The following is a 57026-nucleotide window of genomic DNA, read 5'->3' as shown; positions in this document are numbered from 1 at the left end:
AAAGGCTGGGTCGCAGAGAGCTATTCCGAAGAAGCGGTGCCGCCCATATGAAAGGCGAAAACATTGTCATCAAGGTCGATCTGGGCCTTGGCGCGGCGACAGACACTGTTTGGACCTGCGATTTCACCAAGCGATATATCGAAATCAACGCGGATTATCGGTCATGAAGACCCTTCTTGTTTCCGCCGTTGCGCTGATCGACGTCGAAGGGCGCATTCTGTTGGCCCAACGCCCTGAAGGCAAATCCATGGCGGGCCTCTGGGAATTTCCGGGCGGCAAGATTGAGCCCGGCGAAACACCCGAAATCGCACTGATTCGCGAATTACACGAAGAACTTGGGATCGAGACATGGGAATCATGCCTCGCCCCGTTGACCTTCGCCAGCCATTCTTACGATGAATTCCATCTTTTAATGCCACTTTTCGCCTGCCGGAAGTGGGCTGGACAAGTGCAACCACGCGAAGGGCAAACGCTTAAGTGGGTGAAGTCAAAGGATCTTCGCGACTATCCAATGCCACCCGCAGACGTTCCCTTGATACCACTTATACGCGACTGGCTGTAATGAATATATTTACAGGTTGTGACGCCTTCGTTATCGTTCAACACATCTAGTAAAATTTTCCCGGTATCCATCAGCGTTTATCTAAATCAAAGCCTGGGGGCTATAAAATGGTTCGGACAATCCTACTTGGCAGCTGCGTTTCCGTACAGGGCACCTTTGTGCGTGCCCTGACAGACGGGCGCATCGTTGTACGCGTTGGCACGCAAGACTTCAAAGGCGCACCTATTGTGCCGCGTGCCGCATAATATCCGCAGAAACGCATTAATCCAATAAAAAGGGGGAGAGACGATATTACCGTCTCTCCCCCTTTTTGTATTGTTTCTATCGCAAACTAGATCTTATTCGAGGTTACGTTCGATTTCTTCACGCTCAAAGATTTCGATCACGTCATCTGCGCGAATGTCGTCATAAGCTTCGAACGCCATGCCACATTCTTGGCCAGAAATCACTTCTTTCACTTCGTCTTTGAAGCGTTTCAGTGTTTTCAGCGTGCCTTCGTGGATCACAACGTTGTCACGCAGCAAACGCACACCAGCGGAACGACGGGCAACACCCTCAGTCACCAGACAACCAGCCACACGACCAACACCAGTCACTTTGAAGACGTCTTTGATCTGTGCATAACCGATGAATTTCTCGCGAATTTCAGCAGACAACAGACCAGAAGCAGCCGCTTTCACATCATCCACAAGATCGTAGATCACGGAATAATAGCGAATTTCGACGCCTTTTTGGTTCGCAGTGTTACGAGCCGATGCGTTTGCACGCACGTTAAAGCCCATAACCGGCGCGCCGGATGCCTCAGCAAGACTGATGTCAGATTCTGTAATCGCGCCAACACCGTGATGCAGAACACGTACGCGGACTTCATCGTTGCCGATTTTTTCCATCGCCTGAACGATTGCCTCAGCAGAACCTTGTACGTCAGCTTTAACCAAGATTGGCAGCTCTGACATGGTTTCGCTTTCTTTGGCTTGCGCCATCAGCTGTTCCAATGTCGTCGCAGCACCAGCAGCCGCGCGTTTTTCTTTCGCAGCATGGGCACGATATTCAGCGATTTCACGCGCCTGACCTTCGGTGTCCACAACGTTCAAAACATCACCAGCTTCTGGTGTGCCGTTCAGGCCAAGGACCTCAACAGGAACAGAAGGACCAGCAACATCAACGCGCTTGCCTTGATCATCAATCAATGCACGAACCTTGCCCCATTGTTCACCCACAACAAAGATATCACCTTTGCGCAGCGTACCATTCTGAACCAGAACAGTGGCAACAGGACCGCGACCAACATCAAGCTGGGCCTCGATCACAGCGCCAGAAGCGGAACGATCAGGGTTGGCTTTCAGTTCAAGGATCTCAGCCTGAAGCGCGATGGCCTCAAGCAATTGATCAAGACCTTGGCCAGTATGCGCCGACACTTCGATGTCTTGTACTTCACCAGACATCTGTTCCACGATCACTTCGTGTTGCAGCAGTTCAGTGCGCACTTTCATTGGGTCAGCCGCAGGACGGTCACATTTGTTGATCGCAACAATCATTGGCACATTCGCCGCTTTGGCGTGGTTAATGGCCTCAATCGTTTGTGGCATTACGGAATCATCCGCAGCAACCACAAGGATAACAATATCAGTCACTTGCGCACCACGAGACCGCATAGACGTAAACGCCGCGTGGCCAGGGGTATCAAGGAAAGACAGAACCGCACCTGTGTCGGTGGTCACCTGATACGCACCAATATGCTGCGTAATGCCGCCAGCTTCGCCAGCAACAACTTTTGCCTTACGGATCGCATCCAAAAGCGAAGTCTTACCATGGTCAACGTGGCCCATGATGGTGATCACAGGCGGACGACCTTTAAGATCTTCGTCTTTGTCAGTGATGCTGTCGATCACATCTTCCACATCCGCGTCAGAAACACGTACGATTTTGTGGCCGAATTCTTCGATGATCAGTTCCGCAGTATCAGCGTCGATCGCTTGGTTCTGCGTAACCATCATACCCATTTTCATGAGTGATTTCACAACATCAGCAACACGTTCCGCCATGCGGTTCGCCAGCTCAGAAACAACGATTGCCTCTGGGACTTTAACGTCGCGGATAACTTTTTCGCGCTCAACCGTACCGCCCATCGCCTGACGACGTGCGCGTTCTTGTTTACGCTTCATCGCAGCCATGGAACGTTGACGTCCACCTTCACCACCAGACAGTGCCTGGTTCAGTGTCAGCTTACCGGAACGACGACCATCATTCTGGCCACCTTTGTTCTTAGGTTGACGTGTTTCACGCTCTGTTTTGCGTGGTGCAGACGATGGCTTTGGACCGCGTGCAGCCGCAGCTTCAGCATCCGCAGGCGTTGAAGCCGGCGCTGCTCTTGCAGCAGCAGGGGCCGCAGCCGGAGCACGCGCAGCAGCAGCTTCACGTTTCTTGGCTTCTGCAGCTTCTTCGACCTTGCGCGCTTCTTCTTCGGCTTTCGCCTTAGCACGTTCAGCACGGTCAATTTCTTCCTGCTCTTTCGCAGCAATCTCAGCACGGCGCTCTGCACGTTGTGCTTCGCGGGCTTCGTCGTCAGCTTTGCGCTTTTCAGCTTCCGCAGCCTCATTCGCCTTCGCAGCGCGAACCGCCTTCAGACGGCGTTCCATTTCCACATCGGAAATGCCCGCGGGGCGTCGTGCTGGGTTGCCGCCTGCGCCGCCGCCAGCAGCGCTTGGCTTAGCCGCACCGGGCTTCGGCACGACAACGCGTTTGCGTTTCGTTTCCACAACAACGCTTTTCGTGCGGCCATGGCTAAAGCTTTGCTTTACATTGCCAGGCTGTCCGCTCCGAACGCCGAGTGTCTTTTTGCCGTCATTATCGCTCATGTGGTCTCAAACCTTTCCGGTGACCCCATGTCACCGCCGTTTCCGCGCACGCCATACAGGCGTTTGGCTTCCTCTACTACACGTAGCGTGAGTCCGCCAGCCGCAAGCGCGCAATGTATCACATTTTCCCGCCCGAAAGCCAAACCCAATTCCTGGCCGGTTAAAAAACCGATGAAACTGTCGTCGCCTTCCGGTCGACGTAGCTTGGATTTTCCGCGCGCAGACCCGTCAGAGGCCTGAATTAAGACATCCGCCATTTCATTGGCGAGCATCCCCTTAACTTTCTCATATCCCTGCACCGCATAGCCGCCCTTGCGCGCCAGTGAAAGCAGATTGATCAGATTACGCTGCACAGCAGCTTCCAACTGATCGACCAGATCATCAGCGACCTGAACTTTCTGCTTCGCACCACGGGAAAACAGTCCTTTTGTAACCGCCTTATCCAGCGCGTCACGGTCTGCCGACACCCATATGCCGCGTCCGGGCAGCTTTTCAAGCACATCCGGCACGATTTGTGCCTCAGGCCCAACAGCAAAACGGATCAACCCGGCCTTAGGCTGGGTTTCTCCAGTCGCAATGCATCGACGTTCAGATGCATCACGATCCTTTATGCGGCCACCTCGTGCCATATCAGCGCTCCGAGACCTGAGATCAGGCCTCGGCCTCCTCGGATGCGAGATCCGCATCTTCATCAGATTCAGCTTCCAGATCTGCCGGATCAACCCAACCAAGTTGAATACGTGCGGTCATCACAAGGTTCTGTGCGTCTTCCAAAGAAATATCAAATTTCTCAAGAACACCGTCGTCCTTAATGCGTTGCCCATCTACAACAGTCCAGCCACCAGCAAGTTCCCAATCGGCGCAGGTTGCGAAATCTTCGATTGTTTTCACACCATCAGCAGCCAAAGCTTCGATCATTTGTGGTGTCAAACCTTCGTAAGCGAACAAGCTGTCTTCAGCACCCAATTCACGGGCCTTGTCGATTGATTTCTGGTTTTCTGCTTCGAGATATTCACGTGCGCGCGTTTGCAGTTCGCCCGCAGTGCCCTCATCAACGCCATCAATCACCAGAAGTTCGTTCACTTCAACATAAGCAACCTCTTCGAGATTGGTGAAGCCTTCAGACACCAGCAATTGCGCGAAGAATTCATCCACATCCAAAGCTGCCATAAACAGTTTGGTGCGCACAGAGAATTCGGCCTGACGACGTTCAGATTCGTCTGCTTCTGTCATGATGTCGATGTCCAAGCCAGTCAGCTGGCTGGCCAAACGTACGTTTTGGCCACGACGGCCAATCGCCAAGGACAATTGTTCATCAGGCACAACAACGGTGATGCGCTCTGCGTCTTCGTCCAAAACAACTTTGGTCACTTCAGCAGGCTGCAACGCGTTTACAAGGAAGGTTGGCTGATCATCATTCCAAGGAATAATGTCGATTTTTTCGCCCTGAAGTTCGTTCACAACAGCCTGCACACGTGAACCACGCATACCAACACAGGCACCCACCGGATCAATGGAACCATCATTGGAAATCACAGCGATTTTCGCGCGAGACCCTGGGTCACGTGCCACCGCTTTGATTTCGATGATGCCGTCATAGATTTCAGGCACTTCCATTTTGAACAGTTCCGCCATGAATTGCGGATCAGTACGGGACAGGAAGATCTGTGGGCCGCGCTGTTCGCGACGCACGTCCTTAATATAGCAACGTACACGGTCATTCGGGCGATAGCTTTCGCGGCCGATTTTATCGTTGCGACGCAAGATGGCTTCGCCGCCACCCAGATCAACAATCACATTGCCGTATTCTTCACGTTTCACGAGACCATTGATAATGGTGCCAGCGCGATCTTTGAATTCTTCGAACTGACGATCACGTTCAGCTTCGCGAATCTTCTGCAAAATCACCTGTTTCGCAGATTGCGCCGCAATACGGCCCATTTCCACAGGTGGAACTTCGTCAGACAATTCATCACCAACCGCAGGATCAGTTGTGTATTGCTTGGCTTGGTCAACGGTCAGCTCTGCTTGGTAATTTTCCAGCAAATCATCTTCAACAACCGTGCGCACACGGGTGAAGGTCGCTTTACCGTTTTTGCGGTCAATAGAAACACGAATGTCCATTTCCGCGCCGTAACGGGATTTCGCCGCCCGTGCGAGGCTTTCTTCCATCGCTTCAATAACCAGACCGGGGTCGATCATTTTTTCGCGGGCAACGGCCTCAGCAGTTTGGAGCAGCTCCAGCTGGTTTGCACTGGTAATCGCCATGTTCAGTCCTCCTCAGAACCGTTGTCGGTTTGGATTTCGTCAAATTGGTCTTCGTCAACAATGCCAGCGGCCTTACGTTGGCGCAGCATTTCTTTAATCAACTCGTCGGTCAAAATCAGCTTGGCATCAGACAGCCATTCAAATTTCAGACCAATGGTAACGGGTTCAGTGGTTTTGGTCGCATCAAGCGTGATAAGAACCTCGCCATCTTCCACACCCGCAAGCGTGCCCTTGAACCGACGGCGCCCGTCGATCAATTCGCTGGTTTCCATCTTGGCTTCGTAACCATTCCAGTTATCAAAGTCTTTCAGACGGGTCAGTGGGCGATCAATACCTGGGCTTGATACTTCCAATGAATAATTATCAATGATCGGATCTTCGACATCCATAATCGCAGATACGGCGGTCGAAACCCGCGCACATTCATCCACATCGATACCGCCATCAGGCCGTTCGACCATCAACTGAAGCGTGGCGACATTGCCACTCATCAGGCGCACACGGATGATTTCAAACCCCATATCAGTGATAGTGGGTTCAAGCAGTTCTAAAAGGCGACGATCAATCGCAGCTTTAGCTATAAGATCAGACACGGTTTTCCCCTGATGTCAGAACACAAAAAAACGGGCGCGCGGCCCGTTGCAATTTCCGGTGGGCGCTGGTTTTGGAAGCCAGCGCGCCGCTGTTAAAGACCATATACGCATAATAATCTGAGTCTGCAAGGCCCAACCTTACAGATACACCCAACGCGCATCATTCGTCCAAGCATTCGTGGCATCAACCAGTGCCCGCATCACCCCTGGTTCTGACAATGCATGGCCTGCCGCGGGGATCATTGTAAGGTTTGCATTATTCCAGCCCTTTGCCAGCTCCCAAGCTGAGGTCGGCGGGCAAATCATATCGTAACGCCCCTGAACAATCGTCGCGGGGATATGATGAATTTTATGCATATCACGCAAAATCTGCCCTTCATCCAGAAAAGCACCATTCACAAAATAGTGGCTTTCAAGGCGCGAAAACGCCAAAGCGTAATTCTGCGGCACCTGATAAGGCGTGCCATTGTTGCCCATAGAGGCCAGCGCGTTTTCCCAAACCGCCCAGGTCATTGCAAATTCACTTTGCGCCTCGCGATCATCACCAAACAAACGCCGATGATATGCGCCCATCAAATCATGACGCTCACCCTCTGGCACAAGATGAACAAAGCGTTCCCACAGCTCAGGCCAATATTTGCCAGCCCCACCGCCGTAAAACCAGTCCAACTCGGCTTTGCGCGCCAGAAATACCCCGCGCAAAAACAGCTTATCCGTCCGGTCAGGATGGGTCTGTGCATAGACCAGCGAAAGCGTCGCGCCCCAGCTGCCACCAAAGACAGACCAGGTGTCTATTTCAAGGGTTTTGCGGATCTTTTCCATATCCGCAACCAGATGCCATGTCGTGTTGTGTTCAACCGAAGCAAAGGGACGCGATCGCCCACATCCGCGCTGATCAAACAGGATCACCCTGTATTTCTCTGGATTGAAAAACCGTCGCATAATCGGGCTGCATCCGCCGCCAGGCCCGCCATGGACAACAATCACAGGAATGCCATCACGTCGCCCGCATTGTTCAACATAGATCTGATGCCCATCACCCACATCAAGCGTGCGCCGATCGAACGGCTCGCTGCTTGGGTATAGTTGCGACTCTGCGCTGATATGGCCAGCTGTTTTGTTCATAGAAATCCTATAGCATTTTCCCAGCAAACAGGCGATATGCTGTCGCAACAATACGCCAACAAAACCACACGGGGTTCAGAATGCAAGCCGCTCCTGAGAATAATACAAATACTTTCGACGCGGATGAAGTCGCAAAATTCGAAGCTATGGCTGCGGAATGGTGGGATCCAAACGGAAAATTCAAGCCGTTACATATGCTTAACCCCTGTCGCTTGGATTACATTACACGCCAGATCGCCGCAGAATTTGATCGTGACCTCCACGACAATCTGCCTTTCAAAGGCCTGCGCATCCTTGATATCGGCTGTGGCGGTGGGCTTTTGTCGGAACCCATGGCGCGCCTTGGCGCTGATGTGATTGGTGCAGATGCCGCAGCTGGAAACATTCCCGTGGCCCAGGCACACGCCCGTCAAATGGGTCTGGAAATAGATTATCGCAATTGCCTGGCCGAAGATCTAACCCTTGAGGGCGAGACCTTCGATGTTGTGCTAAACATGGAAGTGATTGAACATGTCGCCGATCCCCAGGCCTTCATGCATGCCTGCAAAACCCTGTTGAAACCGGGTGGCTTGCTTTTATGTTCGACGATCAACCGCAATCCAAAAAGCTTTGCTGTGGCGATCGTTGGCGCAGAACACATCATGCGCTGGCTGCCCAAAGGCACTCATGATTGGAAAAAATTCATCACCCCAGATGAATTGGTGGAATTGATCAAAACCGCAGGAATAGAGCCTGTTGATCGCAAGGGTTTTGTCTTCAATCCCCTGCTTTGGACATGGTCTATTTCTGATAGAGATCTGTCGGTGAACTACGTCACGGCCAGCGTGAACCGCAGTTAATCGCGCCTTAATCCCAACTTAGTCCTCGTCCAACTCATCACGTAAACTGCGCAAAACAGGCAATGCTGCCCGGATTTTTTCAGGTCCGATATCATGCACCGCGTCCCCAATCACAGGGGTGATCGCATGCAAAGCCGCGTCACGCGCAGATTTGCCCGCAGGGCTTATGGACACAAATTTGCGCCGCGCATCATCCCAATCTGGGCGAATATGCACATATCCAGCCCATTCCAGCTTGGACAAAGTATTCGTCATCGCGCCCTTGGTGACATGAAACGCACGGGCCAATTGTGCTGGCGATTTCTCGTCTTTCACATGCGCAAGATGGTTCAGCACCGAGAAATGCGAAAGTTCCATCCCTTTGGGCAGCGCCTTCGACAATCGATTGCGCGCCAGCTGCCCTGTCATGAAAACTTCCGAAAACAGGGCAATTGCAAGGGGATCTGATCCGTCGGTCACTCAGAAACCCCTTCTGGTCGTTCGAAATTTCTGTCGTGGGACAAAGTTGGAATGCGCCCCCGTGCGTCAGAAATCTTAGACATGTCCAAATCAACCATTGTCACCCCAGGATCTTCCCCGCCATCGACCAGAATCTCGCCCCACGGGGCAACCGCCAGCGAGTGGCCATAGGTGTATCGCGCCTTGCCCGTGCTGACCGGGTGCTTGCCACATTGGGCAGGCGCCAGCACAAAACAACCGGTTTCAATCGCGCGCGCACGCAATAAAACATGCCAATGCGCAGCGCCTGATACCGGTGAAAACGCGGCAGGTCCGGTAATGATATCCGCCCCGGCATGGCCCAGCGCGCGATGCAATTGGGGAAAACGCACATCATAGCAAATCGTCATGCCAACTTTGCCAAAGTCCGTATCCGCAACCACAGCCTGCGCGCCTGGCCGATATCCCGCTGATTCGCGGAAACTTTCTTGTGCATCAATATTCACATCAAACATATGAATCTTGTCATATCGCGCAACGATATCACCCGTAGGGTTGATCATAAAAGACCGATTGGCAAAACGCCCATCTGCGTCATCTGTCTTCAGCCCCAACGACCCGATCAACACCCAAAGGCCGAGCTTGGCAGCTTCATCGCGTATGCCAGCCAGTGTAATATCTTGATCTTCATGTTGCAGGACTGATTGCTGATGATTGCGACTGTTCGATACGCAATTCGTCACCTCTGGCGTCAGCACAAAAGATGCGCCATCTGCTTTGGCCTTGCGCATATATCCAAGCACATCCCGCAAATTATCTGCGGGAATGTCAGATGATGACAGCTGTATCAGCCCTGCACGCATGATTTAGCCGCCCAACATGATATCAAGAACGCCTTCGCGCTCAAGGCGATGCAAATCATCATTGCCACCAACATGTTCTTTTCCAATGAAAATCTGCGGAACCGATGTCGCGCCCTGAGCACGTTTTGACATGGCAGCACGCACAGCACGGTCCCCCCCAACGTCAGTTTCCTTATATTTCACACCCTTTTTCGCCAAAAGACGTTTCGCAGCGTGACAGAACCCACAGGTTTGGGTGGTATAAATTTCAACGGTTTTCATCGCGTGATCCCTTCAGTTTGTATTAACTTATAGGGATTTAGGCATCCTTCGCAACGCGTGCCAACACAACTACGTCAACTCGTGACGCACCGGAAATTTTACAGGCCTCTGCACAGGCCTGTAAAGTCGCCCCCGAAGTCATCACATCATCCACCAACAACACCGGGCGCCCAGCGCATCTGATCTTGCGCCTGGGGTGAACAAAAACATTTCCTGACATGATTTTCGCGCGCTCCACCGTGGTTTTTCCATCCATTGAAGGGGTGCGATGCCTCCGAATCAACAGATCCTGACAAAGGGCCACTTCCGCTGTTTTACTTAAGGCCGACGCCATGAGAGCCGACTGATTATACCGGCGCTTCAACAGGCGTGACCAATGCAGTGGAACAGGGGCCACAAGCGTTTTCCCCGTGATCAAATCCTTGGCCGCGTCTGCCATCCATTGTCCAGCTGGTTTGCCCAGATCCGCCTTATCGCCATGTTTCAGCGATAGAACCATGTTCCGGATATTCCCACCATAAAGAGCCACCGCACGCCCCCGTTGCCAAGATCGCTGAACGTTAAGACACTCATCACATTTCAAACGTCCTTCGCCTAATTCGTTATCCGGCTCTTCTCCGGGCAAGGGCACACCGCAACAATCACAGATCAACCCGCTGATAAACGGAGTTTCGGCCCAGCATTGCGCGCATAGCCCACTGTTCATAGTTTCAACGGTGGCATTGCATGTTATGCATTGGGGCGGGTAAAGGACATCGAGCGCTTTTTGCATCATCACCTCAGGCACAACCTTCCACGGCACGCCCTTCCGGAGAAACGGATGAACGAACCAGATAGACTAACCAATCGCCAACACCTGCTGCGCAATCGCGCGCGTGCCACGGCAATGGAAACGCCAGCGACCTTCCTTCTGGAAGACACCGCGCTTGAGATTCAAGAAAGACTCAACGAGGTTAACAGGTCGTTTAAATCCGTGGCAATTGTCACAGGATTTCCTGATTTTTGGGCGAATTTCATGCCGAACGCCCATATTGTGCCGGATGACGACATTCTGGCCCTTGCGCCACAGCAATATGATCTGGTCATTCACGCGTTGTCCCTACATTGGGCCAACGACCTTGTCGGTCAACTTATACAATGCCGTCGCGCGTTAAAAGCTGACGGTTTGTTCCTAGGCACATTGTTTGGCGGTCAAACTCTGTCTGAATTGCGCAGTTCCATTGCCGAAGCCGAAATTGACCTGACTGGCGGCCTGTCCCCCCGCGTCGCCCCAATGGCCGAGATCCGCGAACTGGGTGCGCTATTGCAACGTGCGGGATTTGCCCTGCCCGTTGCGGACAATATGCCGCGTAACGTCACCTATGGCGACGCATTCGCTTTGATGCGTGATCTGCGCGCCATGGGCGAAGGCAATGCCATTGCTAAACGGATTACGGCACCCACGAAAAAGGCTCTATTTCAGGGGATGTCGGACATTTATGCGAAAAACTTCCCTGCCCCGGACGACCGGATCAAAGCAACGTTTGACGTCATAACCCTAACCGGCTGGGCCCCACATGACACACAGCAACAGCCGTTAAAACCAGGGACTGCAAGACAAAGCCTTGCAAACGCGTTAAACACAGCAGAAATCAAACTACCAGAATAGCGTCAAGCGCCAGGACATATTATGCTGCCAAACAACCATCCAACGTTACCAACCGCCAAAACTGGCATTCTTGTGGCCAATTTGGGCACGCCGGACGGGTATGATTACTGGTCCATGCGACGGTATCTGGACGAATTCCTATCTGATCCACGTGTTGTTGACACGCCGCGCTGGAAATGGCTGCCAATTCTAAAACTGATCATTCTATCATTTCGGCCATTTACCTCGGGCAAAGCGTATAAATCCATTTGGAACGAAGATCAGGGCGAAAGCCCCTTGATGACCATCACCCGCGCCCAAACCGACGCCTTGCGTGAACAGCTGGCCGCGCAATATGGTGACAAGGTCCAAGTCGAGTTCACGATGCGTTATGGCAACCCTTCAATCGTGTCTAAAGTGCGCGAAATGGTGGAAAATGGCTGTGAACGTATCCTGTTTTTCCCGCTGTACCCACAATACGCCGGGGCAACGACCGCCACAGCAAATGACGCGTTCTTCGCGGCTTTGAAGAAGGAAACCATGCAACCCGCATCGCGCACGGTTCCGGCATATTTTGCACATCCCGCTTATGTGGACGCGCTCGCGACATCTGTGGAACATGCATACGCCCAGATGGAGACGCGCCCAGATCACTTGATCGCGTCCTATCACGGCATGCCACATCGGTATTTAACCCAAGGTGATCCCTATCATTGCCACTGTGTGAAATCGACCAGACTGCTGAAAGAACGGCTTGGCTGGGAGGACGGTGAGATCATCTCGACCTTCCAATCCCGCTTTGGTGTCGAAGAGTGGCTGAAGCCCTACACAGTTGAAGAAGTCGCGCGTCTGGCAAAGGCTGGCAAAAAGAACATCGCGGTCATCGCACCTGCGTTTTCCGCGGATTGCATCGAAACCTTGGAAGAGGTGAATGAGGAAATCGGGGATGCGTTCAAGGAAGCCGGCGGCGAAAGCTTCACCTATATTCCCTGCCTGAACGACCAAGACATCCATATCCAGGCCCTGACACAAATCATCAATGAAAACCTGCACGGCTGGGTTTAAGCTGGGCATGAAAAAGGGGGCAGATGCCCCCTTAATACGTCTCTATTTCAGGTGGCTTTAGATCAAAAGAACCTGTGTGCCGTTTTTCGTCAGCGCGAATAATTCAGCAATATGTTCGTTGTACAGGCCGATACAGCCATTTGACGAACGACGCCCGATTTTACGCGTGTCTTGCGTGCCGTGGATCCGGTAATAGGTCCAGCTTAGGTACAAAGCATGGGTGCCCAAGGGGTTTTCCGGGCCAGGACCGATGTAATCAGGCCATTCAGGGTTGCGAATCTTCATAGACGGCGTTGGTGACCAGCTTGGGCCATCAACTTTACGCACGATAGACGTCCGACCACGACGGGTCAGTTCTTCATTCATTGGAACAGACGTTGGGAACAGTTTGTAAACCGTTTGGTCTTGGTTCCAGAAGTGCAAAACGCGCGACGTGGTATCCACAAGAATCGCACCTTTGTTGGTATTTGCGAAGTAAGGTTCCCAGCTGAGCGCCCGAAAGCTTGAGATATTGTGGCTCACAACTTCGCCACCGGTTTCTGCCGTCTGCGCGATAACAGGCGTCGCAAGCGTAGCTGCGGCCAAGGTGGAAGCCCCGGTCAGAAAGCTCCGGCGATTGATTTGATCTGGTTTAAACATTTTTCTGAACCTGCTTTGGTCTTCGGTGACAACGAATTTGGGCCGACATTATTGCGGGAATGCCGCAGTCGCAAATCAAACAAGCGTTATCCCGCCGATTTTACACGATGGTGCTTTGAAATACACGCTGCTTGGGCTTAGACGAACACCAGACAAACCATAGGTGCTTCACAATGAAAAATATTCTGGCGTTGTTCGCCTCTCTGATCCTTATTCTGGGTGCCTGCACGCAACCGACCCCGTCCATTGGCCCTGATGGAAAACCTTTGCCACAAGTCTATCGCATCGGAAACGCGTCCCAAGTACAGTTCCGCATGTTGGATTCCGTGAATTCACTGCGTTCCGCCGCCGGCCTTAGCCCCGTCCAGTTGAACAGTGCGCTAAATGCAGCGGCCGCGACCCATTCCAAAGACATGTCCGTCCAGAACCGTCCTTGGCACTTTGGGTCTGACGGTTCATCCCCACTTATTCGCGTAACCCGTTCCGGTTATGTTGGCTCGCTACTGGGCGAGAACATCTCAGAAACCTATGAAACAGAGCTTCAAACCCTCGCTGCGTGGATGGAACGTTCAGACACGCGCGATGTGATCTTGGCGTCTGGCGCGACGAATCTCGGGTTTTCGTGGTCACAGGAAGCCAACGGAAAGATCTGGTGGACATTGCTGATCGGCAACAACACTGCGCCAACCCTGCAAGTCACTGCATCCGCAGCGGCCATCCAAAATTAATAAACTCATATATGTAGAAAAGGCGGGCCCAGTTGCCCGCCTTTTTTATTGGCATCTTTTTATGGATATATGGTGATCGGCGTTCCGACACTCACCATTGAATATATCTCTTCGATTTCTCGGTTAGAGACAGCAATACAGCCCCAAGTCCAATCTGTGCTGCCATCTGCCGTACTGCCGCGGCGGGGGGCACCGTGAATGAAAATATCGCCACCCGCGCTGGCACCCAATGCAGCCGCAGCGGATCTGTCCGCGCGATTTGGATATGAGATTCCGACACTTAGGTGAAAACGGCTGTTCGGGTTTTTACGATCGATCTGGTAATGCCCTTCCGGGGTACGCCCATCGCCCTCAACCCGTTTATGGCCAACGGGGGCAAAGCCCAAACGCACACGATAACTGCGCAACACGTCGTTGTTATGAAGCAGGCGAAGCTTTCTACGCCCCTTATAAAGCACGATCCGCGTTACTTGGGGGCCATTGTACCCGCGAAATTTCGTATCTCTGCTACTGCACGCCGTGAGAAATGAGCTAGCCAATAACCCGGCTAAAAATGTTGAACGCTTCATAATTTCGGAACCTGTTTTCTTTTTGAATAGGTCACATCGCTCTAACGACACAACCCATCCTCTGCATTCATTCGCCCAGCGGGATCACTTATCTGTGAAATCCCGCTGTGATTTCCACATGTGATGACCAACGGAACTGATCCACAACCTTCACATCGCGCATCTCGAAACCCGCTTTTAGCAAGACTTCGGCATCGCGCGCAAAGCTGACCGGATTGCACGATACCATTGCGATGGTTTTCACTTTTGACTTCGCAATTTCAATCACCTGAGCCTCGGCACCCGCCCGAGGTGGGTCAATGATGATCGCGTCAAACCGATTCAATTCATCTGGCAATAGGGGCCGACGGAACAAATCACGGGCTTCCGCAGTCAATGTTTTCAATCCATGTGCCATGCGCCAGGCCGCTGTCAGGCTGGTGACCATATCCTTGTCGCCCTCAACCGCATGCACTTCTGCATTCTTCGCGGCAGGTAAGGAAAATGTCCCACAACCCGAAAACAGATCCAAGACCTTCTTCGCACCAGAAACAGTCTCTAATGCAGAGGAAACTAGACAGTCTTCGCCCTCTTTCGTCGCCTGCAAGAAGGCCCCAGCCGGAGGGGTTACACTGTACCCTGCAAATTCCAATACGGGGGTGTGCTGGGCGGCAACAGGTTCATCATCCCACGTCAGGCGCGCCACCCCCGGATGAACAGACATCTGCGCAAGCTCAGACAGCAATGCGCCATCAGCAGGCTTGCCACCCTCTGCGTGAATATCGATACCGGACATGGTTTCCGTCACTGCAAACCGCATCGCACCCTTACGCGTCGCACCCGCCACCGTCAGCATTTCCAAAAACGGGATGATCTCCAGCAAAGCCGGACGCAACACAGTGCATTTTGGAATGGCAATGACCGTGTCAGAACCCTTCATGTGGAAGCCAACCAGCGCGCCTTTTTTGGTCCGGCGACCAGAAAACACAGCACGGCGGCGCGAAGACACAGGCGAGGTCACAACATCATCAATATCAGTGTCTATTCCGCGGGCTTTGAACGCATTTGCAACGACCGATTTTTTGAAATTCGCCACGAAATCATCTGATGCATGCTGCAAACCACAGCCACCACAGCTGCGCGCATGCGAACACGGCGGCTTTACCCGGTCTGAGGATGGCGTCACGATGGAAGGGTTCACAATGCGGTCTTTCTCAACCGTGCCTGTGATCACTTCGCCAGGCAATACGCCCGCCACGAACAAAGGGCCTTCAACGATGCCATCGCCCTGGTGTCCAAGTCGTTCTACTGTAAATTCACGCAACCTCTGTTCCTTCTATGCCGATAAAGCCACCAGACTGTCGCCCCCAATACCGCGCATAGAGACCATTTTGCAAAAGCAAATCCGCATGTGTGCCAATTTCTGCAATTTTGCCCTGATCCATGACCACTATTCGGTCCATCCGGGCAATGGTCGATAGTCGATGCGCGATCGCAAGAACGGTCTTTCCGTCCATCACTGCCTCTAGGGCAAGTTGGATCGCGGCTTCGACCTCGGAATCAAGTGCGCTGGTGGCTTCATCCAGAACCAAGATCGGCGCGTCTTTCAAAATGGCCCGCGCAAGCGCAATGCGTTGCCGCTGTCCACCGGAGAGTTTCACGCCGCGTTCGCCCAAAAACGCATCAAACCCACTGCGCCCCATGTGATCACGCAAATGCGCGATAAAGTCCAACGCCTCGGCTTTTTGAGCTGCGGTGCGCACCGCATTTTCATCCGCATCAGGTCGGCCATACCGGATGTTGTCAAAGGCCGTGCGGTTAAACATAGCCGTGTCCTGTGTCACCATCGCGACCTCGGTGCGTAAACTATCTTGCGTCACAGTCGCAATATCTTGGCCGTCGATCAAAATACGACCCTCTTCTGGGTCATATAGGCGTAAAAGCAGTGAAACCAACGTTGATTTTCCCGCACCCGACGCGCCCACAATGCCGATTTTCTCACCGGAAGACACGGTCAAATTCAAATTCCGAACCCCGCCAACTTCCTTACCATAAGCGAACCCCAAATCCTGAAAACTGACCTCACCATATGGTACGGTTAGCTTTTGCGCGTCGGGGTGATCCACCAATTCATGGGCCGGGCTTAGGGTGTGCATCCCATCTTCTATTTCACCCAAATCGCCATAGATCCCCATAAGGGTCCAGCTGACCCAACCTGTCATCTGCGACAGCCGAATTGACATGCCGCCAATCGCAGTCAGATCACCGCCAGTGACCCCGCCTTCTTGCCAACGCATCAACCCGTAAGACAACATTGCGACCGGCAGTAACCCCGCCAAAATGATCAATAAGACCCGAAACAACACCGCAAGTGCCGCCCATTCTATGGCCTTGTTGCGAAACCCAGCGACGGCCTCATGCGCTGCGCGATCCTCATGGGCGTCATGGGCGAACAGTTTCACCGTCTTGATATTGGTAATTGTATCAACGATTTGCCCCGTAACCCCTGCACGTGCCCCAGCTCGCGCGGCAGATCGCAGGCGCACCCGGGGCAGGAAATACCGCAGCAACACCAAATACCCCAGCAGCCAAACCAACATGATCCCGAGCAGCCCCAAATCAACGCTGCCCGACAGAACCAACATCCCCAACACAGCCGTGACCGCAAATGTCATCGCATTGACGGTTTCTTGGGTCACCGAGACGATTGAATTGGCAGTCTGCATCTGTTTCTGTGCGATACGCCCGGCGAAATCATTGTCAAAGAAATCAACAGATTGCCCCAATGTATGCCGATTCAGCCGCATCATCACTTGGGCAAACAGATTCGGCATCATTGCAATGGATTGAAACCCCGTCGCCAAGGCAAATGACAGCGGCCGCAACACCACAAGAATGCCGAATGCAGCCAATAATATTCCGGTGTTTTCCCCCCAGAAATCGCCTCCAGGTTGGAACAATGTGACCGCATCAATGATGCGGCCCAACATAAACATGATAAGCGCTTCAAATATCCCACCCACAGCAAACCCAACTGCGGCCAGGCCAATCACGGGCCAACATCCCTTTAACGCCCACCCAAGGAACGCCCCCAATCGTGCGGGGGGCGGGCCGTCGGCTGGGATTTCTGGGTCAACGCGGTTCGCAAACCAATCGATTATCTTATTCGTTTGCATTTTGTTCCTCATGCCCCAAAAATCCACCGGATTGTCGCGCCCAGAAGCTTGCGTATAAACCCTCTTGTGCAAGCAGTTCGTCATGGGTCCCATCTTCAATAATTAGACCCTGATCCAGCACAATAATACGATCCATGCGCGAAATCGTTGAAAGGCGATGGGCGATGGCAAGCACGGTTTTGCCCTCCATCATTCCGTATAACGTGTCCTGGATCGCCGCCTCAACTTCACTATCAAGGGCACTGGTTGCCTCATCTAAAAGCAGGATCGGAGCATCCTTTAGGATCACACGCGCAAGCGCGATACGCTGTCGTTGCCCACCAGAAAGCTTTACGCCGCGCTCGCCAACCTCGGCGTCATATCCGCGCCGCCCCTCAGGGTCTTCCAGCTCCAAGATGAAATCATGCGCTTCGGCCTGTTTCGCGGCTGCAATCATTTCCGCCTCGGACGCATCTGAGCGACCATAAAGCAGGTTTTCCCGCACGGATCGATGCAGCAAAGAACTGTCTTGCTGAACCATCCCAATTTTGCGCCGCAAACTGTCTTGTGTCACCTGCGAGATATCTTGCTCGTCAACGGTGATTTTCCCGCCATCAACATCATAAAACCTTAAAAGAAGCTTCACGAGGGTAGTTTTCCCGGCGCCCGACCGCCCAACCAGACCAATCTTTTGCCCGGGTTCTACGCGCAAATCGATACCCGATAGGCCACCAGTATCCCGCCCATACCGATGGACCAGGGATTGCATCTCAATCGCACCTTCTTTGAATTCCAAAGGCTTGGCACCTGGCGCATCCGTCAAAGTGATCGGTTGTGCGATGGTTTCCATGCCCTCCGAAATCACGCCAAGATTGCGGAAGAAACTGGACAGTGCCCACATGATCCAGCCCGTCATCGCGTTCAATCGCAGACATAATGCAGTCGCTGCGGCAACAACGCCGACGCTGGCACTGCCCAGCATCCAAAGCCAAACAGCCCAGCCAACAACCCCAACAATCAGGAACCCATTCACTGTCACCAACATCACATCCATTTTGGTGAAGATCCGCATCTCTGCCTGAAAAGTTTTGCGCGTATTTTCAATCGCTTCCCCCGCCCATTTGACCTCAGTTTCGTCATGGGCGAACAATTTCACAGAATGGATATTGGTATAGCTGTCAACCACACGCCCCGTCACAACAGACCGCGCATCAGATGCCGCCTTTGACGCGGGTCCCACGCGGCGCATCGTCCAACGTACCAACAACACATACAGCACGAACCAAGCCAGCAGAGGCAGAACCAAACGAATATCTGCCCCCAACAGCAAAACCGCAGCCCCTATCAAATAGGCGACAGCAAATGTCATGGCATCAAATACCTGAAATACCGCTTCACCCGCTGCGGGAGGGGTCTGCATGATACGGTTGGCAATACGCCCGGCAAAGTCGTTTTCAAACCAACCAACCGATTGACGCAACACATGTTTATGCGCACGCCATCGGATCAGCGTCCCAAAGTTCGGCAAGATGGTATTGTTCAAAAGGGCGACATCAACCATTTGAATAAGCGGCCTTAACACCAAGATGAAAGCCGCAATCGCGATGAATTCCCACATGTAATCGCTGCGCACAACATCTGGCGGCAAGGTGGTCAACAGATCCACGATACGCCCCATGTACCAGATCAAACCTACTTCAATCGCAGCAACAAAAATCGACACGATCGCAGTGATCCAAAAGACCTTCACAAAGGGGCGCGAATTGGCACGCATAAAGGGCCACAGCTTCGTCGGTGGCACATCCGTTTCAGGGTAATCCGTGTAAGGATCAACAAGACGTTCGAAAAAACCTAACACAGTAAATAGCTTTCAAAATCCAGAGAGAGGGAACATTTGACGAATATGCACAGGGAACACCACGCCCGTCACTTTCACAAGCGGATTTCATACCTCATTGTGCCTGGGTCGAAATTATATCTTAGAAAGCAGATCTTCCTTGGTTTCTTGGAAATTCGAAGCGATCCACACTGCTTCAAGCGCTTTCAGCTGATCCCCAAGGTTTTTGCCTGAAAAACGCGGCGTAAGATCTTTGGCAGTGATCGGGAAAGTGGCGTTGCTTGCCTCCCAAAGGCCATCCAGCGCAGTAGCCGAAAGCGGCATTCCAGACAAAACACCCCGCAATAGAGTCACATTTTGAGCACACTCATACCCATTGCGGTAGGCCAGTTCAGTGATTGGCGTCAGAGAGGTCATTTCTTGGCGTAACAATTCCAAATCACGGGCATGCGCTTTGGACAGCCGCAATTTTTTGGCGACATCTTCCCCACCAATAATTGCCAGACGACGTATGGGATTGGGGGGCAGTGTTTCTTCCAGATGCACCAAAACCGCAAGCATGGACACATCGGCGCCCGGCAAGATGCGCAACATCACACCCATCTGCTGCATCGCACAAAGCGCGGGTGCTGGGTCCGGCGCATTTAACAGTTTCAACATCTCAGAGCCAACCCGTTCGCGCGAGAGGCTATCTAAGCCGTCCAAATTGGCAGCAATAGCAGCCAACGCCTCTGGATCAAGCCCTGCGGCGGCGTCTCCGTACCAAGCATAAAATCGGAAGAACCTAAGGCTGCGCAGGTAATCCTCTTGGATACGCATGTCCGCATCGCCAATGAAACGCAATCGTCTGATACGCAGATCAGGTAGGCCGGAGACCGGGTCGAAAATCACGCCCTGCGCGTCCGCATAAAGCGCGTTGATCGTAAAATCACGGCGGCCAGCGTCTTCTTCCATGGTTTCTGCGAAAGCGATCGTTGCACGCCTTCCATCCGTCGCCACATCACGGCGCAGGGTTGTGATCTCGTATGGGATTCCTTCACAGATCACCGTCACCGTGCCATGTTCGATCCCCGTTGGAATAACCTTCAAACCTGCATTTTCCGCAAGGTTAGACACTATTTCTGGCTGGGCATCCGTTGCGATATCAAGATCAGCAACAGGTTCCGATATCAGCGCGTTGCGCACGCATCCCCCAACAAACCATGCCCCATATCCCGCGCCGTTCAGCATCGACATGATCGTTCTGCTGGCGGTGGAGGTTAGCCAATTTTCGTCTGTAAGTGTGGTTTTCACAGTGACACCTGCGCCAAATGCCGCAGCATCCGCGCTGTGGCCCCCCAGATATAATACGGGCCAATGGGCACCGTGTAATAGTATCGCTTCAAATTTTGCCAAACACGCGACTGGATCTGATAATTATCAATCGCGGTCACATGCGCCAAAGGCACCACGAAAATCTCGGATACCTCGCCAGGTTCGGCTTTCATTTCATAGTCGCCATGCACCAAACCAACAACAGGCGTGACCAAAAACCCTGTAACAGTCTCATGTTTGGGCAGCTGCCCCAGAATTTCCACCTGTTCAGGGGGCAGCCCGATTTCTTCATGTGCCTCTCGCAAAGCCGCCGCGACCGCATCCGCATCTGTGGCATCAACCTTGCCCCCAGGGAATGCGATCTGCCCTGGATGATGTTTCATCCCTGACGCGCGTTTCGTTAAAATGACACAAGCTTCACCATCGACATGACACACGGCAACCAAGACCGCCGCTGCACGCAATTTCCGACCTGCTGGCAAAGCCATGTCAGGGTTCAAATCAAAATCGGACGACGCTGTTTGCCCCCGCGTTACCGCATCCCGCAAATATTCTGTCGTCCGATTGTTGCTCATTCAGTGGCCTTTGCGTCTTTCCCAACAGTCTGCGGATCCAACACATATTGCGCGCCACAGAATTGGCAATCTGCTATGATCTCGTTGTTTTCTGTTGTCATATGAGTCAGTTCTCTGGCCGAATAAATTGACAAGCTGCTGCGCACTTTTTCTTCTGAACAGGGGCAACCAAACTTCACAGATTGCGGATCATAAACACGCGGCGCTTCCTCATGGAACAAACGCACCAACAGCTCAGCCGGATCAACCGTTGGGCCAATCAGTTCCAGTTCCTCCACGGTAGACAGCAAAATATTGGCGCGGTTCCAGTTTTCCTCGGCGTCGTCATCCAACAGATCACTTGCAGATAGAACGCCACCTTCGCCGCTTCCGCCCTCATCCGACACAGAAGGGGATGCCTTAGGCATGTGTTGCAACATCACACCGCCCGCACGCCACGCTTCCGCGTCACCAGGCAAGGTTGAACGACCCGAGGTCAATTCAAATCTGGTCGGCAATTGTTCAGATTGCGCAAAATAGGTTTCTGCACATTTGGTCAAAGACCCGCCCGCAAGGGGGGTGATTCCCTGATAAGGCTTCATGCCGTCGCCTTGGTCGATCAGAATGGCAAAATAACCTTTGCCAATCAGATCAAATGGCGTGTCGTTTTCGTCCAAACGATCTTTATCAAAACTCGCCCATGCGCGAAGACGCGCAGGTTCACCACCTTTTTCAGCCCCGTAATAATCCGTCGCCAAGATGCGCGCAGGCCCATCGCCGCGCACTTGCAAGGACAGTTTCCACCTCAGATCAATCGTCTGACCGATCAGCGCCGTCAGCATCGCCATCTCAGCAACCAAAGCTTCGATTTTCTCGGGGTAATCATGCTGCGCTAGAACTTGGTTCAGCAGCCCATCGAGGCGACAAATCCGGCCGCGAATATCGGCTCGGTCAAGCTGGAAGGGAAGAACGGTATCATCCCAGGCGAGTTGAGTGGTAAAAGACATCAGACATTCCTTGCGCTGTTGTCACAGAAATACTCTGTCTGCCAAATTTCAGCAACCAATTCGCAAAATCGCATCTCAGGTACTTTCACACGCCAAATTCAGCAGGCCAACCCTGCACCCCATTCACGGATATCTCTAAGAAACACATTGTATTTTAGAAGACTTGTCTATGGATGGCGCTTGTTTGAAAACGATAAATCTGCTTATCTGTTTCTACCGACCAGAAGGTTGGGACCTAATTTCAGAACACGTGTGTGGTGCTTGGGAGCGCACGGGGTGGAGGAGGGTCCCGGGGGGTCGGGATCCTCCATTTTATTGTTGTAATCAAAACAACGTGAGGACCAATCCGATAATCGCACATCCACCCGTTGCATATCCGCAATCAATCACGGTCAAGATCCGCGGGCGATTGCTGTAGGCATAGTTGGTTGCAATCCAAGGTGCCGCGATGAATAAACCAAGCCCCAAACCTGCAACAATCCCTTTTTCCCAACCGGAAATCCCCGCCAATGAGAACATATGGCGCATCATTCCTGCGACGAAAAGCAATGCAACAAATGAGATGATATAGGGTGTTTTTCCCGCGTTCTGCATGTCAGATTCGGACACGCCTGCGGCCTTCATCCACGGTTTCGCCAGCGCCATGTACCAGATCGCGCCGAAAGCAAACCCGACAACTGCCGCGACCAATATGTTCAAGAACTCCATCACAGATCTCCCTTATTTGGGTTAGTGTGCCGGAATTCCCGCCAATTCGCAAACCCGCGCCCATTCGGCCGGCGTAATGGGTTGAACAGAAAGGCGGCTGCTTTTGACCAAAACCATTTCGCTTAACTGCGCATCTGTTTTGCAGATTTCCAATGTAACCGGGGTCTTCACGGGATGTAGGGCCTTGATTACAACGCAATCCCATCGCGTGTCATCCGTGCTGCTGTCTTGGCGGGCCTCTTCGATCACTTCAACCACGCCAACCACGGATTTTTCTTTCAGTGAGTGATAGAAAAAACCACGATCTCCGATTTTCATGGCTCGCATATTGTTGCGCGCTTGGTAATTGCGCACGCCATCCCATTCTTCGCCCTCATCACCCTTGGCGACCTGGTCATCCCAGCTCCAGGCGTTGGGTTCAGATTTGAACAGCCAATACGCCATCAGCCAATGACCTTATTCCACACGGTCAATGACACGTCTTCAAACAGGCCCGCCTTGGCATATGGATCATTCGCGGCCCAATCTTCGGCCTGTGCCATATCTTCCACATCCAGAATCACCAGTGATCCACACATTTCGCCTGCGGCATCCAAAAACGGGCCGGCTTGCGCAACAATTCCGCTGGATTTGATGTGGTTCACATGGGCTTCACGATTTTCCAAGCGAATATTTAGGGCACCGGGTTTGTCCCGACCAACAAGGGCAATAAGCATGTTATTCCTTTCTAAGAGGGCGCGAAAGCAGACCTTCAGCCGCCTCTGCAAGAGTAATTTCCCCAAGGGTGAGCGCCGCAACAGTTTGCGTCAACGGCAGATCCACCCCGGCATTTTTGGCAAGATGCGCCACAGCACGCGCCGTGGCAACACCTTCTGTTGTGATCTTCGGGTCCGGGGTTTTCCCCGCGCCAACATCAAAACCATATTTATAATTGCGCGACTGATCCGAAGAACAGGTCAGTGTCAAATCACCAAACCCCGACAGGCCCGTCAAAGTTTCGGGATTTGCCCCCAAATGCACCGCAAGTCGCTGCATTTCAGAAAAACCGCGCGTCATGATCGCGGCGCGTGCACTTTCCCCAAGGCCTGCGCCGATCACCGCGCCACAAGCGATGGCAACAACGTTTTTCAACGCACCACCAAGCTCGGCCCCGACCATGTCATCCGTCAGGTAAAGCCGCACAACGGATGTGGACAATTCCTGCTGCAATACAGGGGCGGTTTTGTCAGCGCATGCAAGCGTCATCGCGGTGGGCAATCCCCCGGCAATATCGCGTGCAAACCCTGGACCCGTTAAGATCGCAGGCACGGAGTCAGGTGCGAATTTCTGCAACAATGCAGAGGTGCCTGAAAGGCTTTCCAACTCAATGCCCTTACAGCATCCAATCAACGTTTTTCCCTGCAATAGGATCTTATTTTCGCGCAGGAATTGACCCAGCTTTTGCATCGGCAAACACATTAAGATCTTGTCTGCTTGGGTGGCCTCGCGCAGGGATGATGTCGCCCGAAGTGCCGGTGATAAACGGACCCCGGCAAGGCGAGATGTGTTTTCATGCAGGCTGTTGATCGCTAAAACTGTATCTTCAGAACGCGCCCAAATCGTGACGTCTCGCCCGTCGGCTGCGTGGCTTTGCGCCAATGCTGTCCCAAAGGCACCCGCGCCAATCACTGATACCGTCATGCTTTTGCGCCCTTCTTGCCAGATCCCAACATAGATGCTTGCAACCGATCAAGCGGCCAACGCGGCCGCGCGGAAAGCGTCAAATCATCCTGTGCGCCTTCACGAAACCGCAACAGGCCCGCCCAGGCGATCATCGCCGCATTGTCCGTGCAATATTGCATCGCAGGCGCAGTAAACGTGACGCCTTTTTCCGCAGAAACAGTCTCTAACGCGGAACGAATTGCCTGATTTGCCGCAACCCCGCCCGCGACGGCAAGCGTTGCCTTGGTTGGGTTTTCATCCAAATAGATATCAATCGCACGACGCGTTTTTTCCGCAAGAACGTCACTGACCGCGGCTTGAAACCCGGCCGCCAGATCATTCACGTCTTGGCGGTGCAATGTGTTTTCATCTGTAATTACCGTATCACGCGCCCGTAAAACAGCTGTCTTCAAGCCCGAAAATGACATGTCACATCCCGGCCGATCCAAAAGCGGGCGCGGCAAGGCAAACCGTTTCGCATTCCCCGATCGTGCCGCCACTTCCACCGCTGGGCCGCCCGGTTGTGGCAACCCCGTGAGGCGCGCAACCTTGTCAAAAGCCTCGCCCGGGGCGTCATCAATCGTGCCGCCAAGCCTATGAAACTCATCAATGCCGCGCACAATCAAAAACTGACAATGACCGCCAGACACCAGAAGCATCAACATCGGAAAGGAAAGCGGTTCACTTAACCCAGGTGACAGCGCATGCCCCGCAAGGTGGTTCACCCCAACCAAGGGAACGCCACTGCCAGCACTTAGGCCTTTCGCACACATCACGCCGGATAAAACCCCGCCGATCAGACCAGGCCCCGCCGTCACCGCGATACCATCAAGATCCGCCAGTGCGACATTGGACGCGGCCAAAGCCCGTTCAACACAATGGTCAATGCGTTCCGCATGGGCGCGGGCTGCGATCTCTGGCACGACACCGCCGAAATTCGCATGCAAATCCGTTTGGCCTTCGATCACATTGGCAAGCACATCAGATATTTCACCAAGCGTGTGGCGGACAACCGCAGCGCCGGTATCATCGCAGCTGCTTTCAAGTCCCAGGAAGGTCAGAGTATTTTTCATAGCCATCATTTGTTGCGCGTTTATCTCTCTGCAGGTAACACCTGAAGCATGGTCAGACAATCCCGCCCCTTCGTCCTTTTGACGCGCCCTCAGGCACAATCTGAACGCTTTGTGGGCGATTTACGCGACTGTGGCGCCACATGTGTGATCGCGCCGGTGATGCAAATCGAGCGGATTAACGCGGTTTATCCACCCCATGACGGCGATTTTGTGCTGACCTCAGAGAACGCCTTACGCACATTGCCTGATATTTTTAACAAACCTGGCCGACGCGCGTTTTGCGTTGGCAGGCAAACCGCGCGTGCGGCACAACGCATGGGGTTTGACGCGATATCCGCCGATGGCAATGCCGAAGACTTGCGTGAACTTCTAACAAAGGTAAAAAATAACAACAACTTGCTACACCTCAGCGGCGAACATCAAGTCAGTGCTGTTTTGGAAGACATCCCCAATCTGCGCCGTATCGTGACCTATCGGCAGACAGAAATGCCGCCTGATACAGGGGCACAAACCCTGCTTGGTGGGGAAGCTCGGGTTATAGTTCCCCTATTCTCGCCCCGCTCTGCGCGCTTATTTTTCAAAATATACCCCAATATTGCGGCACCGTTGCATATAGTGGCGATCAGCAAAGCGACGGCTAACGCCGTTCAACATGGGGCAGCGACAAAAATAGACATTGCGGCGCAGCCCAATGGTGACAATATGAAGAAGTTAGTTGCTGAGTTAATTTGAGTAGCACGTATAATGTTTGAGCGGAAAAAGAGGTGAAATCAGTGGCAAAATCTCCAAAAAAACCAAGTAAATTGGAAAATGAGATTTCTGACGTGTCAGAGACAATTGAAATTGTGGATGAAACCTCTGTTCAATCAGATACAGACGATGCTTTGTCACGTGACCATGATGCCGTGGTAAGCGAAGAACCCATGGCGGATAATGAAAACAGCCCCGATCAAGGTGAAACCCCTGGCGATATGACACTTGAAGGCCAAGACAGTGAAGAAACCGCAGTTTCTGACACAGATGCAGATGACGATGCAGCCGTTGTTAACCCCGAAGGCAGCGATCCAGAAGATACCGAAGTGGACGGCATCGACGACACACTAAAAACGTCAGAACCAGCACCGAAAAAGAATTCCCCTGCACCTTTGATCCTTGGTGGCGCTGTCGCTGCCATGATCGGGTTTGGTGTTTCTTATGTCGTCCCGGAAGGTTGGCCGTCGAATACGGAACGCGCTGCTGAAGTCACGGCCCAGCTTGAAACACAAGCAAGCCAAATCGCCGGGTTGAACGACCGATTTGAGGCCCTTGATATCAATGATCCTGACGCTGCCATCGCCCCTGTGGAAGCCTGGGTGACCGAAGTGACAGACACCCTAAAAAGCGATCTAGATGCTGTGCAAGAACAGCTTGCTGCATTTGATCAACGCATTGAAACACTTGAGAAACGCCCCATTTCGGGGGAAACCGCATCCGGTGACGCTGTCGCGGCTTATGAACGCGATGTGCAAGCCCTGCGTGATCAGCTGGAAGGCCAGCGCGCCGAAATCGAAGCGATTTTGTCTAATGCTCAGACCCGTTCACACGAAGCTGAGGTCAGCAGCCAACAAGCCCGCGCCACCACCGCCGTCAGCATGATTTCACGCGCCCTGACCACAGGGGCTGATTTCACGGCGACGTTGGCCACACTTGATGAATTGGGCGTCACGGTGCCCGCAGCTTTGTCAGAAAGCGGCGCCGGTGCAATCACCTTAGATACATTGCAAAACAATTTCACGGCCCCCGCCCGCCTTGCGCTTGATGCGGGGTTAAAGTCCGGTGTCGAAGACGGTTCTGTTTCGCGGATCGGTGGGTTTTTACGCCGTCGTCTTGGCATGCGATCCCTGACACCGCGTGAAGGTGATGACGCAAACGCCATCCTGTCACGCGCTGAATTTTCTCTGAAAGAAGGGCGCGTTGCGGATGCAATTTCGGAAATCGCCACTTTGTCGGCAGATGGCCAGGCTTTGATGTCCGATTGGATTGCTCAGGCCACCACGCATGAAAATGTCGCCGCTGCATTTTCAGAACTCAATACCGCCGTAGACAGTATGTCTGACGCGCTTGCGACTGAATAAGGATAACACATGCTTTGGTCTTTGGTAAAAATCGTTTTCTTCGTCGCGCTCGTAACTGCGCTTGCTGTTGGGGCTGGCCATTGGATGGATGTGGGCGAAGGTTTCACCCTTCTCATCGCAGGTGAAGAGTTTTCACCCGGTCCGTTGGATTCCATCATTATTGTTATCCTGCTGTTCCTTGCTGTTTGGGTAATCATTCGCATCTCTGGTCTGTTGATGGCTGTTTTACGGTTCCTTGCTGGGGACGAAACCGCCATTTCACGCTGGTTTGATCGCAGTCGTGAACGCAAGGGTTATGACGCCCTGTCAGAAGGCATGTTGGCCTTGGCCTCTGGTGAAGGTCAGCGCGCGCTGACCAATGCTGCAAAAGCCGAACGCTACCTGCGTAAACCACAGCTGACCAACCTGATCAGTGCACAAGCCGCTGAAATGATGGGGGACACCACAAAAGCTGAAACCATTTACAAACGCCTGCTGACAAACGACAAAACCCGTTTCGTCGGTGTGCGCGGCCTTCTGAAACAACGCCTTGAGGCCGGTGAAACTGACACTGCGCTTAAACTGGCGGAAAAGGCATTTATGCTGAAACCGAAGCATGAAGAGACACAGGACATCTTACTTGGCCTACAGGCCGAAGGCGACGATTGGGCTGGGGCACGCACCACTTTGGCGGCGAAATTGCGTCATGGGGCGATCCCACGCGAACTTCACCGTCGCCGTGATGCTGTTCTTGCGCTGGCCAATGCAGCCGATCCTGAAAACGACGATGCCACCACCCACGCATCAGCGCTCGAAGCGCATCGCCTGTCCCCTGATTTGATTCCAGCAGCCGTCATGGCAGCGCAAGCCCATCTCGCGGCTGGAAGTAAGCGTAAGGCAAGCAAAACTCTGCGCAATGCTTGGTCGAACACGCCGCATCCTGACTTGGCCTCTGCTTTTGCGACGATTGAACCCGATGAAACCACAGACGCCCGCGTCAAACGTTTCAACACCCTCACCAAGTCACAGCCGGATCACGTTGAAACCAAGATGTTGCAGGCTGAACTGTTGATTGCAGCTGAAGATTTCCCCGCTGCCCGCAAGGCATTGGGCGATCTTGTGGAAACTGCGCCATCTGCGCGTGCGCTTACCATTATGGCCGCTGTGGAACGTGGTGAAGGGGCCGACAACGCGATTGTGCAAGGCTGGCTTGCGCGTGCCGTCACCGCGCAGCGCGGCCCAGCTTGGGTTTGCGAGAAATGCAACACAGCCCATCACGATTGGGCACCGCTTTGTAAACGTTGCCAAGGGTTCGACACCCTGTCTTGGAAAGAAACCAGCGCGGAAGAAGATCCCGCATTGGCTGCAACCGCAGGCATGTTGCCATTGATCGCAGCCATGGGCCAGGCCGATGAACCCATCACGACAGATGTGACCCCGCTTGTCGAAGATCATGCCGAAGACGCAGAAATTCTTCCCGATTCGACGGATGAACAGGAAACGGTCGAGAAAACGCCCCTGGGCTAGACCCAGAAACTTCGTCTCATCCCAAAAGGGCCAATCGCGTTATCCTGCGGTTGGCCCTTTTTACGTTCGACGCGCCAGTTTCCGGCAAAGCGCATGCCAGATCACGCCCGATCACCCAATGCCTTGCACAAACACAACTTGCGCAGTAACAACAGAGACACCTCGGGGGGCCATTCTGGCTGAGATGCGAAAGCGGACCCGTAGAACCTGAACCGGTTAAGACCGGCGGAGGGAAGGTTGAGATGCACTCATCCAGACATCCGCCCGTCGGCAATGAAAAGGATGAGATATGAAATATCCACTGATCGCCGCGGGACTTTGTGCAGCCACTGTTGCTGGCGCAGAGACCCCAATTTTGAACGTTTACACCTATGACAGCTTCACGTCTGATTGGGGCCCTGGCCCCGCAGTCGAAGCCGCATTTGAAGACATCTGCGCCTGTGATTTGCAATTCTCTGCGGTTGGCGATGGCGCGGCCTTGATTGCGCGCTTGAACCTGGAAGGCGATCATTCCGAGGCCGATGTCGTGCTTGGTCTTGATACAAACCTTGCAGATGCCGCTCTTGCCGAACAGTTTTTCGCACCACATGGGATCGAAATGCCCACATTGAACTTGCCGATTGAATGGTCGAACGACACATATGTTCCCTATGATTGGGGCTATTTCGCATTCGTCTATGACAATACCAAAAAAGACACTATTCCAGCGAATTTTCGTGACTTAGCAGCATCTGACTTGAAGATCGTTATTCAAGATCCGCGTTCTTCCACCCCTGGCCTTGGCCTGTTGATGTGGGTGAAAGCGGCCTATGGCGATGAAGCCCCCGCGATTTGGGGCGATCTGGAAGACAACATCATCACCGTCACCAAAGGCTGGTCTGAATCCTATGGCATGTTCACAGCAGGCGAGGCCGACATGGTCTTGTCTTACACAACTTCGCCAGCTTACCATCTGATCGCGGAAGAAGACGCCTCTAAGTCTTCTGCAAGCTTTGATGAGGGCCACTATTTGCAGGTCGAGGTCGCCGCCGTGACCAAATCCAGCGATCAACCAGAACTGGCCCGTCAGTTTTTGGATTTCATGGTGTCCGACACCTTCCAAACCATCATCCCAACCACCAACTGGATGTACCCGGCTGCGACACCTGCGGCAGGCCTGCCGGACGGATTTGAGACCCTTACAACACCTGACAAAGCACTGTTGATCCCAGCGGAAGAAGCGGGCGCTCTGCGCGAAGCGGCATTGGTTGAATGGCTCGACGCGCTTTCACAATAAGCCCATTGGGGCTTTGGGGGGCGGCTTCTGCTGCCCTCCTGTTATTTTTAACGCTCGGCACCTTGCTTGCCGTCGCGATGAAAGCTGAATTCACGCAGGGCCTTGGCCGCGCGGATATATCGGCTTTGTGCTTCACCTTAACGCAAGCGTTCTTCTCAGCCCTATTGTCGGTCGCCTTTGCAATCCCAGTCGCACGCGCCTTGGCACGTCGCCAATTTTGGGGGCGCCAGATCTTGATCACATTGCTGGGCGCACCGTTCATCCTGCCCGTCATCGTCGCGGTGCTTGGATTGCTGGCGGTCTTTGGACGCAATGGACTATTCAATCAAACATTGGCGATGTTTGGCATTGAAACAGTATCTATTTACGGATTTTCCGGTGTTTTACTGGCACATGTGTTCTTCAACCTGCCGCTTGCCACGCGGCTTATTCTACAGGCATGGCTGGCCATCCCAAGCGAACGTTATCGCCTGGCCCAAAGCCTTGGGTTTCACCCCAATGATGTTTTTCGGCAAATCGAACTTCCCATGTTGCGCGAGGTTGTCCCCGGGATTTTCGCAATCGTCTTTCTGATCTGCACCACCAGTTTCGCCGTTGCCCTAACCCTTGGCGGTGGGCCGCGTGCAACGACCCTTGAACTGGCGATCTACCAAGCCTTGCGCAGTGATTTTGATCCCGGAAAAGCCGCGCTTTTGTCGTCCATTCAATTTGCGTTATGCACCCTTGCGGCCCTCATCGCGTGGTATTTCACCAAACAACAATCCACCGCCGCCGGTTTTGACCGTGTCGTACAGCGCACAGATGTGAACACCCTACCCTTGCGCATGATTGATGCCAGTGTCATCGCTTTCGCCGCGATGTTCGTTATCCTTCCGCTCGCCATGGTGGTAGAGCGCGGATTATCTGGCATCCTAACCCTGCCTTCGGTTGTTTGGGTCGCCGCTTTGCGATCTGTCGTCATGGCTTTGGCGTCCTCTGCCGTGATGCTGGCGCTTGTCCTGCCGTTGGCCTTGATCGCTGCACGCAGGCGCAAAGCCTGGCCTGAGGCCGTCGCATATCTGTCTGTCTCAGCCTCTCCCTTGGTGATTGGCACCGGCCTGTTCATCTTGCTAAACCCATATTTCAGCCCGCGCGATCTGGCTTTGCCGATCACCATCTTCGTGAACGCGGCCATGTCTATTCCATTTGCCTTGCGCGCTCTATTGCCCGAAGTCCGCGCTGTCGAAGCAACCTGGTCGCCCTTGGCCGATCAACTTGGTATGCGTGGCATGGCTCGGTTTCGTTTGATGTTACTGCCCCGCATCCGACGCCCCATGGGATTTGCCCTTGGATTGACCGCAGCCTTATCCATGGGTGACCTTGGCGTTGTTGCGCTGTTTGCCGATCCTGATGCAGGCACATTGCCGTTGATGATCTTTCGCCTGATGGGGGCTTACCGCATGGAACAAGCGGCGGGGGCGGCGCTGTTGTTGTTGATGCTCAGCCTTACAATGTTCATGGGTTTTGACCGAGGGGGGCGGCAGAATGCTGCGACTTAACCAATTGGAAATTACACAGGGCACGTTTCGTTTACTGGCGGATCTGTCCATCCCTGCTGGTGAAAAGATTGCTGTTATTGGCGCGTCTGGTGGTGGGAAATCGACATTATTGGCACTGATCGCGGGGTTCATTGCACCCAAAAGCGGTCAGTTGATCTGGCAGGACAATGACATAACCGACCTGCCCCCGGCCAAACGCCCGATCAGCATGATCTTTCAGGACAACAACCTGTTTCCGCATTTGACGGCAGCGCAGAATGTTGGGTTGGGGATTTCACCCGCGTTGCGTCTGACCCAAGAGGATCACACAAAGATTACATCGGCATTGGATCGTGTGGGACTGGCGGACATGGCCACGCGTAAACCGGCGGCATTGTCTGGCGGGCAGATCGCGCGCGTGGCGCTGGCACGGTTGCTTGTGCAGGGGAACACATTGGTTTTGCTGGATGAACCTTTCGCGGCCCTTGGCCCGGCCATGCGTGCTGAGATGTTAGATCTGGTGTCAGAGCTTGTGTCAGAGATCGGTGCGACATTGCTGATGGTCAGCCACGCACCCGAAGACGCCAAACGGATCGCCGATCAGGTGGTTCTTGTTTCGGATGGTATCGCACATGTGCCGAAACGCACCAAAGACCTATTTGAAAACCCGCCAACCGCCATGCGCGAATGGATCGGTTAAAAGCAAAAAGCCCCGCCAAATGGACGGGGCTTTTTGTATTCGTATGCTATGCGCTTACAGATCGCTTTTCAGCTGTTTGCCTTTAACACCCGCCCAGAGGCGTTTGTTGGTCAGGTAGAGCAGAACGGACAGCAGCAACAGGATGCCAACACCCACGAAGCCAGCCTTTTGACGGGCCATCATCTTGGGTTCAGCTGTCCACATCAGGAAGGCTGCAACATCTTCGGCCATCTGGTGCGTCGTCGCTGGTGTGCCATCGGCATATTCGACAACGTCATCAAACAAAGGTGGGGCCATTGAAATAGAACCACCTGCGAAAGTGTCATTGCCATACAGCCCATCTTCGTCGTGACCGTTATAGCTGGTCAGCAAGGATGCGATATATTCAGGGCCGCCCATGCCTTTAACAACCTGATTGATACCAAGACCATAAGGGCCGTGGAAACCAGCACGCGCCTTCGCCATCAGGGTCAGGTCAGGTGCGCCAGCAGCAGTGTTCGCTGGGAATTTATCCGCAGGAACCGCTGGACGGTACCCATCGGCTTCGGCGTCATAAACTTCGACAGTTGCCGCATATGCACGCGCTTGGTCCGGCGTATAAGACGGGCCCCCATCGTCAGACAGGTTGCGGAAGTACAGATATTGCAGACCGTGACAGGCTGAACAAACCTCGGTGTAAACCTGAAGGCCGCGTTGCAGCTGATCGCGATCGAAGGTCCCAAAGGGGCCCTCGAAAGAGAAGTCAAAGTCTTCGATGTGCTGTTCACCACCACCGGCAGCCATCGCGCCGGATGTTAGGCCAAGGCTTACAACGGCTGAGATCAGAATATTTTTAAACATAGAACTGATCCTTTCTTAGTTGGCTGACTTATCAGCGCCCGGGTAGTGGGCGTTGAAGTCAGCTTCGATGGTTTCAGGGGTTGCTTCGGGTTTCTCAATCACACCAAGCAGTGGCAGGATGACGAAGAAATACGCGAACCAATATGTTGCTGCGATCAGAGAGATCCAATCATATGGGAAGTCAGTCGGACGTGCGCCAACCCACATCAACACGAAGAAATCTACAACAAGCAGGGCAAACCACCAGCGGAACATCGGACGGAAACGACCGGAACGTACGCTGGATGTGTCAAGCCAAGGTGCAAGCGCCATTGCAACGATCGCACCGAACATCGCCAGAACGCCGAAGAACTTCGCGCCAACAATGCCACCTGTGAGGATTTCAACAAGTTGCACAGCCCAAACTTCGCCAGTGAAGGCACGCAAGATCGCGTAGAAGGGCAAGAAGTACCATTCAGGAACGATGTGCGCAGGTGTCGCCAAAGCATTCGCAGGCACATAGTTATCAGGGTGACCCAGATAGTTCGGCATAAAGCCAACAATTGCCCAGAAGATCGTCAGGATAACAGCCAGCGCGAACAGATCTTTGATCACGAAATATGGCCAGAAGGGAAGCGTATCTTTCTTCACTTCGTTGATGTCTTTGCGACGCACTTCAACACCGGTTGGGTTGTTGTTGCCCGTGTGGTGGAACGCCCAGATGTGAACGATCACAAGACCGGCAATCACAAATGGCAACAGATAGTGCAGCGAGAAGAAACGGTTCAACGCAGGTTGGCCAACAGCGCCAGCGCCCAGCAGCCAAGTTTGCAAAGCTTCACCCAGACCAGGAACCGCACCGAACAGACCGGTGATAACCGCTGTGCCGTGGAATGACATCTGACCCCAAGGAAGAACATAACCCATAAAGGCTGTGCCCATCATCAGAAGATAGATCAACATGCCGATCACCCAAGTGATCTCGCGGGGTGCTTTGTAAGAACCGTAATACAGACCACGGAAAATATGCGCGTAAACGGCCACGAAGAACAGCGACGCGCCATTCATGTGAACGTAACGGATCATATGACCGCCATTCACGTCACGCATGATATGTTCAATAGACGCAAACGCCAGATCAACATGCGGTGTGTAATGCATCGCAAGGATAATACCTGTGGCGATTTGCAGAACCAGACAGAAGGTCAGGACAATGCCCCAAATCCACATCCAGTTCAGGTTTTTCGGCGTAGGTGCCGTCAGTGTTGTGTAGAGCAGACCAAGAATCGGCAAACGGGAATCAACCCATTTCTCGATGCCTGTCTTTGGCTCATATGCGTCATGTGGAAGACCAGACATTATGCTTCCTCCCCAAGCTGAACAGTGTTTTCGTCAACAAAGAACGCGATAGGAACCGGAAGGTTCTCTGGTGCGGGGCCTTTGCGGATACGACCGGCGGTGTCATAATGTGAACCGTGGCATGGGCAGAACCAGCCGTGGAAATCACCAGAACCATCGCCCAGTGGAACGCAACCAAGATGCGTACACACACCCATCATGACCAACCATTTACCTTCTTCATCGAGGGTACGGTTTTCGTCAGATGCGTCTGCGCCAACACTTTCGTTCTCATTGCGGGCTTCTGCATCGATGAGGTCATCCATCTTAACGGCGCGGCCAGCTTCGATTTCTTCTTCCGTCCGATGACGGATGAAAACCGGCTTGCCCTGCCATTTAACAGTCAGCTGTGTGCCCGGGGTAACCCCGGAAATATCTACTCGGATAGAGGCCAAAGCCAGCACATCCGCGCTTGGATTCATCTGATTAACCAGCGGCAGAACAACTGCGCCAGCTGCAACTGCGGCAGTGCCACCAGTCGCATAATAGAGGAAATCCCGACGGGTGCCTTCGTGATCATCTGTGTGGGACACGAGTGTTTCTCCCTTTCAGGTATCGTGAGGTGCCATAAACGACGACGGACCACGCCCAAGCGCAGCCTTCCAGCGGTGTTTAGCCCGCTGATTTAGCCACGTCCAGCGGACATTGGTGTTGAAACGCAATTTATACACATTTGTCGCGGTAAATACGCACCTTAGTCGCCCTGTTTTAGTCAGGCATTAAGACTCCCTTATAGGCAACCACATGCCCAATCAGTGGTATTTCCACCTGCACATCGAACTGAAACTGGCCATTCGCGGCCCTCTCGAACGTATCACCGCGAGGCAAAAACATCCTTGGCAGCGGGATCATGAACAAGGTCCAGCGACGCGGCATAAGCTGTAATGTTCCGTTCTCGACCGTGACCGCCAAGCCAATTTTCAGTCGCCCAAAAGCCTCAACCAGCAGGCCCGAATTGCGCCCACATCCTTTGCTTTGATGGGTTTGGAATTTGTAACCGCCGAAATCACGTTGCCACAGTTCGCCGGTATCGTCAGGGGTGAACGTCACCGTAACGGGCCCCTGCGCATCCTGTGTCGGAAATCCAGCCAGACGTGCAGCCAAACGCCCCAACACGGTCTTTGCGGCGCGGGCCTGCACTTGGCCGCTCCAACTGCGGATATCACGGCTGTCATGTAATTCACGAAGAGGGGCATCCAGCTCGTTAAACGCGCTGCCCAATATTTCACGGTAGATCGGCTGACCCGGCAGGTTTTCACGAAAGCCGGTCGAAATATCACGATTTGCAAATAATGCATCGTAATCCGCAAGTTCCAACGCATGGATGGCCGCACCCGCACCATTTACAGGGGTTTCGCCCCGCACAACCTTACGAATCAGCGCTTCAATCGCCATGGACGGCACATAGGGGCCATCATCCCCCTCGGCCAGCATATGCCAAGATCGCGTCACGGCCTGCCCCTGTCGCGCCCCGGATTTGGCCCGGCCCTGCACTTCTATATACATGCCACCGCGATGTTCACCGAACTTCAGAAGGTTCAAGACCTTGTAACACAGCGGCGCAAGCCAGGTCAGCGCAGGCAGCTTCAGCGTCACGCGCAACTTCGCAAGAAGGTTCAACCCACGATGTAGGGTTTCAGGTCCCGGCCCGGCCCCCATCCAAATATCGTGTAATCCCGGCATTTCAGGTGGCAGCACCTGCAGTTCGGGCACCTCAACCAGGGAAAACCTGATATTGCGCAAAGGCAGCTTCCCCGGCACCGAAATCGTGTAATACCGACTTTCGCCCAGCGCCACGCCTGTGGCCTGCTCGCCATCGCGCATCAATGGCACGGGATTACCCGCATAGCCCACAACCGCACGCATCACATTCATACCAACGCCAGCATAAGGCGAAGGGGCGATGCCACCTTCAACGGATTGCACATCCATATCCTGTTCGAAATGGCGCAACACGGCGGCGGTCAAAACAGGAAAGCTGCTGACCCCGGACAAAACAAACACGCCTGCGGCCTTTGCCTCTGCATCAAATTGCGCCACACCTGTAACAAAATCTGCACCATCGGCAAAATCAAAGTAATTCACCCCGCCCGCGATACAGGCTTTGATCACGCTATAAGGCGCATCACCGTAATCTTGAAACGGGCCCGTTGCGTCGACCAGAATATCAGGGTGGTGATCCGAAATCGCGGTCGCGATCTCATCTCGGTGGGCTTGAACAGGTGTAAAACACGCATGCCCAGCACAAAACGCCTGCGCCTTTGCCAAGCCACGCCCCGCGATCAGGATTTCAATTCCATCCACATCCGCAATCAGCTCAGCAAGACGCCCGCCAAAAACGCCATAGCCACCAAGGATTAGAACCTTCACCAGGGTTAACCCGGTAGGGTCGCGGTCATGGAGGAACGCGTTGAAAACGCATCAAACCAAGCGGCAAGTTCCGGACGGTTTTCGCGCCAGTTGCGATCCGCATTGCGCAGATCAAGATATCCCAGCGCACATGCAACCGCGATTTGACCCGCATTCAATGGGGCATGCATATGGGCCATCCAACGTGATTCGATCACATCCAAAGCGCGGGCGATCTTATCCCATTGCCCTTCGGACCATGCCTCAAACCGCAACTCTTCCGGGCGCAAGCGCCACTCATAGGCCATCAAAAGCGCCGCATCGATCATGCCTTCGCCGGTGGCCTCAAGGGTTTGAATGTCCCAGGTTGCATCCCCCGCGCCATAGAGCCCAGCGCCTGCGCGCGCATCCAAATATCGGCAGATGATCCGACTGTCATAAATCGCGCCCCCGTCTTCGCGCGTCAGCGCAGGGACTTTGGTCAACGGATTCACCGCCGCAAACCCATCTGCGGGATCAAGTGGCGTGCCAGATGTGGGAATCAATTCCACATCATCAAGTTGACCCGTCTCATGCAAGATCACCATAACTTTGCGCACATAGGGGGAGGTCGTGGAATGGTGAAGCTTCATGTTCAAATCCTATTTGTCTGTTCTTCGAAACCGCAATCGCGCAAAAGCGCTGGCGTCAACTTCTATGCCTGGCCCTGATTATATTCGCCTGATTTACGCCGCAAAGTTATCCCTTCTTCGACTTTATTATGGGCATCTTCTTCAGATTGATCATGACGCCCCAGTTTAATTTTGCGCGTCACCGCATAGGTTGTTAAGGCGGTCGCGCCATATCGTAAGGCGAAACTGGTGATCACCGGGACAGTCGGAATAATTGGTAAAGGCATAGGGTCCTCCTCCCAATAATATAGGTGCGAAAACTGATAAGTCCAATTTAGGTCATATTTTCGTCAATTAGTTCTTGCAAATATAGGGTCCGTCCGATCGGCGGAATTTTAAACGGTAAATTGTCAGCGTACCCGCCGTCGTATCAGAGCTTCTTCGTGAACTCTGATACTGCGGCGGCATAAATCATCAAACGTCAACGCAATCCATCTTTGCCAATCGCCTCGTCAATTGTCAGCCCACCTACCCTTGGCAAAGGACGGCCGCTGTCGGTCACCGCGACGGCAACCATGATTTCATTTGCGCGCGGTGCATCGTTCAAACGCACCTCAATTCCATCAAAATGACTACGCACGTAAGCTGCATCTTTGCTGCCCAGTGGCACATCCAAAACCTGTCCAGGCCCACCCATCTTCTTTGATGAAGGCACCAAGGCTGCCCCTTTTTCCACCGCCACACGCAGGGGACCGCCAAGCTTCGGGTGCAAAATCGCGGCGGCATGTTCCAGTTCGCCGTTTTCACCGATCATTGCAGATTTTCCGTAACTTTCGGCATCCTCGGGATTGATCCCCAAGGCAGCAACACATTTACTGCCCAGCAAAGCGCCCAATTCAGCGCCTATTTCCATCAAATCCGTCAGGTCTTCCTGATAGACGCCAGCAAAAGGGTTTTCGATCACAGCAACAGCCACTGCCTTGCGTGTGGGAGGGCTGATTTGGCGACCGATTTCACTGTGGATCTCTTCCACATTTACAGCAATTTTGCGTATATTCGCGTTCATCTTAAACCGTCCTCTCCGTTGATATCCCAAGCTTCAAGTCCACCAGATCGCGAATGCACCCGCGCCCCTGTTGTCACAACCAAAGCAAAGGCCAATTCCCCCGCACGCGGGGCGTCATTACAGCCCACTTCCATACTGTCAAAATGACTGCGCACATAGGCGGCATTGATATGGGTGATCGGAACATCAAGCCTGGCACCCACACCCGCAACTTTCTTAGATGACGGCACAATCGCCTTGGGTGCGCCCAGCAATTCACGCATCGCATAGCCCCCAGGTGCGTGCCATAGGGCACCATGTTCCAGCTCGCCAGCCTCACCGATCAGAGACCCTTTGCCATAGCCCTCAATCTTATCCGCGCCACCAAGCATTTCGATCAATCGGCGGGCCATATCCAGACCCAGCGGTTTCAGGTCTTCCATGAAACCTTGAATGTCGGCGACATATCCGCCCGCAAAAGGGTTTTGTAAAATCGCCATAGCCGACCCGCGCAAAAGCGGTGTGTCAGAGGCCGGCCCGCCTTCGTGGAAGATCTCTTCGCAGGAAAAGACAGTTTTTCGTAAGTTGACTTCAGGCATGGCGTTCAATCCTGTTTTGAAAGGTAAAATCAGTGGTTCCGATCAGGCGTGTCTGTCCCTGCAGAAACAAACCCGCCCCAATGATCTGTTCTGTGCGAAGCAGTTGATTGGCGCGCAATGCGCCGCCGTTCAATGCCGTCTCAATATCCGAAACGGACAAAACCCCGCATCCCGTCACAACCTTAGCTGTCCCAAGATCGCTGTCGGGTGACAGGTCACATGCGGGCGCACGTGATATGGCGGGATGGTTGGGCAGGTCGATCGCATTCGCAATCATTGTTGCGGCAGCATCAGCGTCAGCGGCTGTTGTGGCAAGCACGGTCACACTGTCCGCAACACCAAACGACAGGCTGCTCCCATGCCGTCCTGATGTCGCCATGCCACCGATGTGATCTGCGTGGGAAATCTCGATACGCCCCAAAGGCGCACCTGTGTAATCCGCCATTTCGCTGGTAAATCGCTGCCCTTCAGACAGATACAGCGCGATATCACCGCCATTGTTCACATATGCCCGCCGCAGGGGGGTCGCCGCGCGCATCGCCCCCAAGATCGTATCCGCAACCGCCCCCGCAACCGCAGCCATTCGGGTAATGAACAACGGGCAATACGGGCGCGTCGCATCATCCATCCGCGATGCAACACCCCCATTGGGTCGGACAGATTGCTGCGTCAAAGGGCGTCTTAGCAACGTAAGCTCTGCGCTAAGCTCTTGTAGTATCGTTTCAAACCTTTGCGTTGCAGCGCCAAACGCCGTCGCACGATCCCCATCAGCACCGATCACCAAATCAATCGGTCCATGTTGCAAATGCAACCGCGTTCCACAGGGCAATAAGGCGGCGACAGGGCCCATCAGGTTATCTCCCGTGACCAGCTATAATTGCTGCGCGCCATTGGATCAGCCTGATTTTCCATGCTGGACACTTTACGCGTGTCTTCAGAAACGACAGCACTGACGGCTTTGATCTCAGACATATGCCCCCCAAGTGTGCCGTAATCGGCCGTGCGCATCGTGAACTCAATTGGGGCGACAAGTGCGGGCGTCGGCACATAGCCAAACGACCCGGTCGGCATGTCCAACACATCAACCATCACGGTGATCCCCCCGCCAGGCCAGACATAGGCTTCCGCCCCGCCACAAGACACAAAGGTTAGGGCATTCTTTACGGATTGCGTCAGGCGCACGGGGTTTTCCGTTACCCCAGCGCGCAAACTGCCCCCGGCCCCCCCCATGAACAGCACGGAACAGATCGATGGTTCACAGTTTTCAGCAATCAAATCCGCAGATTGACGCAAGGCATGTGGAATCTCTGCCGGTTGCGGCACAAGATCACTGTCCAACTCGAAATAGGCATATTGTTCGCCGGTTGTGGACACCATCAACAGGCGCAGGCCTTCCCAAGCCACTTTCGGGTTAAAGGGCCCCAGTATAAGCAGCGGATCTTCAATGCCGGTCCCACCCCAACCTGTTCCCGGTTCCGCCACCTGAAAATAGCGTCCAGGCGTTGAACGCCGCCCATTAATCTTGATACCCGTTGGCGGCACATCAAGCATTTTCCCAGCTTGATGTTCTGACAAAACACCTGTGATATGATCATCCACAACCACCACATCATCCACATGTGTCAGCCATTGTTTCGCAAACATGCCGATGGTTGCGGACCCACAACCAACGCGCATCAGTTTTTCTTCATCGCCATTGATAATCGGTGGTTTGCCGGCTTCGACCCGAAGTGTAACAGCGTGATCTTCCGTGCCGATCACCATATCAACCGCTTCCCGATTGCACAGCTTCAACAATGCATCACAGGTCACGCGGCCTTCTTTTTTGCTGCCACCCGTCAGATGTTCAACACCCCCCAAGGACAACATCTTCGACCCGTATTCCGACGTCATCACATGCCCAATGGGTTCGCCATTCACACGCACAATGTCACATTCGTGGCCAATATGACGATCGGTGTCGATTTTAACCTTCACCCCACAATATGAAAAGATTCCCTCGGTGACGACGGTCACCATATCAACACCTTCGACATCCTGTGAGACGATAAAAGGCGCGGGCTTGTAATCAGGGTAAGTCGTTCCTGCGCCAACAGCCGTTACAAAGGGGCGGTTTCCTTGAATGATGTTGCCATCCCAATCCTCAACCGGGCTGTCCTTCATAAAAGGCACCAACTTGTGATCCGTGTTTTCGATGATCGTCAGCGCATCTAGACGTACAAGATCACCGCCATGGTTCGCATAACGATCACAGGCACCGATTTTGCCATCCGCGATGAAGCACATAACAGGGCAAGCATCGCAACGGATCTTCTCGGGCATTACGCGTTCATTTGCCATTGGCATATTCCTTAATCGCGGCGCGCACACGGGCCGGGGTCGCAGGCACCTGATACAGGCGTACACCCGTGGCATCTTTGATCGCGTTTAAAATTGCGGGCGCAGTTGGTATCAAAACATGTTCGCCCAACCCTTTGGCACCATAAGGCCCATGGGCGTCGGGTTCCTCAATGATGATCGTTTCAATCGGGGGAACATCCCCCATGGTTGGGATCAAATAATCATGCAGGTTTTCCGTGCGGCCAGGAATATATTCTTCCATCAAGGTCATCCCAAGCCCCTGCGCAATCCCGCCCTGAACCTGACCTTCCACCAAGGTCGGGTTGATGGCTTTCCCCACATCATGGGCAGCCACAAAAAGCAAAGGCTTAACCGTGCCAAGGCGTGTATCCACCTCAACGGTCACCAAATGTGCCGCGTATCCAAACTGGGCATATGGCGCGCCCTGCCCATTTTCATCCAATGGCTTTGTGGGTGGATCATAGGTCTCTTCGGACACGAACACATAGCCTTGGTGATCCACCGGTAAACCCGACACATCGATCACAGTTTCCCCATGTTCACCAGAGAACTGAATGACGCCTTGGGTGATCTCAATTTTCGAACCCTTCGCAGCATTTGCACGCTGCAGCAACTGCGCCCGCATGGCCTCGCCCGACAAGCGCGCCGCATTGCCTGACACATAGGTCTGCCGCGAGGCAGATGTCTTGCCCGCGTCAGGCGTTTGATCCGTATCGGCACCGACCAAAGTAATTTGATGCACAGGAACGCCAAGCGCAGTTGCAAATATCTGCGTGATCACCGTGTTCGCGCCTTGTCCGATATCCATCGCACCCTGATGCAGAACGACTGATCCATCAGCTTTAATCCCGGCCTTAATCGTTGAAGGGTTGGGCAAAGACGTATTGCCACAACCATACCAGCCGCCCGCGATCCCCACACCGCGTTTCAACACGTCATTGTCACGGTTGAACTGATCGCATTTCGCACGATGTTCATCCCAAGGTTTGCGCAACGCGGCAAAGCACGACTTAATGCCCACGCCTTGTTCAAACCGCTGACCACAGACCGTTGGCACATGGTTATCAAGCGCGTTGAGCATGCGAAATTCAAGTCGATCCATTCCCAGCTTATCCGCCAACTCGTCAAACAGGCTTTCTTGCGCGATCGCGGATTGTGGCACGCCAAACCCACGAAAAGCACCAGCAGGCGGGTTATGGGTGTGCACCCCAACAGATTCTGCGCGATAATCATCAATCTGATATGGCCCCGAGGCATGCACAGGCACACGATTGGCCACCGTCGGCCCCCAGCTCGCATAAGCGCCCGTGTTGAAATGCCCCAAGAAATCAAACCCTTTGATCCGCCCCTTGGCCGTCGCACCAATCTTAAGCGTGATGTCCGAGGGGTGGCGTTTCGTGCTGGATTGCATGGATTCCATGCGCGAATAAGCGATCCTTACAGGCTTGCCAGTCTTGATCGCAGCCAAAGCAAGGTAAGGCTGAACCGAAAGGTCCAGCTTGGCCCCAAACCCGCCCCCAACAGCGGTGGGCAGAATACGAATATCCTTGCGATCCCACCCCAAGATGATCTCAAGCGCGTCCAGATCCATGACCGGTGCCTGGGTGCAGGCGTGAACCTCTATGCGTCCATCAACCATCTGCGCAAAGCCCGCTTCTGGTTCAATATAGGCGTGTTCCACGAACCCTGTCTGAAAGCGGCCCTGCACGATAACATCTGCGTCTTTTAACGCTGTCTGCGGATCGCCCGTGGTCACGTAACCACCACACATGACATTGCCGTCGCGCCCCAAATGCAATTGCGGCGCCGTGACATCCAAAGCTTCAGTCACCGTTTCAACGGCATGCAATTGCGTCCAAGTCACAGGGAAGGTCTCAGCCGCGAAGTTCTGCATTACCTGATGCGTTCCAATCACCGCAGCCACAGCTTCACCACGGAATCGCGTTTCCGTCTCGGCAAAGACGGGTTGATCTGCGAAATCCGGGATAACCCCGAAAACATTCTGCCCCGGCACATCTGCATGGGTCAGAACTGCGGAAATACCATCCGTCGCCTTCACCCATTCATCCAGACCACCAAAGGCAAATTTTGCACGTGGAAATGGCGACCGAATTACGGCAATCACAAGCGCATCACGCGGGGCCACATCATCACCAAACAGCTCGGTTCCCGTGACTTTATCCGCACCATCCAAGCGCTGTATGGCATCGCCAACATGCCCGTTTCCTTCCAGGTCGCAGGGCGCTGCACCTGTATCTACGACAGCATCAATGATCTTGCGATATCCCGTACAACGGCAAAGCACACCACCCAATGCATCTTCGACCTGCGCAGAGCTGGGGGTTGGGTTTTCGCGCAACAAGGCGACCGCCGTGGTCAGCATTCCTGGCGTGCAAACCCCACATTGCGCGGCCCCGTGATGCTGGAAACTATCCATCAATTTCCCTGCAATAGGGTCTATTTCTGACATGCCAGCCAATGTTTCGACCTGTTTGCCAATCGCTTGATGCGTTGGCATCAAACAGGCACAGATCGGATCACCGTCCACAAGAACGGTGCAAGCCCCGCAATCCCCCGCGTCACAGCCAATCTTCACATCCAACTGATGCAAATCTTCGCGCAATGTATGGGACAATCGGTCACCAACAGCTGGATCAACCGTGACTTCGCGGCCATTTAGCGAAATATGGTGCAGGTGTTTATCCATTGGTCAGGCTCGCTTTCAACAGGGCACGACGGATTTGTTCGGCGACTGCATCCAAGCGAAACTCTGCACTGGCGCGCAAATCCGAGATCGGCGACAGACCCTGCAGATCATCAGGCGTGATACATGCCTCTTGCGCGGTTTGACCAATGAGATTGACCTCAAGGTCGTGCAATCGCTGCGCCACGGGCGAACACGCCCCAACCGCGACCCGCGCGAACTCAATCCGTCCGGCCGCATCACAGGCTATAACAACCGCAACCATCGTGACCGAAATCACGAGATATCGCCGACTGCCAAGCTTCTCAAACGCGCCATGACTGTGCGTCGGAAGGTTCGGGATATGTAAGGCCACGACCAGTTCACCAGGCTGCAAATCCGTCTGACGCACACCGGTCACAAATTCGGCCAGCGGCAAGTGCCGCACACCATTCGGCCCCTGTATTTCGACAGTCGCGTTTAATGTCAAAAGTGGCGGCATGCCATCTGCTGCAGGTGAGGCATTGCAAATATTGCCACCTACTGTGCCCGCATTTTGAATTTGCAAACTGCCCACCTGACGCGCGGCGGCCTGCAAACCAGCCCAAGATCCCGGCAGCGTCGTGCGTGCGATATCTGACCAACGGGTTGCCGCACCAATGCGAATTCCGTCGTCCAAAGCAGAAATCCCTTGAAGCCCCGCAATCTTGGACACATCAAGAATTCCGCGTGTAAAAGGTGCTTGTGTGCGCGTTGGAAAATAGTCCGTGCACCCCGCAACCACATCAAGCGGCTGATCGCGCAACAGCTTGAGGGCGTCATCCAAAGTGGTCGGCGCAAAGTAGGTCACAACACAGCCCTTTTTCCGGCGAGAGGCTAATTTCATTCGTATGCAAATGATAGTCGCGCTTTCCAAAACAAGTCAATGGACAATATCAGGTTACACCCTCACCAATCTGCGCGGTTGAAGCCGGGATACGACAAAAAAAAGTCGCAGCGGATCTGGATTGCAAAACAAATCCACCTATTCTGAAACCAAAGTAACTGTATCGACAGGGGACGCAAAATGAATATACCAAAAGCAATGACCGGGGTTCATCTTGTTGGCCATGGCGGTTTGGATCAGCTTGTATATCGCACCGACATTGCGACGCCCACCCCAAAGGCAAATGAAGTTCTTATTCAAGTTGCGGCGGCGGGGATCAACAACACAGACATAAACACACGCATCGGATGGTACTCAAAGACGGTCACCACCGACACGGAAACAGGCGGCGCAAGCGGCTTTGAAGCACTTGATGACGATGACGCCAGCTGGTCCGGCGAGGCCCTAACCTTCCCCCGCATTCAAGGGGCCGATGTATGCGGTCACATTGTAGCCGTGGGCGAAGATGGCGATCCCGCGCGCATTGGTCAGCGTGTCTTGGTGCGCAATATGTTGCGCACCTACGTCGATTATCGGCCTTATGAATGCTGGACGATTGGTTCAGAAATGGATGGCGGGTTTGCACAATTTGTTGTGGCACCCGCGGCTGAAACACACGCGGTTGACTGCGATTGGGCCGATGCCGAACTCGCGTCAATTCCCTGCGCGTATTCAACTGCGGAAAACATGCTGCACCGGGCGGGGGTCCAGGCAGAACGCGTGTTGATCACGGGGGCATCCGGTGGCGTGGGCTCAGCGGCTGTGCAGCTTGCGAAACGTCGCGGCGCACATGTCATTGCGCTGACGTCCCATGCCAAACGCGAAGAGGTCTTGGCGATTGGCGCCGATGAAACGGTGGATCGCAACGCAGATCTGATCGCCGAACTTGGTGCAGGCAGCATCGACGTCGTGATTGATTTGGTCGCAGGTGATCAATGGCCCGTGTTTTTGGACCTACTGCGCCGTGGTGGACGTTACGCAACGGCGGGTGCCATCGCTGGCCCCATTGCACAAATCGATGTTCGGACGCTTTACTTGAAAGACCTCACGCTGTTTGGCTGTACCTTTCAAGAAGATATCGTGTTCGAAAACTTGATCTCCTACATCGAGGCTGGGGAAATCCGCCCGCTGGTGGCACAGACCTATCCCCTGTCTGAAATCCAGAAAGCACAAGAAGCTTTCCTGGCGAAAAAACACACAGGCAAACTGGTTCTTATCCCGCCTCAGGCGGTGTCATGAAGATTGCCCGGATAGAACTTTACCAAGTTGATCTTCCCTATAGCGGCGGTGTTTATCACCTGTCTGGCGGGCGCACATATTCCAGCTTTGATGCCTCAATCGTTCGGATTGTCACCGACAATGGCCTGGAAGGTTGGGGGGAATCGACACCTTTTGGATCCACCTATATTGCGGCTCACGCCGCAGGTGCCCGTGCCGGCATTGCAGAAATCGCGCCCCATTTGCTTGGACAAGACCCACGTCAGTTGGATCGGATCAATGACACCATGGATGATGCCCTCATGGGGCACAATCATGCGAAATCTGCAATTGACCTGGCCTGTTGGGATGTGTTCGGCAAATCCGTAAACATGCCCGTTTGCGCCCTATTGGGTGGCTCGACACAGATCCCCATGCCGATCATCTCATCTATCTATGCAGGCACCCCGCAAGACATGCGTGCCCGCGTGGCAGACCATCGCGCCCGCGGATATCTTGGCCATTCCATCAAGGTCGGTGCGCTAGACAGTGAAGGCGGCCCCGCATTGGATGCCGAACGCATCCGTTCCGCCCTCGCGGATCGGCAGCCCGGCGAATACTTTATCGTGGATGCCAACGGGGGTCTCATCCCTGAAACCGCGTTGCGCATGTTGAATATGCTCCCATCTGGGTTGGATTTCGTGTTGGAATCCCCCTGCGCCACCTGGCGTGAAACGCTTTCCTTGCGACAGCGATGCAACGTACCAATTGTGATCGATGAATTGGCCCAACAAGATGCGGATATCGCTCAGATCCTGGCCCAGGATATTGCCGATGGCATTGGGTTGAAGATCTCTAAGGCGGGCGGCCTAACCCACGGGCGTCGACATCGTGATATATGTCGATCTGCTGGGCTAAGCATGTCGGTGCAAGACACCGTCGGCTCAACCATCGCATTCGCAGCAATCGCCCATTTAGGGGCAACCGTGCCCCCACGGCTTTTGCGATGCATTCTAGACTGCCGCGACATGGTCACCTTAGAGACAGCGAATTTCGACGCCCCAGTGATAAACGGCGGCGTGCTTGCCCCAAATGCACCTGGCCTTGGGATCACAGTGCATCGCGACCTGATGGGCGCCCCTATTGATGCTTGGACATTATAGGCCAACATCCCGATCCTGTTAGGTCGGGATGGGATAGGTACGCTGAGACAAAGGCGTCGCGTTGATCCGCGCGGACATCATCTCGACGAACGCCATCTCTGCGCGGGACAATCGCGCAGATTTATGCAGCACCAAATGAACGTCAATCGCCAGTTCATCCGCAAACGGCGGCAAACGCCACAGCCTACCAGCATCAACCAATCGTTGCGCCACATGCACAGGAAGCGGCCCAAACCCAAGGCCGGCAACGATCATGCGCTGGGCCTCACCCAGATGCGAAGTATAGCCGATCACACGGTCATCAAGGCGATGCTGCGCGCGCAGCAAAGCGATGGGGCGTAAGGCGTCGCGCAACTGATCGGTTCGAAATGAAATCGACGTATGCCCAGCAAGGTCATCCAACGTTAAACTTCGCAGCCCGAACAAGGGATGGGTTGGCCCGCAATAGAACCCGAAATGCGACCTATATAGAGTCTGATACTGCAACATTTGATGTTTTTCATGGACCAGGCACACGCCAAGGCTGGCTGATTTCTCCAAGACAGCTTGCTGCACAGCCTTGCTTGACATCACCTCAAGGTCAAAGCTGACTTCGGGGTTTTCACCGTGAAAATCTGTCAGAATCTCGTCGAAGAAACTGCTTTCAATCCGGCTAAGCAAGGCCAGTTTCACCTTCCCGGTCACCACATCATTGGTGCTTTGCGTTGTTTGAATGGTTCGGGCAAGGCTGCCAAAGATATCAAGACATTCTTGGTATAAAACCTGACCGGCTGGGGTGATCCGAAAATGTGACGGTCCACGATCAATAAGCACCGTGTTCAAACGTGTTTCCAACCGTTTTAACGCCTGACTGACAGAAGGTTGACGCAGCATCAAACGTTTCGCAGCGAAGGTAATGCTGCCTTCCTGAACAATGAACATGAAGGTCCGCAGCAAGTTCCAATCCAGCTCACGGATCAATTTCTCTGGGTCGAAAGGGTCAGTCATAGATTTCACCTATGTCATTCATTGACCATATCTATTTGCGCTATGATGAAAACAAACGCAAGTTCCATCATGCAACACTTGCATTTGGCCGCTTCGCGCCCTTCTGTCACAGAGAGACACCCCGTGAAAAAATCAAATCTGTTCTATCAATCCCGTCAGCGCCGCCCCGAGGTCGACCGCGCTGAAGGTATCTATATTTACGGCAAAAATGGCACGCGCTATATCGACGGATCATCTGGCGCAATGGTGTCTAACATTGGGCATTCTAACCAAAATGTGCTGAAAGCCATGAAGGCCCAGATGGACAGCGCAACCTTCGCTTACCGTCTTCATTTTGAGAACAGCGCAGCGGAAGACCTGGCCAGCACTATCGCGGATCGCATGCCCGACGGTTTGAACAAAATCTTCTTTGTCTCTGGCGGATCAGAAGCGGTAGAATCATGCGTGAAATTCGCGCGCCAATGGGCCGTAGCTGCGGGTCAAAGCAGTCGTTGGAAGATTATTTCGCGTTTCCCATCCTACCACGGGTCGACCTTAGGGGCCCTTGCCTTGACCGGGTATGGGCCGCTTAAAGATGCGTTTATGCCCCTGTTTAAGGATATGCCAAAGATCCCTGCCCCGACGTGTTATCAAGATCAGGACAATCTTTCCGATCACGAACGCGGGCTGAAATACGCCGAGATGCTGCGCGATGAAATTATGTCTCAGGGGCCAGACACGGTGCTTGCCTTTGCAATGGAACCCGTTGGTGGTGCATCCACAGGCGCGTTGGTGGCACCAGACAGCTATTACAAACGTGTGCGCGAGATTTGCGATGAATTCGGCGTTCTATTGATCATGGATGAAGTCATGTCTGGCGTCGGTCGTACGGGCACGTTCATGGCCTCTGAACATTGGGATATTCGCCCTGATCTGGTTGCGGTTTCCAAAGGTTTTGCAGCAGGTTACGCCCCGCTTGGGGCGATGATCGCGGACGAAAAAATGGTCGAAACTGTGTTGGATGCGGGCGGCTTCGCCCATGGCCACACCTACGCCGGTAACCCGTTGGCTTGTTCGGCTGGGCTTGCCGTTTTGAACGAAATCGACCGGCTTGATCTGATGGGCAACACCCGCGCCATGGGGGATGTGTTGATGTCTGGGCTGCGTGATTTGATGTCACGTTACGAATTCATTGGGGATGTGCGTGGCAAAGGCTTGCTGACGGCCTTTGAGATGGTGTCCGACCGCGACACGATGAAACCGCTGCCCAAAGATTTGAACGCCTATGACCGCTTTGTTGAGATCTGCTATGAGCGCAATCTCATCACCTATTCACGACGGACCCGTGGGGGCATTGACGGCGATCACTTCCTGATTTGCCCCCCGATGATCGTGACTGAAACGCAAGTCAGCGACATTCTGAACATCCTTGATGACAGTCTGGCTGTCTTCGCCCGCGAAAACGGCCTGGAGGCCTGAACATGCCACGTAAAATCATCCTCACCTGCGCTATCACGGGCTCCATTCACACCCCCAGCATGAGCCCGCATTTGCCCGTCACCCCGGACGACATCGCCACATCCGCGATTGAGGCGGCAAACGCCGGTGCTTCCGTCTTGCACCTGCACGCGCGTGACCCGGAAAATGGCAAACCCAGTTCCGACATTGATGTGTTTCGTCAGTTCCTGCCGCGCATCAAAAATTCGACCGATGCCGTGATCAATCTGACCACTGGCGGATCATCCCAAATGACCGTGGAACAACGCCTTTCCGCCCCAGCTGAGCTCGCCCCAGAAATGTGTTCCCTTAATATGGGATCAATCAATTTTGGCCTGTTTCCGATGAAAGATCGTTACAGCGATTGGAAACATGATTGGGAAGAACCCTTTCTTGAAAACACCCGCGATGTGGTTTTCAAGAACACCTTCCATGACATCGAAACCGTGTTCAAAATGCTTGGGGATGGTGGTGGTGCTAAGTTTGAATTCGAATGTTACGACGTCGGTCACATCCAATCCGTGGCCTTTTATCTAAAGCAAAACCGCATCCAAGCGCCTGTCTTTTTGCAATTCGTTATGGGCGTTCTGGGTGGTATTGATGCCAGCCCAGAAAGCTTGATGATGATGAAAGAAACGGCTGATCGCTTGCTTGGGGATCAATATCAATTCTCGGTCTTGGCGGCGGGGCGTCAACAAATGACGCTGGGCACTATGTCTGTCATCCTTGGTGGCAACGTGCGTGTCGGATTGGAAGACAGCCTGATGATTTCCCGGGGTGAGCTGGCCGTCAGCAACGCCCAACAGGTCACCAAGATCCGCACGGTTCTGGAAGAATTGGGCTATGAAATTGCAACACCGGATGAGACGCGCGAGATGCTGCAACTCAAAGGTGCCGATAAGGTAGGATTTTAAGCGATGAAAGTTTTCACAGATCAAACCCATCAAGCCCTTCATGATCCCAGCGGCTATCTGGTTGATGGCGTCATGCAACCCAACCCAGAACAGCCCGAACGCCTAAAGCGGTTACTGTCTGGTGTTGCTGCCGGGGGGCATGAAGTGATCGCGCCAAAAGATCATGGGCTTGCCCATATTTCTGCTGTGCACTCACCCGCTTATGTCAAATTCATCTCGACAATTCATCAACGGTGGCGTCGCAATCCCAAGGCCGCGCCCGAAATCTTTCCAAACATCCACCCAGATCGCCGCACTGCCAGCTATCCAGAATCCGCCATTGCCCAAACCGGGTTTCACGTGGCCGATATGTCTTGCCCCATTGGGGAACACACATGGGAATCAGCGCGTTGGTCCGCCCATAGCGCAACATCCGCCGCCATGGCTGTCGAAGCCGGTGACAAAATGGCCTATGCGCTTTGTCGCCCACCAGGTCACCATTGTTTCAGCGATCTTGCGGGGGGGTTTTGCTATCTGAACAACAGCGCAATTGCCGCGCAATATTTGCGAAAAACCCATGACCGCGTTGCCATCATCGACGTTGATCTACACCACGGCAACGGCACCCAAGGCATCTTCTATGAACGCAATGACGTTTATACATTGTCCATTCACGCCGATCCCGCACGCTTTTACCCCTTCTTTTGGGGACACGCCCATGAGATCGGCGAAGGGGCAGGGCATGGGTACAACCTGAACATCCCCCTGCCCCGTGGCACCAAAGATGAAGGGTTTATGACAGGTCTTGCCAATGGTCTTGCCCATGTCGAAGCCTTCGCGCCCAGCGCCATTGTCATCGCGCTTGGGTTAGATGCCTATGAAAACGACCCCTTTGGCGGCTTATCTGTCTCAACCCCTGGGTTTGCGAAGATGGCTGGGATGCTTGCGGCGTTGAACCTGCCCACGGCGATCGTCCAAGAAGGCGGATATCTCTGTGATGAACTGGGCGACAACTTGCAGTCCTTCCTATCTGGATTTGAGGCCAACGCATGAGCGACTGGATCAGATCAAAGACCCGCAGCGTACCCAAGGATTGGATCGACTATAACGGTCACATGAACTTGGCCTACTATGTCATGGCCTTTGATCATGATCTTGATGATTTGCTTGATCATAAAATCGGTGCAGGGCCAAGTTTCAGCAAAACCCACAATCAAGGCCCCTTTGCCCTGCAAAACCATCTCCATTACCTGGATGAGCTTTTGCTGGGCGAAGAGTTTTACTGCAAATTTCTGATGTTAGATGGCGATGAAAAGCGGGTCCATGTGGCCGGATCAATGCATCGCGCCAGTGATGATGCCGCCGTTTGTGTGATGGAACAAATCTTGATCAATGTGGATCACAGCACCCGGCGCTCCACCAACTATCCGCAAGATATTATAGCCCGGATCGCTGCACTGGTTGAAGACCATCGCGAGATTGAACGCCCTAAGCAAATCGGCCGCCCCATAGGCCTGCGAAAGCCACGCTAAAGATTGAAGGCACCTGTTAGGCGGCCCCAAGCGTCAATCTCTGGCAGACCGCATAAGTTGGGCAAGCTGCCCAACATCATTGCCAAAACCGGCCCTATCCAAACCGTCTGCCGCACCTAAGCGGGCGGTTTCGCCTTTGTTTTGTCCAAGCTTCCACGTCCCGTCAACGGTTTCGATCTTTAAGCGCACAGGCACGATCATCCGCAACATGCGCTCAAATGCATCGGGCGTAACCTTATCATTTTTCCAGGGGGGCTTGGGCAAAAGGCGGGCCTCAAAATGTGCTGTCAATTCATCCAAATGTGGCTTTAAGTCACCCGCATCGCGCAAGTATAATTCACCGCGCAAATGCACTGCGACATAGTTCCAGGTCGGAACCTGATCCTCAATTCCATACCAATCCGGCGAAATATAAGCGTCAGGCCCTGTCACCGCGATGACCGCCTTTTGCGGTTCCGCCAAGGCGCGTACAATCGGGTTTGATCGCACAAGGTGAAGATCGGCAAAACCGCCGTCTTTCGACAGGATAAACGGCACATGCGAAATCAACGGTCCATCGGCACCGTTCACAGACAGCACACCAAAGCCGCGATCCCGCGCAAGGGTGATGTTTTGGTCATTGGGTGTCTGGCGAAACGCTGGATTTGGATGCATGACGGTTTCCTTTCATACAAAGTCGTAGGTGGGGATTGAACCCGATGCAACCCCGCGCCATATTCACCTTGTTCTCAGGGCGGGGTGTAATTCCCCACCGGCGGTAAGTGGGGTAACCCATAAGTCCGCGAGCGGCCCATCTGATGGGTGTCAGCAGATCCGGTGTAACTCCGGAACCGACGGTCATAGTCCGGATGAAAGAGAACGCGTGCAATCTTTGGGAACCCCCGGGGAAAGTGCGTGAATGCCCTGGGTGACGTGTCTGAACCTGAAGGAGCCAAACCATGACACACACCCGTTACGCCTTTATCAAAGCCAATTGGCATGCCGATATCGTTGACCAAGCCCTAAAAGGGTTTTGCGAATTGATCCCGGCAGACCAAGTTGACGTTTTTGATGTTCCTGGCGCATTTGAAATGCCGCTTGTGGCGAAAGACCTTGCTGAAACAGGGCGTTATGGCGCGATAGCCTGTGCCGCCCTTGTTGTCGATGGCGGCATCTATCGCCATGATTTCGTGGCCCAGGCCGTGGTGGATGGCCTCATGCGCGCGGGAATGGATACGGGCGTGCCCGTTTTATCCGTTTCCCTGACGCCGCATCATTTCCAGGAAACTGAACACCACATGGCGATTTATCGCGAACATTTCGTGCAAAAAGGCCGCGAAGCCGCGTCAGCCGCCCTAATGATCGGCAAAACACGCGCTGCACTGGCTGCTTAATCACAAAAGGCCGGGCGCGATATACGGCTCGGCCTTTTGCTTAAAGCTTTGATATATTACGCGTTTGCACGCGCCAATGCTTGTTCGAAATCATAGATCAAATCATCCGCATCTTCGATCCCGATGGACAGGCGCAACAGGCGTTCATGCACGGGAAAGCCTTCGCCCGACACGGTTTTGCGATGCTCAACCAGGCTTTCAACCCCACCCAAAGATGTTGCGGGATAGAACAACTCGCAGAACCGCGTCGCATCAATTGCAGTTTGTTCCGTGCCCTTCACGATGATCGACAGCATGCCGCCGAATTGACCGTCAGTCTGACGCTTGGCGATCTCATGGCCGGGATCGGTTGGCAGACCTGGGTATAAAACGGCCTCGACATGTTTGTGGTTCTGGAAATGCTTCGCAAATGCCATGGCGTTGGCGCAAGATTTCTCGACCCGCAGGAACAACGTCCGCATGCCGCGCACCAAAAGCCAGGCATCAAAAGACTGCAAAACAGTGCCCTGAAGCTTGCGCACCCAGAAGATATCTTCCCAGTATTGGCCGGTTTCACGCACCGACAAAACGCCAGCAGTGATGTCGGAATGGCCGTTCAAATATTTCGTCGCAGAATGGAATGAAATATCCGCGCCAAAGTCCAAAGCGCGGGTCATACAGGGCGGGGTGCCCGTGCAATCCGCCATCAATTTCGCACCATGGGCGTGGGCGATTTCAGCGACGGCTTTGATGTCGGTCACTTCCCAATTCGGGTTGTTCGGGGTTTCGATCCAAACCAATTGCGTTTCACCAGGTTTCATCGCGCTCTCAAGCTCATCGAGATTGCCCGCCGTGTACCAAGAAACCGTAATGCGCTTGTTTTTCTCATACATTTGAAGCTGCTGCAGAACGCCGTGATACATCACCTCGGGCGCGACCACATGGGCACCTGTCGGCAAATGTTCGATCACAGCGGTACAGGCAGACATGCCAGACGAGAACAAAAGCGATTCTTTCGCCCCTTCCAATTCGGCAATAATGGCCTCGGCGTGGCCCGTGGTTTGACTGCCGTCGCGGCGATACCAATAAGGTTTGCGCACCTCGTAATTTTCGTCCCGCGCATAGGTCGCAGAGGGCTGGATCGACGGCACAACCGCGCCTGTGCCTTCTTCGATAAAACGCAAGGCTTGGGCGACGCGGGTGGTCAGAGAAGGTTTACGATTGCTGTTTTCTGTCATGATCTGGTCTCCTTATCGGCAAGCTAATCTGCAAAGCCTGTCGGAAACCATAGATAAAGCGACGTCAGCCCGGTGTTTTTGGGCAAAAGACTATTATTTCATCACCTTGTTGCCATGTCGGGTATTTCCCCATGATCGCCGCAAATAGGTTTGAGGCTTTAAACGCGTCCAGCCAGCGTATCAGATCAGGCCAAGGCTGCGCATAAAACCAATCTTGGTCCACATGGGCAAACTGGCGTACAAAAGTGACAATCGCCATATCTGACAGGCAGGGGTTTTCGCCATAAAGATATGCCTGCCCTTGCAGCATTGTATTCAGTTTGCGCAGGAAATCGGCACCTTTTTCGCGTTCATCATCTGTATCGGCTTCAGGATGGCGGCTGCCGTATTTGTAGCGATCAAGTGCCGATTTAAACGGCCCGTCGCTTTGTGCAATCAACGCATGCCCTTCCTGAGGCATATCCAGCCACCCCTGCGGATCATGTTTGGCAAGCGCCCAATGCATAACATCTAGGCTTTCCTCGATCACATGCCCCGCATCAACCACCACAGGCACGGTCCCCTTGGGCGAGGCTGCTAGGAATTCAGGGGCTTTGTCGCGCAGAAGGATTTCACGCAATTCGCATTCAATACCCGCCACATGAATCGCAAGACGTGCGCGCATGGCGTAGGGACAGCGGCGGAAGGAATAGAGGATAGGGCGGGTCATCAGAATTATGCCTCCGGCGGGAGTATTTGTAGCAAGATGAAATCAAGTCAGCAGTTGTTTGCCATTGTTGCCCGTGATGTGCGCAGTCACGATTTGCCCAACAGGTTGATCAGCGTCAAAACACACCTCAGTGAACTGTTCAGTACGCCCCATACGCGGATTTTCCATTAGGATTTTGGCGGTTTTCCCATGTTGTGCCGCGAGGTGGGTTTTCACCTGAAGGTCGCCCGCGGCGCGCAGCCGGGCCGCACGGGTTTTGATCACATTGCCGTTCACCTGATTGGGGATTTTCGCGGCAGGCGTACCTTCGCGTTTGGAATAGGGGAAGACATGCAGCCAAGTTAGATCACAATCTTTCACCAATTTCAGCGAGTTTTCAAAATGCGCATCGGTTTCGGTTGGAAAGCCCGCGATGATATCCGCGCCAAAGGTCATATCCGGGCGTAGTTTTTTCGCGTCTTCACAGAAGGCAATCGCATCATCACGCAAATGACGCCGCGCCATGCGTTTCAGGATCAAATCATCGCCATGTTGCAACGAAAGATGCAGATGCGGCATCAAGCGTGGTTCGGTCGCGATGGCTTGCATCAGATTGTCATCGGCCTCAATGGAATCGATGGATGAGATCCGCAAACGCGCCAGATCAGGCACCAGTTTCAAGATCCGCATCACCAGATCACCCAAACGCGGCGTCGCGGGCAAGTCTGCCCCCCAGGACGTAAGATCAACGCCCGTCAGGACGACCTCATTATACCCCTGATCGACCAATCGCTTGATCTGATCGACCACAACACCCGCCGCCACGGATCGGGA

At 53.7% G+C, this 57026-nt stretch carries 58 protein-coding genes, 2 pseudogenes and 2 riboswitches (2 of these 62 running past the window's edge); of the genes and pseudogenes, 20 read left to right on the top strand and 40 right to left on the bottom strand.

Annotated features, from left to right (window positions below):
* From argJ to RJ38_RS19100, 3 genes and pseudogenes are all read left to right on the top strand, one after another.
* Positions 1 to 167: pseudogene (gene argJ / locus RJ38_RS08840) on the top strand (bifunctional glutamate N-acetyltransferase/amino-acid acetyltransferase ArgJ); it begins 1053 nt to the left of the window's first position.
* The gene (mutT, locus tag RJ38_RS08835; RefSeq protein ID WP_039018488.1) at positions 164 to 562 is read left to right on the top strand and encodes an 8-oxo-dGTP diphosphatase MutT; all 399 of its coding nucleotides are present in this window, start codon (positions 164 to 166) and stop codon (positions 560 to 562) included. Before argJ ends, mutT begins: the two are co-directional and overlap by 4 nt.
* Before the next feature lie 107 nt (positions 563 to 669).
* Positions 670 to 807, top strand: coding sequence for a hypothetical protein (locus RJ38_RS19100; protein ID WP_202903878.1), 138 nt, complete (start codon positions 670 to 672; stop codon positions 805 to 807).
* 93 nt (positions 808 to 900) lie between these two features.
* Here the strand turns inward: RJ38_RS19100 and infB are convergent, their stop codons facing one another.
* The 5 genes from infB to pip all read right to left on the bottom strand — a co-directional run bounded on the left by infB (position 901) and on the right by pip (position 7406).
* A complete protein-coding gene (infB, locus tag RJ38_RS08830) occupies positions 901 to 3420 on the bottom strand; it encodes a translation initiation factor IF-2 (protein WP_039018487.1) in 2520 nt (839 codons plus the stop codon).
* Positions 3417 to 4049: an RNA-binding protein gene (locus RJ38_RS08825; protein WP_039018486.1), complete on the bottom strand. Its 633-nt coding sequence runs from the start codon at positions 4047 to 4049 to the stop codon at positions 3417 to 3419. Before RJ38_RS08825 ends, infB begins: the two co-directional genes overlap by 4 nt.
* Before the next feature lie 22 nt (positions 4050 to 4071).
* Positions 4072 to 5688 (bottom strand): transcription termination factor NusA, encoded by a 1617-nt coding sequence (gene nusA, locus RJ38_RS08820; protein WP_039018485.1) that lies wholly within the window; start codon positions 5686 to 5688, stop codon positions 4072 to 4074.
* Positions 5689 to 5690: 2 nt separating this feature from the next.
* Positions 5691 to 6281: a ribosome maturation factor RimP gene (rimP, locus tag RJ38_RS08815; protein WP_039018484.1), complete on the bottom strand. Its 591-nt coding sequence runs from the start codon at positions 6279 to 6281 to the stop codon at positions 5691 to 5693.
* 138 nt (positions 6282 to 6419) lie between these two features.
* Positions 6420 to 7406: a prolyl aminopeptidase gene (gene pip / locus RJ38_RS08810; protein ID WP_039018483.1), complete on the bottom strand. Its 987-nt coding sequence runs from the start codon at positions 7404 to 7406 to the stop codon at positions 6420 to 6422.
* A gap of 80 nt (positions 7407 to 7486) precedes the next feature.
* Here pip and ubiG point away from each other — a divergent pair, with 80 nt between their 5' ends.
* The gene (ubiG, locus tag RJ38_RS08805) at positions 7487 to 8245 is read left to right on the top strand and encodes a bifunctional 2-polyprenyl-6-hydroxyphenol methylase/3-demethylubiquinol 3-O-methyltransferase UbiG (protein ID WP_039018482.1); all 759 of its coding nucleotides are present in this window, start codon (positions 7487 to 7489) and stop codon (positions 8243 to 8245) included.
* Positions 8246 to 8263: 18 nt separating this feature from the next.
* Here the strand turns inward: ubiG and RJ38_RS08800 are convergent, their stop codons facing one another.
* The 5 genes and pseudogenes from RJ38_RS08800 to RJ38_RS19420 form a co-directional block, all read right to left on the bottom strand.
* Positions 8264 to 8704 (bottom strand): MarR family winged helix-turn-helix transcriptional regulator, encoded by a 441-nt coding sequence (locus RJ38_RS08800; RefSeq protein ID WP_039018481.1) that lies wholly within the window; start codon positions 8702 to 8704, stop codon positions 8264 to 8266.
* A complete protein-coding gene (locus RJ38_RS08795) occupies positions 8701 to 9546 on the bottom strand; it encodes a carbon-nitrogen hydrolase family protein (protein WP_039018480.1) in 846 nt (281 codons plus the stop codon). Before RJ38_RS08795 ends, RJ38_RS08800 begins: the two co-directional genes overlap by 4 nt.
* Before the next feature lie 3 nt (positions 9547 to 9549).
* Positions 9550 to 9807, bottom strand: coding sequence for a glutaredoxin 3 (grxC, locus tag RJ38_RS08790; protein WP_039018479.1), 258 nt, complete (start codon positions 9805 to 9807; stop codon positions 9550 to 9552).
* Positions 9808 to 9844: 37 nt separating this feature from the next.
* A complete protein-coding gene (locus tag RJ38_RS08785) occupies positions 9845 to 10336 on the bottom strand; it encodes a ComF family protein (RefSeq protein WP_337588973.1) in 492 nt (163 codons plus the stop codon).
* A gap of 45 nt (positions 10337 to 10381) precedes the next feature.
* Positions 10382 to 10579: pseudogene (locus tag RJ38_RS19420) on the bottom strand (double zinc ribbon domain-containing protein); the annotation flags it as partial.
* Between the two features lie 48 nt (positions 10580 to 10627).
* Here RJ38_RS19420 and RJ38_RS08780 point away from each other — a divergent pair.
* Complete coding sequence (locus RJ38_RS08780; RefSeq protein ID WP_039018478.1) at positions 10628 to 11455, top strand: methyltransferase domain-containing protein; 828 nt, start codon at positions 10628 to 10630, stop codon at positions 11453 to 11455.
* A 21-nt stretch (positions 11456 to 11476) separates the two neighbouring features.
* On the top strand, positions 11477 to 12499 hold the full coding sequence (hemH, locus tag RJ38_RS08775) for a ferrochelatase (RefSeq protein ID WP_039018477.1): 1023 nt from the start codon (positions 11477 to 11479) through the stop codon (positions 12497 to 12499).
* Positions 12500 to 12556: 57 nt separating this feature from the next.
* Here hemH and RJ38_RS08770 read toward each other — a convergent pair whose 3' ends face one another.
* Positions 12557 to 13138 (bottom strand): L,D-transpeptidase, encoded by a 582-nt coding sequence (locus tag RJ38_RS08770; RefSeq protein WP_039018476.1) that lies wholly within the window; start codon positions 13136 to 13138, stop codon positions 12557 to 12559.
* A gap of 173 nt (positions 13139 to 13311) precedes the next feature.
* Here RJ38_RS08770 and dalA point away from each other — a divergent pair, with 173 nt between their 5' ends.
* Entirely contained in the window at positions 13312 to 13866 is a 555-nt protein-coding gene (dalA, locus tag RJ38_RS08765) for a divisome-associated lipoprotein DalA (RefSeq protein WP_039018475.1), read from the top strand.
* A 59-nt stretch (positions 13867 to 13925) separates the two neighbouring features.
* On the opposite strand, the gene RJ38_RS08760 is transcribed toward dalA, so the two are convergent.
* The 12 genes from RJ38_RS08760 to tsaD form a co-directional block, all read right to left on the bottom strand.
* A complete protein-coding gene (locus RJ38_RS08760; protein WP_420319412.1) occupies positions 13926 to 14324 on the bottom strand; it encodes a L,D-transpeptidase family protein in 399 nt (132 codons plus the stop codon).
* Positions 14325 to 14523: 199 nt separating this feature from the next.
* Positions 14524 to 15738: a class I SAM-dependent RNA methyltransferase gene (locus tag RJ38_RS08755; RefSeq protein ID WP_039018473.1), complete on the bottom strand. Its 1215-nt coding sequence runs from the start codon at positions 15736 to 15738 to the stop codon at positions 14524 to 14526.
* Positions 15731 to 17590, bottom strand: coding sequence for an ABC transporter ATP-binding protein (locus RJ38_RS08750; protein WP_039018472.1), 1860 nt, complete (start codon positions 17588 to 17590; stop codon positions 15731 to 15733). Before RJ38_RS08750 ends, RJ38_RS08755 begins: the two co-directional genes overlap by 8 nt.
* Positions 17577 to 19427: an ABC transporter ATP-binding protein gene (locus RJ38_RS08745; RefSeq protein ID WP_039018471.1), complete on the bottom strand. Its 1851-nt coding sequence runs from the start codon at positions 19425 to 19427 to the stop codon at positions 17577 to 17579. The genes RJ38_RS08750 and RJ38_RS08745 overlap by 14 nt, the downstream gene beginning before the upstream one ends.
* Positions 19428 to 19541: 114 nt before the next feature.
* Complete coding sequence (locus tag RJ38_RS08740; RefSeq protein ID WP_039018470.1) at positions 19542 to 20699, bottom strand: CCA tRNA nucleotidyltransferase; 1158 nt, start codon at positions 20697 to 20699, stop codon at positions 19542 to 19544.
* Positions 20696 to 21295, bottom strand: coding sequence for a CoA pyrophosphatase (locus RJ38_RS08735; protein WP_039018469.1), 600 nt, complete (start codon positions 21293 to 21295; stop codon positions 20696 to 20698). Before RJ38_RS08735 ends, RJ38_RS08740 begins: the two co-directional genes overlap by 4 nt.
* Positions 21292 to 22281: an Hsp33 family molecular chaperone HslO gene (hslO, locus tag RJ38_RS08730; protein ID WP_039018468.1), complete on the bottom strand. Its 990-nt coding sequence runs from the start codon at positions 22279 to 22281 to the stop codon at positions 21292 to 21294. The genes RJ38_RS08735 and hslO overlap by 4 nt, the downstream gene beginning before the upstream one ends.
* 324 nt (positions 22282 to 22605) lie before the next feature.
* A complete protein-coding gene (locus tag RJ38_RS08725) occupies positions 22606 to 22989 on the bottom strand; it encodes a DUF1761 domain-containing protein (protein WP_039018467.1) in 384 nt (127 codons plus the stop codon).
* A 21-nt stretch (positions 22990 to 23010) separates the two neighbouring features.
* Positions 23011 to 23433, bottom strand: a complete 423-nt coding sequence (locus RJ38_RS08720; RefSeq protein WP_039018466.1) for an EVE domain-containing protein — start codon at positions 23431 to 23433, stop codon at positions 23011 to 23013.
* Complete coding sequence (locus RJ38_RS08715; RefSeq protein ID WP_039018465.1) at positions 23433 to 23705, bottom strand: YciI family protein; 273 nt, start codon at positions 23703 to 23705, stop codon at positions 23433 to 23435. Before RJ38_RS08715 ends, RJ38_RS08720 begins: the two co-directional genes overlap by 1 nt.
* A 1-nt stretch (position 23706) precedes the next feature.
* Positions 23707 to 24669, bottom strand: coding sequence for an NAD(P)H-dependent glycerol-3-phosphate dehydrogenase (locus tag RJ38_RS08710; protein WP_039018464.1), 963 nt, complete (start codon positions 24667 to 24669; stop codon positions 23707 to 23709).
* Positions 24666 to 25763: a tRNA (adenosine(37)-N6)-threonylcarbamoyltransferase complex transferase subunit TsaD gene (gene tsaD / locus RJ38_RS08705; RefSeq protein WP_039018864.1), complete on the bottom strand. Its 1098-nt coding sequence runs from the start codon at positions 25761 to 25763 to the stop codon at positions 24666 to 24668. The genes RJ38_RS08710 and tsaD overlap by 4 nt, the downstream gene beginning before the upstream one ends.
* Before the next feature lie 48 nt (positions 25764 to 25811).
* Here tsaD and RJ38_RS08700 point away from each other — a divergent pair, with 48 nt between their 5' ends.
* The 6 genes from RJ38_RS08700 (at position 25812) to thiQ (ending at position 32876) form a co-directional block, all read left to right on the top strand.
* Entirely contained in the window at positions 25812 to 26495 is a 684-nt protein-coding gene (locus RJ38_RS08700) for a uroporphyrinogen-III synthase (protein WP_039018463.1), read from the top strand.
* A gap of 41 nt (positions 26496 to 26536) precedes the next feature.
* Positions 26537 to 27877, top strand: a complete 1341-nt coding sequence (locus RJ38_RS08695; protein WP_156121813.1) for a COG4223 family protein — start codon at positions 26537 to 26539, stop codon at positions 27875 to 27877.
* 9 nt (positions 27878 to 27886) lie between these two features.
* Positions 27887 to 29383: a heme biosynthesis protein HemY gene (locus RJ38_RS08690; protein ID WP_039018461.1), complete on the top strand. Its 1497-nt coding sequence runs from the start codon at positions 27887 to 27889 to the stop codon at positions 29381 to 29383.
* Between the two features lie 153 nt (positions 29384 to 29536).
* Positions 29537 to 29634, top strand: a riboswitch (TPP riboswitch).
* A 38-nt stretch (positions 29635 to 29672) separates the two neighbouring features.
* Complete coding sequence (thiB, locus tag RJ38_RS08685) at positions 29673 to 30659, top strand: thiamine ABC transporter substrate binding subunit (protein WP_039018460.1); 987 nt, start codon at positions 29673 to 29675, stop codon at positions 30657 to 30659.
* On the top strand, positions 30635 to 32197 hold the full coding sequence (locus RJ38_RS08680; RefSeq protein WP_039018459.1) for a thiamine/thiamine pyrophosphate ABC transporter permease ThiP: 1563 nt from the start codon (positions 30635 to 30637) through the stop codon (positions 32195 to 32197). Before thiB ends, RJ38_RS08680 begins: the two co-directional genes overlap by 25 nt.
* A complete protein-coding gene (gene thiQ, locus RJ38_RS08675) occupies positions 32184 to 32876 on the top strand; it encodes a thiamine ABC transporter ATP-binding protein (RefSeq protein WP_039018458.1) in 693 nt (230 codons plus the stop codon). Before RJ38_RS08680 ends, thiQ begins: the two co-directional genes overlap by 14 nt.
* Positions 32877 to 32930: 54 nt before the next feature.
* Here thiQ and RJ38_RS08670 read toward each other — a convergent pair whose 3' ends face one another.
* The 12 genes from RJ38_RS08670 to RJ38_RS08615 all read right to left on the bottom strand — a co-directional run bounded on the left by RJ38_RS08670 (position 32931) and on the right by RJ38_RS08615 (position 45591).
* Positions 32931 to 33716, bottom strand: a complete 786-nt coding sequence (locus tag RJ38_RS08670; protein WP_039018457.1) for a cytochrome c1 — start codon at positions 33714 to 33716, stop codon at positions 32931 to 32933.
* Between the two features lie 15 nt (positions 33717 to 33731).
* The gene (locus tag RJ38_RS08665) at positions 33732 to 35054 is read right to left on the bottom strand and encodes a cytochrome b (RefSeq protein ID WP_039018456.1); all 1323 of its coding nucleotides are present in this window, start codon (positions 35052 to 35054) and stop codon (positions 33732 to 33734) included.
* Entirely contained in the window at positions 35054 to 35626 is a 573-nt protein-coding gene (petA, locus tag RJ38_RS08660; RefSeq protein WP_039018455.1) for a ubiquinol-cytochrome c reductase iron-sulfur subunit, read from the bottom strand. The genes RJ38_RS08665 and petA overlap by 1 nt, the downstream gene beginning before the upstream one ends.
* Before the next feature lie 175 nt (positions 35627 to 35801).
* Positions 35802 to 37463 (bottom strand): saccharopine dehydrogenase family protein, encoded by a 1662-nt coding sequence (locus RJ38_RS08655; RefSeq protein ID WP_039018454.1) that lies wholly within the window; start codon positions 37461 to 37463, stop codon positions 35802 to 35804.
* Between the two features lie 5 nt (positions 37464 to 37468).
* Positions 37469 to 38074 carry a glutathione S-transferase gene (locus RJ38_RS08650; protein ID WP_039018453.1) on the bottom strand — a complete coding sequence of 202 codons (606 nt, stop codon included), beginning with the start codon at positions 38072 to 38074 and terminating at the stop codon, positions 37469 to 37471.
* A 62-nt stretch (positions 38075 to 38136) separates the two neighbouring features.
* Positions 38137 to 38340 (bottom strand): hypothetical protein, encoded by a 204-nt coding sequence (locus RJ38_RS08645; protein WP_039018452.1) that lies wholly within the window; start codon positions 38338 to 38340, stop codon positions 38137 to 38139.
* Between the two features lie 194 nt (positions 38341 to 38534).
* Positions 38535 to 39119, bottom strand: a complete 585-nt coding sequence (locus tag RJ38_RS08640; RefSeq protein ID WP_039018451.1) for an amino acid synthesis family protein — start codon at positions 39117 to 39119, stop codon at positions 38535 to 38537.
* Positions 39116 to 39697, bottom strand: a complete 582-nt coding sequence (locus RJ38_RS08635; RefSeq protein ID WP_039018450.1) for an amino acid synthesis family protein — start codon at positions 39695 to 39697, stop codon at positions 39116 to 39118. The genes RJ38_RS08640 and RJ38_RS08635 overlap by 4 nt, the downstream gene beginning before the upstream one ends.
* Entirely contained in the window at positions 39690 to 40547 is an 858-nt protein-coding gene (locus tag RJ38_RS08630; protein WP_039018449.1) for a UPF0280 family protein, read from the bottom strand. Before RJ38_RS08630 ends, RJ38_RS08635 begins: the two co-directional genes overlap by 8 nt.
* Positions 40547 to 42037 carry a 6-hydroxynicotinate reductase gene (locus RJ38_RS08625; RefSeq protein ID WP_156121812.1) on the bottom strand — a complete coding sequence of 497 codons (1491 nt, stop codon included), beginning with the start codon at positions 42035 to 42037 and terminating at the stop codon, positions 40547 to 40549. The genes RJ38_RS08630 and RJ38_RS08625 overlap by 1 nt, the downstream gene beginning before the upstream one ends.
* Positions 42027 to 44765: a molybdopterin-dependent oxidoreductase gene (locus RJ38_RS08620; RefSeq protein ID WP_039018447.1), complete on the bottom strand. Its 2739-nt coding sequence runs from the start codon at positions 44763 to 44765 to the stop codon at positions 42027 to 42029. The genes RJ38_RS08625 and RJ38_RS08620 overlap by 11 nt, the downstream gene beginning before the upstream one ends.
* A complete protein-coding gene (locus RJ38_RS08615; RefSeq protein ID WP_039018863.1) occupies positions 44758 to 45591 on the bottom strand; it encodes an FAD binding domain-containing protein in 834 nt (277 codons plus the stop codon). The genes RJ38_RS08620 and RJ38_RS08615 overlap by 8 nt, the downstream gene beginning before the upstream one ends.
* A gap of 216 nt (positions 45592 to 45807) precedes the next feature.
* Between RJ38_RS08615 and RJ38_RS08610 the strand changes: the two genes are divergently transcribed.
* Both RJ38_RS08610 and RJ38_RS08605 read left to right on the top strand, forming a co-directional pair.
* On the top strand, positions 45808 to 46905 hold the full coding sequence (locus RJ38_RS08610; protein ID WP_039018446.1) for an alcohol dehydrogenase family protein: 1098 nt from the start codon (positions 45808 to 45810) through the stop codon (positions 46903 to 46905).
* Positions 46902 to 48026, top strand: coding sequence for a mandelate racemase/muconate lactonizing enzyme family protein (locus tag RJ38_RS08605; protein ID WP_039018445.1), 1125 nt, complete (start codon positions 46902 to 46904; stop codon positions 48024 to 48026). The genes RJ38_RS08610 and RJ38_RS08605 overlap by 4 nt, the downstream gene beginning before the upstream one ends.
* An 18-nt stretch (positions 48027 to 48044) precedes the next feature.
* Here RJ38_RS08605 and RJ38_RS08600 read toward each other — a convergent pair whose 3' ends face one another.
* Complete coding sequence (locus RJ38_RS08600; protein WP_039018444.1) at positions 48045 to 49013, bottom strand: LysR family transcriptional regulator; 969 nt, start codon at positions 49011 to 49013, stop codon at positions 48045 to 48047.
* A 123-nt stretch (positions 49014 to 49136) separates the two neighbouring features.
* Here RJ38_RS08600 and RJ38_RS08595 point away from each other — a divergent pair, with 123 nt between their 5' ends.
* From RJ38_RS08595 to RJ38_RS08580, 4 genes are read left to right on the top strand one after another with little or no spacing between them, the layout of a single operon-like run.
* Positions 49137 to 50471: an aminotransferase family protein gene (locus tag RJ38_RS08595; protein ID WP_039018862.1), complete on the top strand. Its 1335-nt coding sequence runs from the start codon at positions 49137 to 49139 to the stop codon at positions 50469 to 50471.
* Positions 50472 to 50473: 2 nt separating this feature from the next.
* On the top strand, positions 50474 to 51403 hold the full coding sequence (kce, locus tag RJ38_RS08590) for a 3,5-dioxohexanoate:acetyl-CoA acetone transferase (protein WP_039018443.1): 930 nt from the start codon (positions 50474 to 50476) through the stop codon (positions 51401 to 51403).
* Positions 51404 to 51406: 3 nt separating this feature from the next.
* Positions 51407 to 52435 carry a histone deacetylase family protein gene (locus RJ38_RS08585; RefSeq protein ID WP_039018442.1) on the top strand — a complete coding sequence of 343 codons (1029 nt, stop codon included), beginning with the start codon at positions 51407 to 51409 and terminating at the stop codon, positions 52433 to 52435.
* A complete protein-coding gene (locus RJ38_RS08580) occupies positions 52432 to 52914 on the top strand; it encodes a thioesterase family protein (RefSeq protein ID WP_052245302.1) in 483 nt (160 codons plus the stop codon). The genes RJ38_RS08585 and RJ38_RS08580 overlap by 4 nt, the downstream gene beginning before the upstream one ends.
* A 33-nt stretch (positions 52915 to 52947) precedes the next feature.
* On the opposite strand, the gene RJ38_RS08575 is transcribed toward RJ38_RS08580, so the two are convergent.
* Complete coding sequence (locus tag RJ38_RS08575) at positions 52948 to 53568, bottom strand: FMN-binding negative transcriptional regulator (protein ID WP_039018441.1); 621 nt, start codon at positions 53566 to 53568, stop codon at positions 52948 to 52950.
* A gap of 66 nt (positions 53569 to 53634) precedes the next feature.
* A riboswitch (FMN riboswitch) is annotated at positions 53635 to 53778 on the top strand.
* A 74-nt stretch (positions 53779 to 53852) separates the two neighbouring features.
* Between RJ38_RS08575 and RJ38_RS08570 the strand changes: the two genes are divergently transcribed.
* Complete coding sequence (locus tag RJ38_RS08570; RefSeq protein WP_039018440.1) at positions 53853 to 54287, top strand: 6,7-dimethyl-8-ribityllumazine synthase; 435 nt, start codon at positions 53853 to 53855, stop codon at positions 54285 to 54287.
* A gap of 56 nt (positions 54288 to 54343) precedes the next feature.
* Here RJ38_RS08570 and RJ38_RS08565 read toward each other — a convergent pair whose 3' ends face one another.
* From RJ38_RS08565 to mtaB, 3 genes are all read right to left on the bottom strand, one after another.
* Positions 54344 to 55504: a trans-sulfuration enzyme family protein gene (locus RJ38_RS08565; RefSeq protein WP_039018439.1), complete on the bottom strand. Its 1161-nt coding sequence runs from the start codon at positions 55502 to 55504 to the stop codon at positions 54344 to 54346.
* A gap of 64 nt (positions 55505 to 55568) precedes the next feature.
* Complete coding sequence (locus RJ38_RS08560) at positions 55569 to 56213, bottom strand: glutathione S-transferase (RefSeq protein ID WP_039018438.1); 645 nt, start codon at positions 56211 to 56213, stop codon at positions 55569 to 55571.
* A gap of 42 nt (positions 56214 to 56255) precedes the next feature.
* Positions 56256 to 57026, bottom strand: partial view of a tRNA (N(6)-L-threonylcarbamoyladenosine(37)-C(2))-methylthiotransferase MtaB gene (mtaB, locus tag RJ38_RS08555; RefSeq protein ID WP_039018437.1) — the 3' portion only. The gene runs 495 nt beyond the window's last position; the window shows 771 of its 1266 coding nt (coding positions 496-1266); its start codon lies beyond the right edge, outside the window; the stop codon is at positions 56256 to 56258.

This window comes from Halocynthiibacter namhaensis, assembly GCF_000812685.1.
GTDB lineage: Bacteria > Pseudomonadota > Alphaproteobacteria > Rhodobacterales > Rhodobacteraceae > Halocynthiibacter > Halocynthiibacter namhaensis.
This window is presented reverse-complemented; position numbering and strand designations above follow the sequence as displayed.

What these genes read in the sequence shown, in the direction of transcription:
- mutT (WP_039018488.1), top strand. Translation starts at nt 164, where the DNA reads ATGAAGACCCTTCTTGTTTCCGCCGTTGCGCTGATCGACGTCGAAGGG.
- RJ38_RS19100 (WP_202903878.1), top strand. Translation starts at nt 670, where the DNA reads ATGGTTCGGACAATCCTACTTGGCAGCTGCGTTTCCGTACAGGGCACC.
- infB (WP_039018487.1), bottom strand. Translation starts at nt 3,420, where the DNA reads ATGAGCGATAATGACGGCAAAAAGACACTCGGCGTTCGGAGCGGACAG.
- RJ38_RS08825 (WP_039018486.1), bottom strand. Translation starts at nt 4,049, where the DNA reads ATGGCACGAGGTGGCCGCATAAAGGATCGTGATGCATCTGAACGTCGA.
- nusA (WP_039018485.1), bottom strand. Translation starts at nt 5,688, where the DNA reads ATGGCGATTACCAGTGCAAACCAGCTGGAGCTGCTCCAAACTGCTGAG.
- pip (WP_039018483.1), bottom strand. Translation starts at nt 7,406, where the DNA reads ATGAACAAAACAGCTGGCCATATCAGCGCAGAGTCGCAACTATACCCA.
- ubiG (WP_039018482.1), top strand. Translation starts at nt 7,487, where the DNA reads ATGCAAGCCGCTCCTGAGAATAATACAAATACTTTCGACGCGGATGAA.
- RJ38_RS08795 (WP_039018480.1), bottom strand. Translation starts at nt 9,546, where the DNA reads ATGCGTGCAGGGCTGATACAGCTGTCATCATCTGACATTCCCGCAGAT.
- grxC (WP_039018479.1), bottom strand. Translation starts at nt 9,807, where the DNA reads ATGAAAACCGTTGAAATTTATACCACCCAAACCTGTGGGTTCTGTCAC.
- RJ38_RS08780 (WP_039018478.1), top strand. Translation starts at nt 10,628, where the DNA reads ATGAACGAACCAGATAGACTAACCAATCGCCAACACCTGCTGCGCAAT.
- hemH (WP_039018477.1), top strand. Translation starts at nt 11,477, where the DNA reads ATGCTGCCAAACAACCATCCAACGTTACCAACCGCCAAAACTGGCATT.
- RJ38_RS08770 (WP_039018476.1), bottom strand. Translation starts at nt 13,138, where the DNA reads ATGTTTAAACCAGATCAAATCAATCGCCGGAGCTTTCTGACCGGGGCT.
- dalA (WP_039018475.1), top strand. Translation starts at nt 13,312, where the DNA reads ATGAAAAATATTCTGGCGTTGTTCGCCTCTCTGATCCTTATTCTGGGT.
- RJ38_RS08750 (WP_039018472.1), bottom strand. Translation starts at nt 17,590, where the DNA reads ATGCAAACGAATAAGATAATCGATTGGTTTGCGAACCGCGTTGACCCA.
- RJ38_RS08735 (WP_039018469.1), bottom strand. Translation starts at nt 21,295, where the DNA reads ATGAGCAACAATCGGACGACAGAATATTTGCGGGATGCGGTAACGCGG.
- hslO (WP_039018468.1), bottom strand. Translation starts at nt 22,281, where the DNA reads ATGTCTTTTACCACTCAACTCGCCTGGGATGATACCGTTCTTCCCTTC.
- RJ38_RS08725 (WP_039018467.1), bottom strand. Translation starts at nt 22,989, where the DNA reads ATGGAGTTCTTGAACATATTGGTCGCGGCAGTTGTCGGGTTTGCTTTC.
- RJ38_RS08720 (WP_039018466.1), bottom strand. Translation starts at nt 23,433, where the DNA reads ATGGCGTATTGGCTGTTCAAATCTGAACCCAACGCCTGGAGCTGGGAT.
- RJ38_RS08715 (WP_039018465.1), bottom strand. Translation starts at nt 23,705, where the DNA reads ATGCTTATTGCCCTTGTTGGTCGGGACAAACCCGGTGCCCTAAATATT.
- RJ38_RS08710 (WP_039018464.1), bottom strand. Translation starts at nt 24,669, where the DNA reads ATGACGGTATCAGTGATTGGCGCGGGTGCCTTTGGGACAGCATTGGCG.
- tsaD (WP_039018864.1), bottom strand. Translation starts at nt 25,763, where the DNA reads ATGAAAAATACTCTGACCTTCCTGGGACTTGAAAGCAGCTGCGATGAT.
- RJ38_RS08700 (WP_039018463.1), top strand. Translation starts at nt 25,812, where the DNA reads ATGGTCAGACAATCCCGCCCCTTCGTCCTTTTGACGCGCCCTCAGGCA.
- RJ38_RS08690 (WP_039018461.1), top strand. Translation starts at nt 27,887, where the DNA reads ATGCTTTGGTCTTTGGTAAAAATCGTTTTCTTCGTCGCGCTCGTAACT.
- thiB (WP_039018460.1), top strand. Translation starts at nt 29,673, where the DNA reads ATGAAATATCCACTGATCGCCGCGGGACTTTGTGCAGCCACTGTTGCT.
- RJ38_RS08680 (WP_039018459.1), top strand. Translation starts at nt 30,635, where the DNA reads ATGGCTCGACGCGCTTTCACAATAAGCCCATTGGGGCTTTGGGGGGCG.
- thiQ (WP_039018458.1), top strand. Translation starts at nt 32,184, where the DNA reads ATGCTGCGACTTAACCAATTGGAAATTACACAGGGCACGTTTCGTTTA.
- RJ38_RS08670 (WP_039018457.1), bottom strand. Translation starts at nt 33,716, where the DNA reads ATGTTTAAAAATATTCTGATCTCAGCCGTTGTAAGCCTTGGCCTAACA.
- RJ38_RS08665 (WP_039018456.1), bottom strand. Translation starts at nt 35,054, where the DNA reads ATGTCTGGTCTTCCACATGACGCATATGAGCCAAAGACAGGCATCGAG.
- RJ38_RS08650 (WP_039018453.1), bottom strand. Translation starts at nt 38,074, where the DNA reads ATGAAGCTTCACCATTCCACGACCTCCCCCTATGTGCGCAAAGTTATG.
- RJ38_RS08645 (WP_039018452.1), bottom strand. Translation starts at nt 38,340, where the DNA reads ATGCCTTTACCAATTATTCCGACTGTCCCGGTGATCACCAGTTTCGCC.
- RJ38_RS08640 (WP_039018451.1), bottom strand. Translation starts at nt 39,119, where the DNA reads ATGAACGCGAATATACGCAAAATTGCTGTAAATGTGGAAGAGATCCAC.
- RJ38_RS08635 (WP_039018450.1), bottom strand. Translation starts at nt 39,697, where the DNA reads ATGCCTGAAGTCAACTTACGAAAAACTGTCTTTTCCTGCGAAGAGATC.
- RJ38_RS08630 (WP_039018449.1), bottom strand. Translation starts at nt 40,547, where the DNA reads ATGGGCCCTGTCGCCGCCTTATTGCCCTGTGGAACGCGGTTGCATTTG.
- RJ38_RS08625 (WP_156121812.1), bottom strand. Translation starts at nt 42,037, where the DNA reads ATGGCAAATGAACGCGTAATGCCCGAGAAGATCCGTTGCGATGCTTGC.
- RJ38_RS08620 (WP_039018447.1), bottom strand. Translation starts at nt 44,765, where the DNA reads ATGGATAAACACCTGCACCATATTTCGCTAAATGGCCGCGAAGTCACG.
- RJ38_RS08610 (WP_039018446.1), top strand. Translation starts at nt 45,808, where the DNA reads ATGAATATACCAAAAGCAATGACCGGGGTTCATCTTGTTGGCCATGGC.
- RJ38_RS08605 (WP_039018445.1), top strand. Translation starts at nt 46,902, where the DNA reads ATGAAGATTGCCCGGATAGAACTTTACCAAGTTGATCTTCCCTATAGC.
- RJ38_RS08600 (WP_039018444.1), bottom strand. Translation starts at nt 49,013, where the DNA reads ATGACTGACCCTTTCGACCCAGAGAAATTGATCCGTGAGCTGGATTGG.
- kce (WP_039018443.1), top strand. Translation starts at nt 50,474, where the DNA reads ATGCCACGTAAAATCATCCTCACCTGCGCTATCACGGGCTCCATTCAC.
- RJ38_RS08585 (WP_039018442.1), top strand. Translation starts at nt 51,407, where the DNA reads ATGAAAGTTTTCACAGATCAAACCCATCAAGCCCTTCATGATCCCAGC.
- RJ38_RS08580 (WP_052245302.1), top strand. Translation starts at nt 52,432, where the DNA reads ATGAGCGACTGGATCAGATCAAAGACCCGCAGCGTACCCAAGGATTGG.
- RJ38_RS08575 (WP_039018441.1), bottom strand. Translation starts at nt 53,568, where the DNA reads ATGCATCCAAATCCAGCGTTTCGCCAGACACCCAATGACCAAAACATC.
- RJ38_RS08570 (WP_039018440.1), top strand. Translation starts at nt 53,853, where the DNA reads ATGACACACACCCGTTACGCCTTTATCAAAGCCAATTGGCATGCCGAT.
- RJ38_RS08565 (WP_039018439.1), bottom strand. Translation starts at nt 55,504, where the DNA reads ATGACAGAAAACAGCAATCGTAAACCTTCTCTGACCACCCGCGTCGCC.
- RJ38_RS08560 (WP_039018438.1), bottom strand. Translation starts at nt 56,213, where the DNA reads ATGACCCGCCCTATCCTCTATTCCTTCCGCCGCTGTCCCTACGCCATG.